Source organism: Sphingobacterium micropteri (genome assembly GCF_014692515.1).
GTDB lineage: Bacteria > Bacteroidota > Bacteroidia > Sphingobacteriales > Sphingobacteriaceae > Sphingobacterium > Sphingobacterium micropteri.
Window position 1 is genome coordinate 115,344 of the sequence record NZ_JACOIK010000007.1, and the last position, 57,671, is coordinate 173,014.

At 41.8% G+C, this 57,671-nt stretch carries 49 protein-coding genes and 1 tRNA gene (2 of these 50 cut by a window edge); 33 read left to right on the plus strand and 17 right to left on the minus strand.

The window, feature by feature from the left end; all coding sequences use genetic code 11:
- The 12 genes from H8B06_RS10910 to H8B06_RS10965 form a co-directional block, all read left to right on the plus strand.
- Window positions 1-1,055: the 3' portion of a hypothetical protein gene (locus tag H8B06_RS10910; RefSeq protein WP_190994318.1), read on the plus strand. The gene continues 550 nt to the left of window position 1, outside the view; the window shows 1,055 of its 1,605 coding nt (coding positions 551-1,605); its start codon lies beyond the left edge, outside the window; the stop codon is at window positions 1,053-1,055.
- Between the two features lie 25 nt (window positions 1,056-1,080).
- On the plus strand, window positions 1,081-4,203 hold the full coding sequence (locus tag H8B06_RS10915) for a SusC/RagA family TonB-linked outer membrane protein (RefSeq protein ID WP_190994319.1): 3,123 nt from the start codon (window positions 1,081-1,083) through the stop codon (window positions 4,201-4,203).
- A gap of 29 nt (window positions 4,204-4,232) precedes the next feature.
- Window positions 4,233-5,963 carry a RagB/SusD family nutrient uptake outer membrane protein gene (locus H8B06_RS10920; protein WP_190994320.1) on the plus strand — a complete coding sequence of 577 codons (1,731 nt, stop codon included), beginning with the start codon at window positions 4,233-4,235 and terminating at the stop codon, window positions 5,961-5,963.
- 53 nt (window positions 5,964-6,016) lie between these two features.
- The gene (locus H8B06_RS10925; protein ID WP_190994321.1) at window positions 6,017-7,561 is read left to right on the plus strand and encodes a family 43 glycosylhydrolase; all 1,545 of its coding nucleotides are present in this window, start codon (window positions 6,017-6,019) and stop codon (window positions 7,559-7,561) included.
- A gap of 72 nt (window positions 7,562-7,633) precedes the next feature.
- On the plus strand, window positions 7,634-9,484 hold the full coding sequence (locus tag H8B06_RS10930; protein WP_223857618.1) for a heparinase II/III domain-containing protein: 1,851 nt from the start codon (window positions 7,634-7,636) through the stop codon (window positions 9,482-9,484).
- Between the two features lie 39 nt (window positions 9,485-9,523).
- The gene (locus H8B06_RS10935; RefSeq protein ID WP_190994323.1) at window positions 9,524-11,785 is read left to right on the plus strand and encodes an alpha-L-rhamnosidase-related protein; all 2,262 of its coding nucleotides are present in this window, start codon (window positions 9,524-9,526) and stop codon (window positions 11,783-11,785) included.
- Window positions 11,786-11,823: 38 nt separating this feature from the next.
- Window positions 11,824-12,705 (plus strand): menaquinone biosynthesis family protein, encoded by an 882-nt coding sequence (locus tag H8B06_RS10940; protein WP_190994324.1) that lies wholly within the window; start codon window positions 11,824-11,826, stop codon window positions 12,703-12,705.
- Window positions 12,706-12,859: 154 nt separating this feature from the next.
- Window positions 12,860-16,165, plus strand: coding sequence for a preprotein translocase subunit SecA (gene secA, locus H8B06_RS10945; RefSeq protein WP_190994325.1), 3,306 nt, complete (start codon window positions 12,860-12,862; stop codon window positions 16,163-16,165).
- A gap of 28 nt (window positions 16,166-16,193) precedes the next feature.
- On the plus strand, window positions 16,194-16,646 hold the full coding sequence (locus H8B06_RS10950; protein ID WP_190994326.1) for an SPOR domain-containing protein: 453 nt from the start codon (window positions 16,194-16,196) through the stop codon (window positions 16,644-16,646).
- A 17-nt stretch (window positions 16,647-16,663) separates the two neighbouring features.
- Window positions 16,664-17,851, plus strand: a complete 1,188-nt coding sequence (locus H8B06_RS10955) for a M20 metallopeptidase family protein (protein WP_190994327.1) — start codon at window positions 16,664-16,666, stop codon at window positions 17,849-17,851.
- Between the two features lie 2 nt (window positions 17,852-17,853).
- On the plus strand, window positions 17,854-18,417 hold the full coding sequence (locus H8B06_RS10960) for a hypothetical protein (RefSeq protein WP_190994328.1): 564 nt from the start codon (window positions 17,854-17,856) through the stop codon (window positions 18,415-18,417).
- A 2-nt stretch (window positions 18,418-18,419) separates the two neighbouring features.
- On the plus strand, window positions 18,420-18,911 hold the full coding sequence (locus H8B06_RS10965) for a GNAT family N-acetyltransferase (RefSeq protein WP_190994329.1): 492 nt from the start codon (window positions 18,420-18,422) through the stop codon (window positions 18,909-18,911).
- Here the strand turns inward: H8B06_RS10965 and H8B06_RS10970 are convergent.
- Window positions 18,900-20,210: a M20/M25/M40 family metallo-hydrolase gene (locus H8B06_RS10970; protein ID WP_190994330.1), complete on the minus strand. Its 1,311-nt coding sequence runs from the start codon at window positions 20,208-20,210 to the stop codon at window positions 18,900-18,902. The genes H8B06_RS10965 and H8B06_RS10970 overlap by 12 nt on opposite strands.
- Window positions 20,211-20,369: 159 nt before the next feature.
- Here H8B06_RS10970 and H8B06_RS10975 point away from each other — a divergent pair, with 159 nt between their 5' ends.
- The 3 genes from H8B06_RS10975 (at window position 20,370) to H8B06_RS20960 (ending at window position 22,512) form a co-directional block, all read left to right on the plus strand.
- Window positions 20,370-20,684 (plus strand): rhodanese-like domain-containing protein, encoded by a 315-nt coding sequence (locus tag H8B06_RS10975; protein WP_130142190.1) that lies wholly within the window; start codon window positions 20,370-20,372, stop codon window positions 20,682-20,684.
- 174 nt (window positions 20,685-20,858) lie between these two features.
- Entirely contained in the window at window positions 20,859-22,283 is a 1,425-nt protein-coding gene (locus tag H8B06_RS10980) for a Glu/Leu/Phe/Val family dehydrogenase (RefSeq protein ID WP_190994331.1), read from the plus strand.
- Window positions 22,284-22,299: 16 nt separating this feature from the next.
- The gene (locus H8B06_RS20960; RefSeq protein WP_223857619.1) at window positions 22,300-22,512 is read left to right on the plus strand and encodes a DUF6358 family protein; all 213 of its coding nucleotides are present in this window, start codon (window positions 22,300-22,302) and stop codon (window positions 22,510-22,512) included.
- Window positions 22,513-22,558: 46 nt separating this feature from the next.
- On the opposite strand, the gene gcvT is transcribed toward H8B06_RS20960, so the two are convergent.
- The 4 genes from gcvT to H8B06_RS11000 form a co-directional block, all read right to left on the minus strand.
- Window positions 22,559-23,641: a glycine cleavage system aminomethyltransferase GcvT gene (gcvT, locus tag H8B06_RS10985; RefSeq protein WP_223857620.1), complete on the minus strand. Its 1,083-nt coding sequence runs from the start codon at window positions 23,639-23,641 to the stop codon at window positions 22,559-22,561.
- Between the two features lie 104 nt (window positions 23,642-23,745).
- Window positions 23,746-24,423, minus strand: a complete 678-nt coding sequence (locus H8B06_RS10990) for a pseudouridine synthase (RefSeq protein ID WP_190994332.1) — start codon at window positions 24,421-24,423, stop codon at window positions 23,746-23,748.
- Window positions 24,424-24,795 carry a DUF4359 domain-containing protein gene (locus H8B06_RS10995; RefSeq protein WP_190994333.1) on the minus strand — a complete coding sequence of 124 codons (372 nt, stop codon included), beginning with the start codon at window positions 24,793-24,795 and terminating at the stop codon, window positions 24,424-24,426.
- Between the two features lie 18 nt (window positions 24,796-24,813).
- Window positions 24,814-25,542, minus strand: coding sequence for an SIMPL domain-containing protein (locus H8B06_RS11000; RefSeq protein WP_190994334.1), 729 nt, complete (start codon window positions 25,540-25,542; stop codon window positions 24,814-24,816).
- Between the two features lie 150 nt (window positions 25,543-25,692).
- On the opposite strand from H8B06_RS11000, the gene H8B06_RS11005 reads away from it, so the two are divergent.
- On the plus strand, window positions 25,693-25,884 hold the full coding sequence (locus tag H8B06_RS11005) for a cold-shock protein (RefSeq protein WP_093364840.1): 192 nt from the start codon (window positions 25,693-25,695) through the stop codon (window positions 25,882-25,884).
- 113 nt (window positions 25,885-25,997) lie between these two features.
- Here the strand turns inward: H8B06_RS11005 and H8B06_RS11010 are convergent, their stop codons facing one another.
- Window positions 25,998-26,444: a DUF805 domain-containing protein gene (locus H8B06_RS11010; RefSeq protein WP_190994335.1), complete on the minus strand. Its 447-nt coding sequence runs from the start codon at window positions 26,442-26,444 to the stop codon at window positions 25,998-26,000.
- Window positions 26,445-26,527: 83 nt separating this feature from the next.
- Complete coding sequence (gene recO, locus H8B06_RS11015; RefSeq protein WP_190994336.1) at window positions 26,528-27,253, minus strand: DNA repair protein RecO; 726 nt, start codon at window positions 27,251-27,253, stop codon at window positions 26,528-26,530.
- Window positions 27,254-27,433: 180 nt separating this feature from the next.
- On the opposite strand from recO, the gene rpmB reads away from it, so the two are divergent.
- The 7 genes from rpmB to H8B06_RS11050 all read left to right on the plus strand — a co-directional run bounded on the left by rpmB (window position 27,434) and on the right by H8B06_RS11050 (window position 32,910).
- Complete coding sequence (gene rpmB / locus H8B06_RS11020; RefSeq protein WP_190994337.1) at window positions 27,434-27,667, plus strand: 50S ribosomal protein L28; 234 nt, start codon at window positions 27,434-27,436, stop codon at window positions 27,665-27,667.
- Window positions 27,668-27,737: 70 nt separating this feature from the next.
- Window positions 27,738-27,920, plus strand: a complete 183-nt coding sequence (rpmG, locus tag H8B06_RS11025) for a 50S ribosomal protein L33 (RefSeq protein WP_002998409.1) — start codon at window positions 27,738-27,740, stop codon at window positions 27,918-27,920.
- Between the two features lie 39 nt (window positions 27,921-27,959).
- Window positions 27,960-28,121: a DUF4295 domain-containing protein gene (locus H8B06_RS11030; RefSeq protein WP_130142179.1), complete on the plus strand. Its 162-nt coding sequence runs from the start codon at window positions 27,960-27,962 to the stop codon at window positions 28,119-28,121.
- 110 nt (window positions 28,122-28,231) lie between these two features.
- Complete coding sequence (gene ftsY, locus H8B06_RS11035; RefSeq protein ID WP_130142178.1) at window positions 28,232-29,194, plus strand: signal recognition particle-docking protein FtsY; 963 nt, start codon at window positions 28,232-28,234, stop codon at window positions 29,192-29,194.
- Window positions 29,195-29,249: 55 nt separating this feature from the next.
- On the plus strand, window positions 29,250-30,584 hold the full coding sequence (gene rimO, locus H8B06_RS11040; protein ID WP_190994338.1) for a 30S ribosomal protein S12 methylthiotransferase RimO: 1,335 nt from the start codon (window positions 29,250-29,252) through the stop codon (window positions 30,582-30,584).
- A gap of 113 nt (window positions 30,585-30,697) precedes the next feature.
- Complete coding sequence (bshC, locus tag H8B06_RS11045; protein ID WP_190994339.1) at window positions 30,698-32,287, plus strand: bacillithiol biosynthesis cysteine-adding enzyme BshC; 1,590 nt, start codon at window positions 30,698-30,700, stop codon at window positions 32,285-32,287.
- A gap of 8 nt (window positions 32,288-32,295) precedes the next feature.
- The gene (locus tag H8B06_RS11050; protein ID WP_190994340.1) at window positions 32,296-32,910 is read left to right on the plus strand and encodes a Crp/Fnr family transcriptional regulator; all 615 of its coding nucleotides are present in this window, start codon (window positions 32,296-32,298) and stop codon (window positions 32,908-32,910) included.
- Here the strand turns inward: H8B06_RS11050 and ctlX are convergent.
- From ctlX to H8B06_RS11065, 3 genes are all read right to left on the minus strand, one after another.
- Window positions 32,907-33,821, minus strand: coding sequence for a citrulline utilization hydrolase CtlX (gene ctlX / locus H8B06_RS11055; protein ID WP_190994341.1), 915 nt, complete (start codon window positions 33,819-33,821; stop codon window positions 32,907-32,909). The two genes, H8B06_RS11050 and ctlX, sit on opposite strands and share 4 nt — an antisense overlap.
- Window positions 33,822-33,832: 11 nt before the next feature.
- The gene (locus H8B06_RS11060) at window positions 33,833-34,747 is read right to left on the minus strand and encodes a dimethylarginine dimethylaminohydrolase family protein (RefSeq protein WP_190994342.1); all 915 of its coding nucleotides are present in this window, start codon (window positions 34,745-34,747) and stop codon (window positions 33,833-33,835) included.
- Window positions 34,748-34,808: 61 nt separating this feature from the next.
- Window positions 34,809-35,186 (minus strand): DUF423 domain-containing protein, encoded by a 378-nt coding sequence (locus H8B06_RS11065; RefSeq protein ID WP_190994343.1) that lies wholly within the window; start codon window positions 35,184-35,186, stop codon window positions 34,809-34,811.
- A gap of 368 nt (window positions 35,187-35,554) precedes the next feature.
- On the opposite strand from H8B06_RS11065, the gene gcvP reads away from it, so the two are divergent.
- Together gcvP and H8B06_RS11075 are read left to right on the plus strand one after the other, a co-directional pair.
- Window positions 35,555-38,428 (plus strand): aminomethyl-transferring glycine dehydrogenase, encoded by a 2,874-nt coding sequence (gene gcvP, locus H8B06_RS11070; RefSeq protein WP_190994344.1) that lies wholly within the window; start codon window positions 35,555-35,557, stop codon window positions 38,426-38,428.
- A gap of 125 nt (window positions 38,429-38,553) precedes the next feature.
- Window positions 38,554-39,387 carry an N-acetylmuramoyl-L-alanine amidase gene (locus H8B06_RS11075; RefSeq protein ID WP_190994345.1) on the plus strand — a complete coding sequence of 278 codons (834 nt, stop codon included), beginning with the start codon at window positions 38,554-38,556 and terminating at the stop codon, window positions 39,385-39,387.
- A gap of 12 nt (window positions 39,388-39,399) precedes the next feature.
- Here H8B06_RS11075 and H8B06_RS11080 read toward each other — a convergent pair whose 3' ends face one another.
- The 5 genes from H8B06_RS11080 to H8B06_RS11100 all read right to left on the minus strand — a co-directional run bounded on the left by H8B06_RS11080 (window position 39,400) and on the right by H8B06_RS11100 (window position 44,555).
- On the minus strand, window positions 39,400-40,713 hold the full coding sequence (locus H8B06_RS11080; protein ID WP_190994346.1) for a nicotinamide mononucleotide adenylyltransferase: 1,314 nt from the start codon (window positions 40,711-40,713) through the stop codon (window positions 39,400-39,402).
- 71 nt (window positions 40,714-40,784) lie between these two features.
- Window positions 40,785-41,327, minus strand: a complete 543-nt coding sequence (locus H8B06_RS11085; protein ID WP_190994482.1) for an NUDIX hydrolase — start codon at window positions 41,325-41,327, stop codon at window positions 40,785-40,787.
- A gap of 2 nt (window positions 41,328-41,329) precedes the next feature.
- Window positions 41,330-43,066 (minus strand): phospho-sugar mutase, encoded by a 1,737-nt coding sequence (locus H8B06_RS11090; RefSeq protein ID WP_190994347.1) that lies wholly within the window; start codon window positions 43,064-43,066, stop codon window positions 41,330-41,332.
- A 45-nt stretch (window positions 43,067-43,111) separates the two neighbouring features.
- A complete protein-coding gene (locus H8B06_RS11095) occupies window positions 43,112-43,741 on the minus strand; it encodes a hypothetical protein (protein ID WP_190994348.1) in 630 nt (209 codons plus the stop codon).
- A gap of 46 nt (window positions 43,742-43,787) precedes the next feature.
- On the minus strand, window positions 43,788-44,555 hold the full coding sequence (locus H8B06_RS11100; RefSeq protein WP_190994349.1) for an enoyl-CoA hydratase/isomerase family protein: 768 nt from the start codon (window positions 44,553-44,555) through the stop codon (window positions 43,788-43,790).
- 89 nt (window positions 44,556-44,644) lie between these two features.
- Here H8B06_RS11100 and H8B06_RS11105 point away from each other — a divergent pair, with 89 nt between their 5' ends.
- Window positions 44,645-45,172: an ExbD/TolR family protein gene (locus tag H8B06_RS11105; RefSeq protein WP_190994350.1), complete on the plus strand. Its 528-nt coding sequence runs from the start codon at window positions 44,645-44,647 to the stop codon at window positions 45,170-45,172.
- 56 nt (window positions 45,173-45,228) lie between these two features.
- Here H8B06_RS11105 and H8B06_RS11110 read toward each other — a convergent pair whose 3' ends face one another.
- Window positions 45,229-47,883, minus strand: a complete 2,655-nt coding sequence (locus H8B06_RS11110) for a TonB-dependent receptor (RefSeq protein ID WP_223857621.1) — start codon at window positions 47,881-47,883, stop codon at window positions 45,229-45,231.
- A 92-nt stretch (window positions 47,884-47,975) separates the two neighbouring features.
- On the opposite strand from H8B06_RS11110, the gene purD reads away from it, so the two are divergent.
- The 7 genes from purD to H8B06_RS11145 all read left to right on the plus strand — a co-directional run bounded on the left by purD (window position 47,976) and on the right by H8B06_RS11145 (window position 56,649).
- Window positions 47,976-49,250, plus strand: a complete 1,275-nt coding sequence (gene purD / locus H8B06_RS11115) for a phosphoribosylamine--glycine ligase (protein ID WP_190994352.1) — start codon at window positions 47,976-47,978, stop codon at window positions 49,248-49,250.
- 175 nt (window positions 49,251-49,425) lie between these two features.
- A tRNA-Glu gene (locus tag H8B06_RS11120) sits at window positions 49,426-49,497 on the plus strand.
- A 188-nt stretch (window positions 49,498-49,685) separates the two neighbouring features.
- The gene (gene abc-f / locus H8B06_RS11125; protein WP_190994353.1) at window positions 49,686-51,272 is read left to right on the plus strand and encodes a ribosomal protection-like ABC-F family protein; all 1,587 of its coding nucleotides are present in this window, start codon (window positions 49,686-49,688) and stop codon (window positions 51,270-51,272) included.
- A 210-nt stretch (window positions 51,273-51,482) separates the two neighbouring features.
- A complete protein-coding gene (locus tag H8B06_RS11130) occupies window positions 51,483-52,997 on the plus strand; it encodes a catalase (protein ID WP_190994354.1) in 1,515 nt (504 codons plus the stop codon).
- A gap of 212 nt (window positions 52,998-53,209) precedes the next feature.
- Window positions 53,210-53,950 (plus strand): DUF72 domain-containing protein, encoded by a 741-nt coding sequence (locus H8B06_RS11135; RefSeq protein WP_190994355.1) that lies wholly within the window; start codon window positions 53,210-53,212, stop codon window positions 53,948-53,950.
- Between the two features lie 254 nt (window positions 53,951-54,204).
- Complete coding sequence (locus tag H8B06_RS11140) at window positions 54,205-55,545, plus strand: GH1 family beta-glucosidase (protein ID WP_190994356.1); 1,341 nt, start codon at window positions 54,205-54,207, stop codon at window positions 55,543-55,545.
- A gap of 78 nt (window positions 55,546-55,623) precedes the next feature.
- Window positions 55,624-56,649 (plus strand): energy transducer TonB, encoded by a 1,026-nt coding sequence (locus tag H8B06_RS11145; protein WP_190994357.1) that lies wholly within the window; start codon window positions 55,624-55,626, stop codon window positions 56,647-56,649.
- On the opposite strand, the gene H8B06_RS11150 is transcribed toward H8B06_RS11145, so the two are convergent.
- Window positions 56,641-57,671 carry the 3' portion of a tetratricopeptide repeat protein gene (locus H8B06_RS11150; RefSeq protein WP_190994358.1) on the minus strand. Its footprint extends 352 nt past the window's final position, so the window shows 1,031 of its 1,383 coding nt (coding positions 353-1,383); its start codon lies off the right edge, out of view — the gene reads right to left on this strand; the stop codon is at window positions 56,641-56,643. The genes H8B06_RS11145 and H8B06_RS11150 overlap by 9 nt on opposite strands.

Sequence of the window (57,671 nt, forward strand, 5' to 3'; positions counted from 1 at the left end):
TGGTGTATGGTCAAACGGATAGTAAAACCTCGGCTCCGCTTCTGCCGAGCGCTAATCCAGATGTGACCTACGAGCTGGCAACAGAAGAAGATAAGTTGGTCATTGATGGTAAAACAGGAGAGGTTTCCCTTTCCCCAAATTATGTCTATTCAGATTACGATACGTTGACGCCTGTCGTGCGTGTTGTCAGCAATATTACTGGCGAAGAGGTTTTGTTCGACGGGAAGCTGACCACCATCATCACCGACCGCCCGGAAGTCATGCCGCGAGAAACGATTTATTTGTTTTATCCTACCCTGCGGACGTCCGGATCGTATCCTACCGGAGGTGACGGTTTCACGGTGCAGGTTATTCAACGCGGCATCGGCGATGATATCTGGGGTGAAATTGATAATAGTTCAGGCCGGGCGTTCGTCGCACCACCCGAACGACCGCGGGAAAACACCACGCAGACAATACTCGAAAACCAGCTACATAATGGATCAAACGCTACCACTCCAACGACAAGCTGGATGGTCACCAACACGCAGGATTTAACACCGTTTGAATACGGTTACGAGCTATCTTTTGACTATTATTATATGCCACACTTCCAGACCTACATGGCAGATGGTAGGACACCTGCGGATATGGAGGTGTACATTTCTACAGACTATACCGGAGGCACTATTCAAGACGCCAATGGCAATTGGTTGAACGGCACCTGGACGCAAGTCAACGATGTGATGCGTTGTCAACGCTCCGAAGGCACGGCGGGCAGCAATTCCGCGGGATCGCCTTGGGGACCAGTGTTTATCGGCACACCTTATCCTGGAGACCAAAAGGGTGTTGATCCAGATGGGCGTAAGCGGCCAGAGCTGGGCACCTTCTACGGTAAGTGGGTAAAATGTACCTATGCTATTCCAGTCGAACAGGTTTCTACAACCTTTACCGTAGCTTTTAAAATTGCTTCTTATTTCGAAGGAGAACTACTAAACAACGCATCCGCACCGGGACGAGGGGGGATTTTCTTCCTTTCAGATTTCCATTACAGAGCGGTAGAACCAGAAAACTAAATTATTGGATATTAAGTAAGAAAATATGAGGAGTAACGTATATATTATACTAATTATCAGTGTCCTTTTCGCTTTTTCCGCACAGGCGCAGCAAAGTGTGAAGGGCACAGTAAAAGAGGCAAATGGAATGCCGATCGGAGGCGTCAGTGTTTCTATAAAAGGGAAAACAGGCGGATCAACCACGACCGAGCAGGGAACGTATATCATTAATAACGTGCCCTCCGATGCGATATTGATTTTTTCTTCCCTCGGATTTCGCCGAGAGGAACAGGCCGTCCTCGGTCGGCAGCAGATCGACATGGTGTTGGAGGTGGAAGATGTGAAGCTGGAGGAAGTGGTGATCGGCTACGATGTGATCCGAAAGGAGGATCTAACGGGTTCGGTAGCTAGTGTCAACACCAAGCAACTTGCGGAAGCACCGGCAGCCAACTTCGACCAAGCGTTGGCGGGTCGGGTGGCAGGAGTACAGGTGACTTCACAGGATGGCACGCCTGGGGCACCTTTGCAGATCGTGATCCGGGGGGGGAATTCCATAACCGGTGACAACTCTCCGCTTTACGTGGTGGACGGTGTGCCATTGGAGGGATTTGATCCGGGTACCATCAATACGCGCGATATTAAGAGTTTTGATATCCTGAAAGATGCTTCTGCCACTGCTATCTACGGTTCGCGGGGTGCAAATGGCGTTGTCGTGATCAATACCTATGGTGGGAATAACGACGGACGTACCGATGTAGACATCCGTTCGTCGGCCTGGTTTGAACATATCCCCACCCGTCTGGATGTGATGAACCCTTACGAGTATGTGATCTATCAGCAAAAAATGGCGTATGCCAATGACAACTATGTGCCAGGGACCAACGTAGAGTTTTTTAACCGACGATATGTGGATCCGGAATTATACCGCGATGTAGAAGGTATCAACTGGCAAGATGAGATATTCAGGTCGACGAACTCGACGAATCAGTCGCTTTCGTTGCGCGGAGGCAACAGCAAAACGACGTTCTTATATAGCGGAAACTTCGTGAACCAACAAGGAACACTGATCGAGACAAATTTCCGGAAAATCAACAACCGGTTGAAATTTACACACAAAATCGCACCTAACTTTGAAGCAAATGTGCAATTGGAGTACAGTCGGAACAACCATGATGGACAGATAGCGTCTGGAAATTCACGGCACAGTATTATCCGTGATGCGATATCTTTCCGCCCCTTGACGCCGATCAACTGGACAGACAGCGATGAGGCTGGCGTAGAAGATACTGACCCTTATCTTCTTAACCCCGTTCGCAGAATGCAGAGTACCGATCGCTTTCGACTCGACGATGTACTGGGCGGTACGCTCGGTTTTAATTATGATATAACGAGGAAACTGACGCTGAGCATGATGGGTAATTATCGAGCAAGTCTCCGCGAAACGACTACGTTCCACAAACGAGACTCTTATGAAGCAACGCGTACTAGTCGAGGAATCAACGGTTCGTTGACGAACAATCGCTGGGATGTGTTGTCAACGTCCAATACATTGCGGTATAAAGACCAGATTGGTAAACACAATTACGGCGTATTGGCTGGACTCGAGGCGCAGTACAATACATCAAAGTTCAATAGCTTACAGAACACTAACTTGCCTACCGATGAGTTTGGTATCTATAACTTAGGTATTGCGACTGGATCGACCATTGCCAGTACGGACTATTCCAGGAATTCGTTGTTTTCGGTCTTTGGAAGGGTAAACTATACGTACGACAACAAATATTTACTGACCGCAACGATGCGTACAGATGGCTCTTCTAAGTTTCGTACAGCCAACCGCTGGGGTTATTTCCCTTCATTTTCGCTCGCATGGCGCCTTTCGGAGGAATCTTTCATCAAACCGATTGAAGCAATCACCGATCTTAAGCTTCGTGGTGGCTGGGGCGCTACGGGAAATAACCGTGTAGGGGATTTCGTGGCATACAACCTTTTTAGTGTCAACTCGAATAGCGGCTATATACTGGGCGCCAACCAGAGCTATGTTCCTGGAGCCTTTCAGAGCAACATGGCCGTGCCTGATCTTCGATGGGAAAAAACGGAACAAACGAATATCGGGTTGGATCTACAGCTTCTCAGGCGGTATAATTTGACGGTAGATATCTACCAGAAAAATACGGTAGATTTGTTGTTGGCAGCCGATATGGCGCCAAGCACCGGCTTTGCCCGTGTTCAACAAAATGTCGGCGAAGTTTCCAATAGAGGGATAGAATTTACATTAGAGTCTCAAAACATTCGGAATGCCAATTTCACTTGGAGCACCAATTTTAATATTTCCTTCAACCGGACCAAAACGATACAATTGAACAGTGGTCAGAAGGAGATTCGTACCGATCCACAATGGGATGTGCAGTTCATGCAGACAGAGTACCAATACATCACCGAAGTCGGTCAGCCGGTGGGTATGATGTATGGCTTCGTATTCGACGGACTTTATCAGATGGACGATTTCAGCTTCCAAAATGGAACATACACCCTTAAGGAGGGAATTCCGACGCATGTGAGTGTTACTAAGCCGGGCATGGTACGGTTTAAGGATGTGAATGGTGACGGGATCATTAATCAGGACGACCGGACGATTATCGGTAATCCACACCCTAAGCATACCGGAGGATTGTTCAATAATTTCCAGTACAAGGCGTTCGATTTGCAGTTTCTACTGCAATGGGCCTATGGATTCGATCTATTGAATGGAAACCAGTCGGAATATGGAAATATATACCAGACTAGCAGAAATGGACTGAAGTCACTAACGAACTTCTGGACACCGACAAATCCGGATACCGAGATCGGCGGTATGCGATTCGACGGTACGAACTTGTTAACACCCTTCGGGTACAAGTTGGATTCAAGGCATATACAGGATGGTTCCTACCTCAAGCTAAAGACGGTTTCCTTCGGTTATAATCTTCCCGAGGATTTGGTATCGCGCGTACGTATGAAGCGATGTAGAGTATCGTTATCCGCGCAGAACTTACTAACCTTGACAAAGTATGAGGGTTATGACCCCGATGTGTCTGTAGGAAGATTTGGGGCATTAACCCCCGGCTTGGATTACTCTGCTTATCCGCAGAGCATGACGATATCGGCCGGACTGGAACTTTCTTTTTAATCGATTATAAAACGGCATAAAATTAGGAAATGATGAATACAAAAAGATTTCGAGTGGTCGTAGCCATAATGGCTTTGCTAACAGCATGTATAAGCGCCGGATGCAAGAAATTCCTTGACTTAGACCCGCTATCGACGTGGCGGGACGAGACATTCTATTCTTCCGCATCGGAAGTGGAAATGGCACTTGCGGGGATTTATAGCGGGATGGCCAACGATGATATGTATGGCTATAAGTTTAATGTGGTGCTGGAAAGCGGTACGGACGAGATGTATACGAACTCTTCTGCTGCCAACTGGGGAGCGGCCCGATACGCGTATACCTCTTCCAGTGATGAGGTGCAGAATATATGGCTACACTTCTACAGCATGATCAACTTGGTGAATCAGCTGGAAAAGAACTTAGATCCGGAGATGTTTTCCGAGGAACAAACCAACCGTTATCTAGCGAAAGCACGTTTTATGCGCGCATTCGCTTATTTTAACTTGGCGAATTGGTTTGGTCCTGTGCCTATCCGCCTAAAGCCCAGCGCTAATCAGGATGATAATCACGTGGCTCCTTCTACCGTGTTGGAGGTTTACCAACAGGTGGAACGCGATTATTTGTTTGCTGCAGAGCATCTGCTTCATGCCAATAGTCCCGACTATATTCCGGGAGAGCCCAATAAAATGGCGGCACACGGCATGCTAGCACGCTTGTATTTACGCATGGGGGGCTTTCAGCCCTACTTGGCAGAAAATGAAGCAGATTGTTATTTTGACAATCCACAACAATATTTTGAGAAAGCCAGGCAACAATGCGAGGTTATTATCCAAGATGGCTGGCACCATATCGTGCCTTACGCCACCGATCCGCAGAGCTATCGTAACCATTTCATGAATTACCTGCAAAATCGGTACGATTTGCGCGAATCACTTTATGAGGTGTCCTTTGGTAACTTGATAGAAATGGGATTGAATGTGCACGGACGGATGGGCAATATCAATGGCGTAGAGTTTGTCGGAACATCCGATATTCCCCGAGGTTTTGCTAATGTGAATGCTTCGGTTGCACTATATAATCGCTATGCAGCGGAGGATACCCGCATGACCTGGAACATCGCAGGATACCGCAACAATTACTCTTCGGCCAATCAACGCTATACGATGAGCTATATTTTTGACCGCCCGTTGCACCAAGAATTTGCGATCGGCAAATACAGGAGATGGGAACCTACGAATATGGAGGCATTGCGTACACAGCGAAGCATTGTAGACGCTCCTTATACTATTCTGAATAATGTGACGGGATCAGCTACTGATCCAAACTATACCAGTATCAATTTTCCATTATTACGTTACTCGGACGTATTGCTGATGCATGCGGAAGCTATTATTGGCGGCCGTTTCGGAACAGCAGATGCATCAGTGGAAGCGGTAAATAGCTTGAATATTGTGCGGGAACGGGCAGGGCTGGATCCATATATCGGAAGTACGCAACATGATGCTTTTTTCAACGAACTGGTCGATGAACGCCTACGTGAATTATGCTTTGAGGGGCTGCGAAAACAGGATTTGGTGCGCTGGAATTTATTGAGAGAAAAGCTCGACCAACTCGACGAAGCGATCCGCTTTAATTCGTTCTATGTGGAAACCGATGCTTTTCAACAGACCTATCGGGAGCCTGGGATAACCTTCGACCGGAGCCGGCATTTTCTGCTGCCGTACCCATTACAGGAAGTAACGATCAATACGGAGCTCGATCAACGTTTTCCATGGTAATAAGAAATCGATTAGTTTCTTACACGTATAGATAATTATACAGATCAAAAAAAATGGACAAAAAGATAAAAAAATCAATATTAAACGGCATGGTATCTTTATTTATCGCGTTGCTGTTTTTAGGCTGTTCTGACAAAAAGATAGATGACTTGGATGTTGGTGACAGCAGTAAACCTGGAATAAGGGCGGTGGTTCCGCAAACGGCACTCCCCGGTAATCATGTGATCATCTCCGGTGTAAACTTCGGGGATGACGGCTCGACGATCAAGGTCATGTTTGGCGACCAAGCTGCAGAGATTGTAAATTATTCGGCAGGCAAAATTGAGGCGGTTGTGCCTGCACAAACCGAGGCTGGTTATGCCAAGATACACTTGGAGATTGGCGAAGAACGATCCAACCAATATTATTTCACGTTTGGTTTTACGAAGCCATCTATTGACTCACTAACCCGTGCCTATATCGGAGAACCAGTCGATATCATGGGCTCGGGATTCGGAAATATGGAAGAAAATATTACCGTGACTTTTGATGGCGATACAGCCGACCTTCTTTTGGTGACGGATACGCTGGTTCGGGTGTTGTCACCGCAGCTCGGCGAACGCATCGCCATGGATGTTCGCGTGGATATCGGTACCAATCAATCGAATCTTCGACGCTTCTCCTACCTCGATAACCTATATAGTAACCCCGTGATAGCACGGAGTCTACCAGACCCGACTCTAATCAAAGCAGAAGATGGATTCTTTTATTTATATGCAACCGAGGATATCCGCAATATCCCGATCATGAAATCTAGCGATTTAGTCAACTGGGAACTGGTGGGTACAGCATTCACGGATGCCACTCGCCCTTCGTTTGAGCCAAATGGTGGCCTTTGGGCTCCCGATGCCCGATATATCAACGGAAAGTACGTACTATATTACTCCATGTCCGTATGGGGTGGCGAGTGGAGCTGCGGCATTGGTGTGGCCACAGCGAGCAATCCGGCAGGTCCGTTTACGGATCATGGACCGTTATTCCGAAGTAATGAGATTGGTGTGCAAAACTCCATCGACCCCTGCTTTATCGAAGATAATGGACGGAACTATATGATGTGGGGAAGTTTCCGCGGCATTTACTTGATTGAGATGAGCGAGGACGGTCTTTCGGTAAAAGAGGGTGCGGAAAAAAGACAGGTGGCGGGCACTTATTTCGAAGGGGTGTATATTCACAAGAAAGATGGATACTACTATATGTTTGCTTCTATCGGATCTTGCTGTGCGGGAATCAACAGTACCTATCAATTGGTTGTAGGACGTTCCACTAGCCTCGCCGGCCCTTATTATAATAGAAGTGGCTTTGATATGATGAATAACGGACGAACCTTAATTATTGATCGAAATGATTCCTTCGTGGGCAATGGACATTGTTCGCAGATCGTTCAAGATGACGCAGGTAACGATTGGATATTGTATCATGGTGTGCGCACCAGCGATCCTTCCGGTCGGGTGCTGATGCTTGATCAAATAAAATGGGGTCAGGATGGTTGGCCTTATGTAGAAGGAGGGACCCCTTCTCACGCGACACATGCACCCGTGTTCAACGCCAGACTTAACTAAAGAACCGTATATTGCAAAAAATACCATAAATCTATGTTTCATACCATAAAATGTCTTTTGATAACTTGTTTTTTGACTTGCTCTCTATGGAGTTGTGCGCAGGATAAAACGAAATTATCATACGATTATGACAAGATAGGCGGTCATCCAAGGCTCCTGCTGAAACAAGGAGATGAAGAAGTTATCCGTGCCTCCTTACAACGAAATCCCGAATTTCAACGAATCGACACGTACATTCGGCAAGTTAGTGAAGAGCTGTTTGATGAACCGACACTCGTCTTCAAAAAAGAAGGTAAACGTCTATTGGCGATATCGCGCCGTGCTCTTACGCGCTTGTACTACCTATCATATAGTTACCGAATGACTGGCGACACCCGCTATCTGCAACGGGCGGAGGACGAGCTCAAAGCGGTATGTGCATTTGAATCTTGGAATCCATCCCATTTTCTCGATGTTGGGGAGATGGCAATGGGGGTGGCTATCGCTTATGACTGGCTTTATGATGGCTTGACAGATGATACGCGTAAGTTGGTTCGGCAGGCCATTATAGAAAAGGCTTTCAAGCCATCCTATGTATCTGGAGATAATTTGTTCTTAACGCGACATAATAACTGGAATCCGGTGTGTAACGGCGGGCTGGTGTATGCTGCATTGGCTATTTTTGAAGATGAAAAAGAACAGGCTACCGCGATTATCGAACGGGCACTGGAATCTACCAAGTTGCCGTTGGAAACGTACGCGCCGGACGGGAACTATCCGGAAGGTCCGGGCTACTGGAATTATGGAACCACTTTTCAGGTGATGTTTTTTGCTGCGTTAGAGAGTGCCTTAGGGTCGGAGCTCGGATTGTCTAATGCACCCGGCTTTAACTCCTCCGCATACTATATGCTCTATGCTGTTGGTCCGTCTGGTTATTATTTTAATTATTACGATGGTGGTCGTGCGGTAGCACCGTCCTCTGCTTTATTCTGGTTTGCGGAAAAAGAACAAGATCCGGCGTTAATTTATCAGGAAATACCACTGATCAGAAAAGGTGGATATACCAAAAAGATCAATTCGGACGAACACCGTTTCTTGCCTAATGCTTTAGTGTTTGGGAAAAATCTAACTTTATCGGAAATTAAACCACCTAGCGGAAATACCTATACGGGGCATGGCATGACGCCAATATCGATTGTTCGCACGAACTGGAAGGATGGCGAAGGGAAATATCTTGGCATCAAAGGAGGGAGAGCAGGTGATCCCCATGGACATATGGATCAAGGCACCTTTGTGTATGATGTCGGGAAGTTCCGTTGGGCAATGGATTTTGGTTTGCAGAGCTATATTACATTGGAGTCCGAGGGCGTAGATCTGTGGAATATGAGTCAAAACTCGCAACGTTGGGATATTTTTAGGTATAATAATTTAAATCACAATACGCTGACTATTAATAATCAACGGCATAATGTGGAGGGTAAATCCGAAATTATCGAAACGTACGATAAGGGTCGCGAGCTCGGTGCTAAGGTGGATTTGACACCAGCATTAAACTTGAACAATGAGCTGAAGAGAGCAACCAGAAAGGCGGTTATCGTAGATGAGTCATTTCTAAAAATAGAAGATTCTATAGAAACGAACACCGACCCTGTCGATTTGAGATGGAATATGGTGACGCCGGCATCCGCGGAAATCATGAGCAAAAATACGATAAGACTTTCCCAGCAGGGGAAAGATATGATCCTAACGGTCGATTCGGAGGTGCCTTTTAAACTCACCATAAGACCTTCTGAAAACCCAAGAGAATATAAAAGTGAATTTGGGAACTATAAATACGGAGATTACAATCAACATAATAAGGGAACGGTTATGGTGGGTTTTGATAGTACTGTACCGACGAATACGACCGTAAAGTATACGGTTACGTTGATAGAATCGCTATAATTTATAATGAGGACAGGCGCTTCGTTTAATTGTTTTAAAATGCGCGGATCAAGTTTAAAGATAGTAGTTGTATTTTTCTTTATAGGCTACATTTTGATTGGTAAGGCCTCTGCGCAACCATGGAAAGCAAAATGGATAGGTATCGATCTGCCGGAAGGAGACACCGTCAATGTCTGGGCAGGTTTTCGAAAAGATTTCGTGATAGACCACCTACCCACTAAGTTGATCGCACGGATTGCTGTCGACAGTAAATATTGGCTGTATATCAACGATAAACTCGTTATTTTTGAGGGCGGACTAAAAAGGGGCCCCACCCCAAACGATACATACTATGATGAATTTGATATTGCGCCATATTTAAAAAAAGGAGGAAATACAATTGGTGTAAAAGTATGGTATTTTGGTAAAAACGGTTTCTCGCATAAGAGCAGTGGTATGTTAGGCTTGTTTTTCGATGCACAAAGCGAGGGGTATGAGCTGTTAAGCGATAGTTCCTGGATGGGAAAAAGACTAGAGGAGTATGGAACGAGTGCCGGTACTGTGCCGAACTTCCGGTTATCGGAATCTAATATTCAGTACGATGCCAGGATAACTAACGAAAACTGGTATAAGCTAGAGGCTGGTTTTGTTAATCCTGATCATGTCAAAACATACGGGGAAATAGGTATACACCCTTGGAATAAGCTGGTGAAGCGGCCAATCCCCTTATGGAAAGACTATGGTGAGCGCGCATTCAACGATACAGATATTACCGAAAAAGGGGATACAGTGATCTGTAAACTGCCTTATAACATGCAATTTACGCCTATTATTGATGTAGAGGGCTCGGCAGGAGATACGATTCAATTCTTGACGGATAATTATCTCCAATACAATGGAGGAGCAGAAAATATCAGCGCAACTTATATCACCAAAGAGGGACGGCAAAAATATGAAAGTTTAGGGTGGCTTAATGGCCATTATCTGTATGTGGTGATTCCGAAGGGGATACGTGTGCACAAACTCCACTTCAGGGAAACCGGATACGATACGGCATTTGAGGGGGAGTTTCATTCATCTGACCTGTTTTTTAACAAATTATGGGATAAGGCTGCGCGGACGTTGTACATTACGATGAGAGATAATTATATGGATTGTCCGGATCGTGAGCGCGCGCAATGGACAGGTGATGCGGTTCTGGAATGTGAGGAAGCGTTCTATGCCCTGACACCTTCGTCTCACGCGCTGGGGAAAAAATGGCTTTATGAACTAATCGGCTGGCAAAAAGAAGATGGAGCGTTATTTTCCCCTATTCCTGCGGGGAACTGGGATAGCGAAATTGCTGATCAATCACTGGCGAGTATTGGTTTCTACGGGATCTGGACATATTATATGCATACGGGCGATAAACAGTTGCTTATAGATCTTTTTCCTGCCATACAGAAATATCTTCAGCTGTGGGAAAAAGATAGTGATGGTCTTGTCAGGGTAAGGGAAGGTGGATGGCTATGGGGAGACTGGGGAGATCATAAAGATATGCTGCTCATACATAACCTATGGTACTATCTGGCTATAAAAGGTAATCAGTTAATAGCAAACGAGCTGCGCTATGATGAGCAGGCGAAAGAATATAGGCTTGAGATGGAGAAGTTTAAAACAAAATTCAACGAAAGATTTTGGAATGGTCAATCGTATAGGGATCCTAAGTATACAGGTGAAACGGATGACCGGGTACATGCGCTGGCCGTTCTGGCAGATATTGCGGACGAACAATATTACGACCAAATTTTAAAAGTGTTTTTGGAGGAAGAGCATGCAAGCCCCTATATGGAAAAGTATGTGTTCGAGGCTATGTATAAAATGCGTGAGCCGGCCAAAGCGAATGCTCGACACCGAAAGCGTTTTTCCGGAATGGTCAATAATGAGTATTTCACCACACTGTTCGAAGGCTGGGGAATTGGTCGTGAGGGTTTTGGAGGAGGAACTGTAAACCATGCGTGGAGCGGTGGCGGATTGACCGTGTTATCCAGTAGGCTTTGTGGAATAAGACCGCTCACGCCTGGATATAAAACGTTTCTAGTGGCGCCTCAACCGGGTGATGTTCGTGAGGCGTCGGCAAAGGTGGCAAGCGTAAGGGGAGATATCTTTGCTGGTTATAAGATGATAGATGATAGACTCTATCTCGATGTTGTTGTGCCTAATGGAACCACGGCACATATCAAACTGCCTATCGAATATCGAAAAATAAAACGTAATGGCCGAAAAAGTACGGCACCAATTGAGCTTCAACCAGGAACATGGGAAATAATAGCTAGGAGATAGAAGCAAATTCTTATTTTTGCTTAAAAAACAGCAAAGACATGAAACTTACGCTAGGCTTTTCGCCCTGTCCCAACGATACGTTTATTTTTGATGCGTTGATCCATCGTAAAATTGACACCGGCGGACTGGAATTTGATGTACAATACCAAGATGTGGAAACCTTGAACCAAAAAGCTTTTCAACGGGAACTAGATATCACCAAGCTGAGTTATCATGCTTTTGCATATGCGGTAAAGGACTACGAATTGCTAGACGCCGGAAGCGCATTAGGTTCTGGGGTAGGGCCTTTGCTCATTGCGAAAGACCCCCAGCTTGCTGTCCGTTTACAGGAGATGTTAGAACGGGGTATAGCGTGGAGCTCGCACGAACGTAATTTGAAAATTGGTATTCCCGGAAAATATACCACGGCTAATTTTTTACTTGGTTTAGCCTTTCCAACCCTACAGCATAAAGTAGAACTGTTGTTCTCGGACATTGAACAGGCGTTATTGGACGGTACGATTGATTTGGGATTGATCATTCACGAAAACAGGTTTACCTATCAAGCTAAAGGGTTGCATAAAGTCGTAGATCTGGGTGATTTTTGGGAACAAACGACGAACAGTCCGATACCGTTGGGAGGAATTGTTGTTAAACGTAGTTTGGATGCGGAACTTAAGTTAAAAATCAACCGATTGGTTCGTGAGAGTGTGCAGTTTGCTTTTGAAAATCCTAAATCAGGGTTAGACTATATCCGTTCGCACGCACAGGAAATGGAAGAAGACGTGATGTATAAGCATATCGATTTATATGTCAATAAGTACTCGGAAGATTTGGGCGATGAAGGGCGTAATGCCATTCAACAAATGTTTGATAAAGCCCGGGCGCTAAAACTTATCCCAACTACAGATAAACGACTTTTCTTGACCCCCGGAACCTAGAAAAGACTCGGTTTTCACTTCGTTACAAAAAAATAAACTGGAATACTGTTAGTTATCACATGTAATAATTAAATTTGCCCGGTTAGTGCCAAAATGTCTGCAAAATAGTATTGGATTCATTATTGCACGCGGTACACGGAGATAAGAAAATATTATGTTAAAATTTTTAAGTAAATTATTTGGCAGCAAGTCAGAACGAGATATCAAATCCATTCAGCCCATTGTAGATAAAATCAAAGAGGAATACGAAAAGTTATCCTCGCTAAGCCACGATGAATTGCGGGCGAAAACTGCTGATTTTAAAAACCGAATCAAAGCCTATTTAGCCGATATAGACGAAGAAATTGCATCCTTGAAAGCAGAAGCGGATCAGGATAATGTCGATATGGGTGAAAAGACAGCCCTTTATGAACAGGTCGATAAACTATCGAAAGATAGGGATAAAAAGCTGGAAGAAGTATTATTGGAAATCTTGCCCGAAGCTTTTGCAGTGGTAAAAGACACCGCTCGCCGATTAACGGAAAATAAAGAACTTGAGGTTACCGCAACCGATTTTGACCGGGAACTGGCAGCACGTAAACCGAATGTGATTGTGGAAGGTGATAAAGCGGTATGGAAAAACTCTTGGATAGCAGCCGGTACGGAAGTTACCTGGAATATGGTACATTATGATGTGCAGCTTATCGGGGGTATCGTTTTGCATCAAGGTAAGATTGCGGAGATGTCTACAGGGGAAGGTAAAACCTTAGTGGGTACACTACCGACTTACCTGAACGCATTATCCGGACAGGGTGTGCATATTGTAACGGTTAACGATTACTTGGCACGTCGTGACTCCGAATGGAATGGCCCTTTGTTTGAGTTCCACGGATTAAGCGTCGATTGTATCGACAAACACCAACCTAATTCACCGCAACGTAGAAAAGCTTATCTATCAGATATTGTGTACGGAACAAATAACGAATTTGGTTTCGATTATTTGCGCGACAATATGACACAGACACCGGATTCCATGGTACAGCGTAAACTACATTATGCCATGATTGATGAGGTGGACTCCGTTTTGATTGATGATGCACGGACGCCGTTGATTATCTCCGGTCCTATCCCACGTGGTGATCAGCATGAATTCTATCAATTGAAGCCACGGATTGAAAGATTGGTAAACGCACAAAAGGCGTATGTAAATACCGTTTTTAACGAAGCAAAAAAAGCTATTGCCAACGGTGATGCTGATGTAGAGGGTGGAGGAATGGCTTTATTGCGCGCTTATCGTGGTTTGCCTAAAAACAAGGCTTTAATTAAGTACCTATCTGAAGGAAACCACAGGCAATTATTGCAAAAGGTGGAAAACCATTATATGGCCGAGCAAAGCCGCAACATGCCTAAAGTGGATGCAGAACTTTTCTTTGTGATCGATGAAAAAAACAATCAAGTAGAGCTGAGTGAAAAAGGTATCGAATTAATTACGGCTTCGGGTGAAGATCCTAACTTCTTCATTATGCCTGATGTGGGATCTGAAATAGCTGACATCGAAAAATCAGATCTTTCCCTTGAAGAGAAAGCACAGAAAAAAGAAGAATTATTACGGGATTACTCTATTAAATCAGAGCGTATCCACTCCATAAATCAATTGCTTAAAGCTTACACCTTATTTGAGATTGACGATCAGTATATCGTTGATGAAGGTAAGGTGAAGATTGTGGACGAACAAACGGGGCGTATCATGGAAGGGCGTCGTTATTCTGATGGTTTGCACCAGGCAATAGAGGCGAAAGAAAATGTAAAGGTAGAAGATGCTACACAAACGTATGCGACGATTACTTTGCAGAATTATTTCCGGATGTATCACAAGCTTGCGGGGATGACCGGTACGGCGTCTACAGAAGCGGGTGAGCTTTGGCAGATTTATAAGCTGGACGTGGTTGAAATTCCGACAAACAGACCTATTCAACGGGATGATCGTCAGGATTTGATTTACCGCACCGCAAGAGAAAAGTACAATGCCGTAGCACAGGAGATTCAGGCTTTGACGGAGGCAGGAAGACCTGTACTTGTTGGTACGACATCTGTCGAGATTTCGGAATTGCTGAGCCGGATGTTGAAATTGCGTGGTATCAAACATAATGTATTGAACGCGAAGCTTCACCAAAAAGAAGCAGATATCGTGGCGGAAGCAGGACGTCCTGGTCAGGTAACGATCGCAACCAACATGGCTGGTCGTGGTACGGATATTAAGCTTACAGAAGAAGTTATTAAGGCAGGAGGTTTGGCGATTATCGGTACCGAACGACATGAATCGCGTCGTGTAGACCGTCAGTTGCGTGGACGGGCCGGCCGTCAGGGAGATCCAGGGTCGTCACAATTCTTTGTTTCGCTGGAAGATAATCTGATGCGTTTGTTTGCTTCAGAACGGATTTCCAACATCATGGTGAAAATGGGTGTCGAAGAAGGTGAAGTCATGCAGCACAGTATGCTGACGAAATCAATCGAAAGGGCACAGCGTAAAGTGGAAGAAAACAACTTTGGTATTCGTAAGCGCTTGTTGGAATACGACGACGTGATGAACTCCCAGCGTACTGTAATCTACTCGAAACGTAAGAACGCTTTGTTTGGTGAGCGTTTGGATGTCGATTTGAACAACACCATTTACGATGTGGTGGAAGATATTGTGACCGAAGCAAAAGAAGGTGGAACCTATGAGGAATTCCAAATTGAAGTTATTCGCTTGTTTGCCCTAAATCCCGAAATCTCGGAGGAGGAGTTTGCACAAAGTGGCTTAGCAGTATTGACAGATAAGCTGTTCCAACAGGTTCTTACACATTATCAAAATAAGGGACAACAGGTAGCGGAACAAACGCTTCCAGTACTGACAAATGTTTTGGCAGAACGTGGAGGAATGATAGAAAATGTCGTTATACCGTTTAGCGATGGTATTCGTGGCATACAAGTTGCGACAAATTTGCAAAAAGCAGTAGAGTCTAGTGGGAAAGAAGTTTTCAGATCGTTTGAGAAAGGTATTGTTTTAGCTCTGATTGACGAGGCTTGGAAGGAACACCTACGTGAAATGGATGACCTGAAGCAATCTGTACAAAACGCGGTATATGAGCAAAAGGACCCTATTATTATCTATAAGATGGAAGCATACAATCTGTTCAAAAGCATGTTGGCTTCCATGAATAAAGAGATTGTAAGCTTTTTGTTTAAAGGGGAAATCCCAGGTCAGCAACAAGAGCCACAAAATGTTCGGGAAGCACGTCCGGTACAGCCGCAACCTGCACAGGTTAAAGCAACTAAAGCAGAGCTGGCATCGCCGACAGGGGTTTCTGAAGAAGATAAAGATACGCGTGAGCAACAGGTAACACAACCTATACGCAAAACGCAAACGGTAGGTAGAAATGACGAATGTCCTTGTGGTTCCGGGAAAAAATATAAAAACTGTCACGGAAAGAATAGTTAGAAAGGGTTAGATACAATAAAAATAAGAGATGTTATATAGAGGATTGATATTTGGTTTTGTACTCCTTGGATTTGCACAGCTCAGTAAAGCACAATCGGGAATCGTCGAAGTAGAGAAGGATTCGTTGATTAATCTGTTGCAGGAGTTCAGAGCGGAGAACGGTATCAATCCTACTACTGCCCGAATGGTTAGCTTAGGGTCGAAAGTCGTTGATAAGAAAAGCGGTAAACGGGTAAAAGTGCGCGGTTTTCGTGTACAAGTATTTTCTGGAGCGAACCGAAGTGATGCCTATGCCGTACAGGCTAGATTTCAACGATCTTATAAAGATATAGGCGCCTATGTGACTTACGATGAACCAAATTATAGGGTAAAGGTTGGCGACTTTAGAAGCCGATCAGAAGCAACTAGCTTTATGCAGGAGCTACGCTCCCAATATAGTAATGTATTTGTCTTCACCGAAGAGGTTTGGGCTTACGAATAACGAGGAAAACCATATCCATGTTGAAAGAAAAGATAAAACAACTTGCGGAAAACTTCTTTGAAGAGACAGTAGGGTTTAGACGCCATTTGCATCAACATCCCGAACTCTCCTTTGAAGAACACCAAACATCTGCTTTTATCAAACAGCAGCTAGAGCGTTTGGGTATTCCATACTCGTCTATGGCAAATACCGGTGTGGTAGGACTGATTCATGGCGAGAAACCCTCGACTAAGGTATTAGCTCTTCGTGCGGATATGGATGCTCTCCCCATACAGGAGGTGGAGGGGCGCAGTTATGGTTCACAGAATTTTGGCGTTATGCACGCTTGTGGGCACGATGTGCATACCTCCTCGTTATTAGGAGTTGCATCGATATTACAATCCCTGAAAAGTGAATTTGGGGGTACAATAAAACTTATATTTCAACCTGGAGAAGAGCGTCTACCCGGCGGTGCTTCGATTATGATTAAAGAAGGCGTGTTGGAAAACCCAACTCCTGCCGGTATTATCGGGCAACATGTTATGCCGCTTATCGAGACGGGGAAAGTAGGTTTCCGTACGGGGAAATACATGGCTTCTAGCGATGAACTATATATGACCGTTCGGGGTAAAGGTGGTCACGGCGCGCATCCACACCAAAATATTGACCCGATTGCGATTACAGCACAAATTATTACGGCTCTTCAGCAAGTCGTAAGCCGGAATGCGGATCCAAGGATACCAACGGTTCTATCTTGGGGGAAAATAACCGGAAATGGTGCGACCAATGTGGTTCCCGATGCCGTATATCTGGAAGGTACGTTCCGTACGTTTGATGAAAAATGGCGGGCAGATGCCCATAAAAAGATGATTAAGATGGCAACTGGTATCGCGGAAAGTATGGGGGCTGTTTGTGATTTTGAAGTGCGAAAAGGTTATCCTTTTCTAATTAACGAGGAGAAAATAACAACGTCATCTCGCGCTTTTGCCGTGGAATATCTTGGTGAAGAAAATGTTGTTGAATTAGATATATGGCCGGCTGCCGAAGATTTCTCTTATTATTCGCAAGAAACCAATGCTTGTTTTTATCGATTGGGAACAGGAAATAAAGCCGCCGGTATTACGTCTGCAGTCCATACCCCGACCTTTGATGTCGATGAAAATGCACTGAAATTAAGTATAGGCTTGATGTCGTATATTACATTGCGGCAACTTGGCGAAAATTAAAAATGTCCTCACATCATATTATTAGAGAAGATCAAGAACCAGCTTTGATTGTTGCCTCTTATGAAGCGCTCGATGAAGAATATATTGGACAACTTCTAGAGTGGAGCCCTACGGTAATAGCCAATGATGACACCGTAGATTTTTTCTTAGCCGCTGACATTAAAGTGGATATAGTCTTCAGCAGGAAAGAAATAACATATCCGCAAGAACAAATTAAAAATATTCCGATTAAAAAAGGGATCATACCTGACGCTTTAGATTATCTTATCCACCACAATCACAAAGCCGTTAATATTGTTTGCGATGCGCCAGATGAAGCATTAAAAGCCTATTGTGCGGCAATTAACATTGTTGTGTTATCTCACGGGATGCGATATGTATACATTCGTCATCGCTATGAAAAATGGAAAGAAGCAGGTGCGCGTATTTCCGTTCCGGAAAACCATCTCAAATCGTTGGTCGGGCTTAAACATACAAGCCCTAATGGATTTATAACCGAACAGGATGGTTTTATGTATCTGGAATTTAATTCGGATGAATATGTTTGTATAGGCGAGGAGATTTAAAAATGTATACTATTCGAAAAGTAAGTAGGGAAGGAGCTGCGGTCATCCATCATTTAGGAACAGCCGTATACCATACGACATATACGGCTATTTTGAGTCGTGCACAAATCGACTTCATGTTACATAAAAATTATACCCCCGAAGCCATTCAACAAGCGATGGCAGAAGGACAGGATTTTTATATTATTTGTCAGCAAAAGATGCAACCGTTGGGATTTATCGCTCTTCAAAAAAAGAACAATGACATTTTGCGCATAGAAAAGCTTTACCTTTTGGCGGACAGTCAGGGATTGGGATTAGGAAAAAAGCTGATTGATTTTGCGGTGGACCAAGCAAAAGAACATGACTTTTCCATTGTTGAGTTGAATGTAAATAGAGGGAATAAGGCGTATCATTTCTACCTTAAACAGGGGTTTAAGGTTATATCGGAGGTGGATATACCTTACTATGGCTACATCCTCGATGACTATGTAATGCAACGATCAGTCCATTAACTTCTCCACGCGTGAAGGTGTTTGCTCTCCCGTAACGATTCCAACAACACCTTTGGCAATAGCTTCAATGCTGGATTTTATATTTTGAATAGCTAATGTTGAAAGCTCATCCTTCACGGTATGGTAATATTCGTCTTTATCAATCTGTGAAGTGGAGAAGGTATGTGCCGGAACACCTAATGCAGCTAAAACAGCGTTATCACTTCTATAAAAGAGATTCTGTGTGGGGTATGGATCTGGATGGAACGTAAACGCAGTTCCTTTTAGGTTTTCTTGCATCAATTCCGCTAGATTGGAATGATGATAGCCGGTTACGTACAACGTATTCGGTCCAAATTTTGAATCTTTACCAATCATCTCTATATTAACCATGGCGGTCACTTTATCGGCATCGATATTATTAGAAAAATATTTAGAACCAAACATGCCAATTTCTTCTGCTGTAAACGCAACAAAAATTAACGTACGCTCATTGATATTTTCTTTTTTGAAATGTTTCGCCAAGGCAATCATGGCCGTTGTGCCCGACGCATCATCATCTGCTCCATTGGCTATAGAATCTTGTCCTACGGCATCAATGATGCCAATGTGGTCATAATGCGCGGAGAAAACAACAAATTCGTCTGCCTTCGATTTTCCGGGTATGACGGCAGCCACATTGAACAGGGAAAAATCGTCGTGTAGTGTGTTTGCTTCTATTTCAAACCGTTTTGTATTCTTTTTCTTAACGGCAAATACTTTACTTGGGGTATGGGTTGTATTTGCTTGTTTGGGGATGACATTTTCACGCGAAAATATTTTTTTGAAACGGGCGAGCATAGGCGCAAATGATGGATCTACCCATACTAGAACAGGTTTGGGATTGTCGCGTACGATATCTCGAAAGCGGTCGGAAAAATCTTCTCCCGCACGGATTTCGAGAACCTCCATTTCGGACTCCTGGTTCCAGGATAGGGAGGGATTACTGTTTAAGATAATGAATTCGTCTGCAGTTAATGCATTTCCGTTGATCGTAATGGACTCACTTTTGGTAGAAACCTTCGTGACCTCAAATGTTTGACGGTAGGTATCTTCAGTATAGGGTTGTAAACCTGCCTGCCGGAATTCTTCCGCAATAAAATCGGCCGCACGCGCAATATCAGGACTTAATGCTGCTCTTCCCCGCATATCGTCGCTGGCAAGCGTAGAAATAATCCGTTCGACGTCTGCTGTTTCTACTACTTGTGCTTTTACTGCAAATAAGCAGACGGTAAATTGTAGAAAGAGCAGTAAAGACCACTGTAAAAATTTTTCTTTCATGATAGAACTCCACTATGTGTTCCTAAAAATAGTATATTTTCGCTATAAAATAGCCCTTGATAGCAGAGGAGAGCGAAAAAGTTTCATTTTATATTATGCATAATTAAATTGCATATAAAAATGAAATTATTTAGGTTTGATACAAGAAAATATAAAAACATGAAAGAAGTTACAGTTGAAGAACTCCAAGGAATGATAGATCGCAATGAGGATTTCCAGCTTATTGATGTACGGGAGCCTTTTGAATATGAAGTTTCTAATTTGAATGGACTCAATATCCCGTTGGCAGGAATTGTAATCGAGTCGGATAAGGTTTCAAAAGATAAACCAGTTATTATTCACTGTCGTAGTGGTAAACGTAGTGCGCAGGCCGTGATGTTGTTGGAACAACAAGGATTTGATAATTTATCTAATTTGGCAGGGGGTATATTAGCTTGGAAAGAAGATATTGATCCAGAAATGGATGTTTATTAATAAACAAAACTCTTAGCAGATATCGTTGTTTTTTATGTAATGGAAAACAAAAAGGGGCATGCCAACAAAAAATGTAAGTATTTGTTGCTATGCGCATTTTGTGCTTAACTCGACTAAAGTTTGTTAATTTTAATGTATAAAGCAGAACCAACATAGTATATAAATAACAACGTTATGGGGATAAAAAATGCAGCAAACAACACTTTTTTTGAAAGTGTTCAACGGAATTTTGATAAGGCCGCTCAATTTACGCGATTTGACCAAGGTATTCTCGCCCAGATTAAAGCCTGTAATTCTATACTTCGGGTAAAGTTTCCGGTTAAGATTGGAGACAGTATTGAAGTCATCGAAGCTTATCGGGTACAGCATTCACATCATAAACTACCCTGTAAAGGCGGCATTCGATTCAGTATGGAGGTAGACCAAGAAGAGGTAATGGCGTTAGCGGCATTGATGACGTATAAATGCGCGATTGTAAATGTTCCTTTTGGAGGAGGAAAGGGCGGAATAAAAATAGATTCGCGAAAATATTCCACTTTTGAGCTAGAGAAGATAACGCGCAGGTATACGTCTGAGCTATGCAAGAAGAACTTTATTGGTCCCGGTATCGATGTTCCGGCACCAGACTATGGTACGGGTGCTCGTGAAATGAGTTGGATTGTAGACACCTATTCTTCGCTTAATCCTAATAATATAGACGCTCAGGCCTGTGTTACCGGAAAACCGGTCTCACAGGGAGGGGTGCGCGGACGTACCGAAGCAACTGGTTTGGGCGTGTTTTTTGGTGTTCGTGAAGCTTGTTCTTTTCAGGATGATATGGATAAGTTGGGGCTTACGACGGGGATCGCCGGTAAACGGATCATTGTGCAGGGATTGGGCAATGTGGGATATCATGCTGCAAAATATTTTCAAGAAGCAGGCGCAAAACTCGTCGGCTTAATTGAATATAACGGAGCAATTTATGACGAAAATGGGCTGGATGTAGACCAAGTACAAACACATAGACAAAAAACAGGAGGTATTCTTAATTACCCTGGTGCTATTAATTTCTCTAATCCCGCAGAAGGGTTGGAGCAACCTTGTGATGTTTTGATTCCAGCAGCTTTAGAAAGCGTTATTCATAAAGATAATGCCGACCGGATCCAAGCAAAAATTATAGGAGAGGCGGCCAATGGGCCGTTGACCGCTGATGCAGATGAGATTCTCAACAAAAAAGACATTTTGGTAATCCCGGATATTTATCTGAATGCGGGAGGAGTAACGGTATCGTATTTCGAATGGTTGAAAAATCTGAGTCATGTACGCTACGGCCGTTTGGAAAAGCGCTTCGAAGAAAATATGTATAAGGAGTTGATTGATATTATTGAATCTACAACGGGAAAACGCGTTTCGGATCTAGAGCGTAAAACGATTTTGCGCGGGCCGGATGAAATTGATTTGGTGCATTCGGGACTCGAAGATACCATGATGGGATCCTATAGAGAGATTCGGGACATTTATAAAAATCGGGAAGGTGTAGAGGATTTGCGGACAGCTGCTTTTATCTGTGCTATCGACAAGATCGGAGTAGCTTATGAAGAATTGGGAATTTTCCCTTAACTAACATAAAAGTTTGATGACAAAATATTTTATTTTAAATATAGTTTTGAATCTTGCCATTGCATTTTTGGTTTACAGTGGCATCATGTCCTTCCAATCGGGGAACCATCTTTTTTTATTCATTTCTATAGCTTTGTTGGTGGTATTAATTTACCTGAAACTAGTCTTATTGAAAATCGTGAAAAGAAGTGTACGTGCGGGAACGCAGCAACCGAGGAAAAAAAAATAGAGACGCAGCACCCTGCGTCTCTATAGATATTATAATATGCATCTACCTATTTTATAAAAGGAGGGTTTTTCACAATAGCTTTTACGGATTGGTTTCGGATGGATATATATATATCCGTTCCTTCTTTAGCAAAAGCTTTTTCCACATAACCCAAGCCAATTGATTTCTTTAGTGTTGGCGATTGTGTACCCGATGTTACATGTCCGATTTTATTGCCTTCCACATCGACAATTTCATAATTATGACGAGGAATACCACGTTCCAACATTTCAAAACCTACTAACTTCTGAGCGGATCCACGTTCTTTTTCAGCTTTTAAATTTTCACTGTTTACAAAATCGCTGGTGAATTTTGTCACCCAACCCAGACCAGCGGCGAATGGAGATGTATTTTCGTCAATATCGTTTCCATACAAGCAGAAACCCATTTCCAAACGTAATGTATCGCGTGCGCCTAGACCAATAGGTTTAATACCGTATGCTTCACCTACTTTGAAGATAGCATCCCATATTTTTTTTGCGTCTGCATTGGCAACGTAGATTTCAAAACCGCCGGCACCTGTATAACCAGTCGCAGATATCAATACGTTGTCTACACCCGCGAATGTGCCTTTTTTAAAAGTGTAATACGCCATGTCTGCTAATTCAATATCGGTCAGCGATTGCAACGCTTCGGATGCTTTAGGACCCTGCACAGCAAATAAGGAGGTTTTATTGGAAATGTTTTTCATTTCCACATCATAGGTGTTGTATTTGCTAATCCAGTTCCAGTCTTTTTCTATATTGGATGCATTTACAACCAATAAATAAGTGTGTTCGTCGATGCGATAGGTTAAGAAATCGTCTACAATACCTCCTGTTTCATTGGGCATATAAGCGTATTGTATCTTCCCGTCGTACAATTTCGAAACGTCGTTGGATGATATTTTTTGAATTAACTCCATTGCTTTGTCACCTTTCAAGATAAACTCACCCATATGGCTGACGTCGAAGACACCAACCGCCGTGCGGACAGTTTCATGCTCATCGTTGATTCCTGAATATTGAACGGGCATGTTAAACCCTGCAAATGGCACCATTTTAGCACCAAGAGCGACATGGTACTCGGCTAACGCAACGTTTTTAATCATGATAATCTAAATTTTTCCAAAAATAGGCAAAAAAAGACCATTTATAACCTCCTTTGTTGTGCTATTTTAAACTTACGCAAACGATATACTCCATCGCTTGGAACCTAAAGCTTCAAAATTTGTTGCACACGAGCAAACTCCGGTAGTATGGGGGCTTCGATGTTAATTTCTTGCTGTGTCCGGGGATGCTTAAAGGTCAATTTTTGTGCATGGAGCATCATGGTATCCATAGCAAAACGTTCTTTCCAAAGCTTATTTTGCTTATTGCAACCGTGAGGTCTATCACCCAAAATAGGGTGGAAAATATGGGCAAGGTGTTTACGGATTTGGTGCATCCGACCCGTCTCTGGCCTAACTTCCAATAATGAGTAGCGAGAAGTGGCGTGTTTACCAAAAGGAAGATCAATCTCCGCTCGGGATAATGTCCGGTAGTGTGTAATCGCATCTTGTAAGGAATTGTTTTCCTTACGAAGGGGGTAATCAATTGTTCCTTGGTCATCAGTGTAACCTCGTACAATTGCCCAATATATTTTTGCTATATTTTTGTTAGCAAAGAGTTGTTGTGTCAGCGAGTCCATTTCCTTGTTTCGTGCGAAGAGCAGGATACCACCGGTCTTGCGATCTAAACGATGGGCAGGGTATACAGCTTGCTGTATCTGATCTCGGAGAAGTTGTAAGGCAAATTTGGAGGTATCCGCAGCAATAGACGATCGATGTACTAATAATCCATGTGGTTTATTAATAGCGATTAAATCTTCGTCTTCATGTAGAATGTCCAGCATTTATAGTCCCTCTTTTATCATCTTGACTATCTCGGCTGCTTTTTCGTCTATTTTAGGACTAAGCCAGATTGTGCCGAATGCTCCTCCACCAATTGTGTTTTCTTGGTGACCTACACGTATTTTTGTAACGGAAAAAAGATAGTAGTTTTCGACCTTTACATGGTTTTGCATGAATTGATCGATTAACGTATTTCCAAAAAGCTGGATACCAAAATCTACCACCTGTTCATTTTGCTTTCCTGCTTGCTGTTTAAGAAGCGTTATAGCTTTTTCTCTTACGATCTTTTCGTGCTGTTCCTGTTTGGGGTTGCTGAAGAAAGCGATAAGCATGAGTACAATCATGCTTATCGCAAATATTCTCGTTTTGCTCATATAGCGTACAAAGGTACATTATAAAAGTTCAAATACACCGTCGATGTTACAAGTGAGCTTGATTGGACGCACATTGATGTCGAGACTTCCGCCATCTGCCGAAGCGGCATCACTTGTTTCTGCTTTTGCTGACATCGCATACATACGTGGAGTTGGTAAAATATCGTTCCATCCAAATGAGCTGTTGTCATTGATGGCGAGTACTTTTCCAATCTTGTCGCCAGTTGCAGTAGCAATGATCTCGGCATTGGTACGAGCATCTTGTACGGCTTCTACTTTTAATTCTTTCTCAATTTGACGTTTCTGAGAGTGGTCATAACCGTTTATAGAAGTACTTTGTATACCTTTAGGATCCACTTGGTCAAGCATATTGTTTAAACCGTTTAGATTGGACACTTTTATCCTATATTGTTTCGCTTGTAGTAATTGCTTGTTTTCTTTTTTCTTTGAACTTTCATAGTTATAGCTATAGATGTTTTGGATGTTGAAATCTTCTTTTTTAACCCCGATAGCCGCCGCAGCATCATAGAGTTGTTTTTCCAGTGTTTCAATATTGACCTTATTTTTGGTATTGCCATCGACAAAGTATTCCCTTAATGAAACGGAAATATAAACAATATCAGGTGTGACTTCTTTTTCAGCATACCCCCTCGTGGAGACTCTCCGGCTGGATTCAAAATTATTCGTTTGTGCATTGGACATAGATACCATACAGATTGCTAAAATTAGACCGAGTATATTTTTCATCTTCTTTGTTTTTATTGTTACTAATACAAAATTGCATGCGTATTGTTTGACGATACAAGCTGCTTTTCGTTTAAAATTGAAAATAAATAAAGAGACATTAAAAATTAATGTCTACCTTTAGAACCAATACATTAATAATATAATACAATAATGCAAGAAGGTGTAGTAAAATTCTTTAATGAAACCAAAGGTTTCGGTTTCATTATCCCTAACTCTGGTGAGAGTGAAATTTTTGTTCACGTGTCAGGTTTGGTAGACAAAGTTCGTGAGAACGATCATGTATCTTACGAAGTAGAACAAGGCCGTAAAGGTCTTAATGCGGTAAATGTAAAGCTTATCTAATTTAGATTCAGATATATTTATTGTGAAGGGCTGTTTTCCGAAGAGGAAAGCAGCTTCTTTTTTTGGGATATAAAGCTAAAAAAGCCAGACGTATTTTTTAGTCTGGCTTTTCTTTATACGTTAGGATTGTTTGTAAATGGGTTATTTCCAGGTGTTGGTGGGAAATTACCAAATGGATTCGGATCATTGCCGCTTTCTTTCGGATCCGGACCAAATTCATTAGGCCCCTTATCGCCTTCTTTTATCATCAGATAAAGGTAATACAGGTTAACAATTGGAATAAAGGAAAAAATAATATACCAGGTGGGGCAGCCCGTATCATGTAACCTACGTACACCCACTGCTAGAGTAGGAATAAGTAATCCAAGAGAAACCAATCCCATAATACCGTATACCAATCCGCCCAAAATAGAGCTGATATAAGCAAGTATACCTCCTACGATGCTAAAGGCGACATAAATGAGCCAAACAAATAAAACGAACATCCAGAATTCTTTTCTGCGTGCCCGCCCATCGAAATTAGCATAGTTTTCTTTTAATGTTTTCAGAAACCAGTCCATAACCGTAAATTTTAAGTAAATAAGTAAACAAATCTTGTTTTTGCTGTTTTAAAAATAGCAATAAAAATGTTACATAGAAACATTTAGTTAAATATTTCTTCCAAGATGTATAAAGAATTTACTTGGCCGAAGTTTTCCGTGTGCAATCGATAAAACTCCAACAGTTTTTCGACAAGATATTTTCTGTCGCTCTTGTTCATTTTGATATGGTGCGATTCTTCGAAGTCCGTTTTTAGCAGGCGAAGGAAAATAGAGGTGTGTGGTTCCTGTAATACATGGCGATGTGCAGGAAGGCTATTGCTAAATACGCCCTCAATAAGATTAAAATAGGGATATTGCTGCTTATGGTGGTGCAGGGGTAAAAAACCGAGGAATCTACTTAGTTTAATGAGAAAGATCAGGTGGAAATTTGCTAAAGATTTTTTCGTTTCATCCAGCCATATAATCGATTGCTGTATGAAGTTAAAAAGAAAGGGGTCTGGCGATTGGTGACGGAGTACCTTATATAATATCTCATTCAGGAATAAAGCTATGGAGCCTTTGGTGATCTCTAGGGGTATTTCCTTTAATACAGGGCGTGGGTGAGCTTCTTTGATGCGTTGCAGCCCGCTACTCTCTTTATAATATACAACGAGATCCAGAAGATGTAAAGGTTGAAAGAGATTTACAGGGAGACGCGCTTTAAGTTTCCTTGCCCCGTTGATGAGGTAAGACTGCATACCAAATGTCTCTGTGAAAATATGGACAACAATGCTATTGTCGGCATAGTTGGTTGTTTTGAGCGCGATTCCCGGCGTTTTGTAAAGCATGTTGGGTTTAAAAGAACAAATATACAAAAGGTAAACTGTCTGTAACCAGAACATCATGTGAATTGTGGAAAACTTTAAAAAATATTATTTCATTGCTTGCAATTAACAAAAGAAATATGGATATTTGCAAACTCTTTGTGAAAAGAGCGATTGGAGAAACAACATTAAAAATCAAATATCATGTCAAGAATTTGTGATTTAACAGGCAAGGCGGCATTAACAGGGAATAACGTTTCACACTCAAACGTTAAAACGAAACGTAAGTTTTATCCTAATTTACAAACAAAGCGTTTTTATATCCCGGAAGAAGATCGTTGGATTATGCTAAAAGTATCTACTTCAGCAATCAAAACGATTAACAAAAAAGGAATTACAGCAGTAATCGATAAATTTATCAAAAAAGGATCTATTTAGTCGTTACCGCCTGTTATCAAAATATTCATGAAATCTGTCCGTCAGCTGGCGGATAAAATAAAGTAAAACAATGGCAAAAAAGGGAAATAGAGTACAAGTAATCTTAGAGTGTACTGAGCACAAAGAAAGTGGTCTTCCGGGAATGTCTCGCTATATCACCACAAAGAACAAGAAAAACACTACAGAGCGTTTAGAATTGAAAAAATTCAATCCTGTACTTAGAAAAGTAACTGTTCACAAAGAAATTAAGTAATTAACTGTAGAGCATTTGCTCTCTTAAAAATATAAGACAATGGCAAAGAAATCGGTTGCATCGTTACAAAAAGGAGGCGGTAAGGAATTTACTAAGGTTGTCGTAACTACTAAGTCTGCCAAAACGGGAGCTTATACCTTTAAAGAAGGTATGGTTCACAATGACAAGGTGAAAGAATTTGTAGCGGAAGCTGCAAAATAAGTTGCGTAATAGCTATACCTTTTTAAAGTTTTCTTTAAAAGATAAGATAAGCCGTTTTGGTATGTACCGAAAGGGCTTTTTTAGTATATTTACCTTTTACTTTTTTATCCATGGGATTATTTGATTTTTTTAAAAAGAAACAGGAAACAGTAGAAGCACAAGAAGCTTTAGATAAAGGTCTGGAAAAAACCAAAGAAGGTTTTTTTTCCAAAATAACCAAAGCCGTTGTCGGTAAATCCACCATCGATGATGAAGTTTTGGATAATCTCGAAGAGGTATTGGTCATGTCTGATGTTGGGGTAACGACTACGCTGAAGATCGTTGACCGTATCCAACAACGTGTTGCGCGCGATAAATACGTGGGCACAGAAGACTTAAATCGCTTACTCAAAGAAGAGATACAGGCACTGTTAGCGGAAAATAATAGCAACGATTTCGAAACATTTGAATATGGTGCACACAAACCTTATGTGATTATGGTCGTTGGTGTAAACGGTGTGGGAAAGACCACTACTATCGGTAAGTTAGCACATCAATTGAAAGAAGCTGGAAATAAGGTCGTATTGGGTGCGGCAGATACCTTCCGTGCAGCTGCTGTAGATCAGATTAAATTATGGGGTGAACGTGTTGATGTTCGTGTCGTAGCCCAACCAATGGGTTCAGATCCCGCGTCAGTTGCATTCGATACGGTTAAATCGGCAGTGGCAAACGGAGATGATGTAGCCATTATAGATACAGCTGGACGCCTGCACAATAAAGTTGGTCTGATGAATGAGTTGACCAAAATCAAAAATGTGATGCAGAAGGTCGTACCGGGTGCTCCACATGAAATACTACTTGTCTTGGATGCTTCAACAGGGCAAAATGCCATTGAGCAAGCTACTCAATTTACACAAGCGACCGACGTCAATGCCTTAGCACTAACAAAATTGGACGGTACGGCTAAAGGGGGCGTGGTTATCGGTATTTCCGATCAGTTTAAAATTCCAGTCAAATATATTGGTGTGGGCGAAAAGATTGGCGACTTGCAGTTGTTTAATAAGCGAGATTTCGTCGATTCATTGTTTAAATGATCGAACTCGGACTACACAGGTCATCGTTATATCTGTGTAATGCTAATGAATAGAAATGAGAACAAAAAATAGAAAGGTTGCTCCTCCAGTGAGTACGCCGAGAGTGAATGTCGTGACGTTAGGATGCTCTAAGAATATCCACGACTCTGAAGTATTGATGGGGCAGCTGAAGGGAAACCAAATGGAGGTTGTGCACGAAGCATCCAATATACAGGCAAATGATATTGTTGTTATTAATACCTGTGGGTTTATTGACAATGCAAAACAAGAATCTATTGATACCATTTTACAATATTCCGCATTAAAGGAGGAGGGAAAGATAAATAAGGTTATCGTAACGGGCTGTCTATCCGAACGATACAAGCCAGAACTTCAATCTGAAATTTCAAACGTTGACGCTTATTTTGGAACAAATGATCTGCCCGAATTGTTGACGACCATAGGAGCAGACTATCGACATGAACTATTAGGTGAGCGTCTGTTGTCCACTCCTTCCCATTTCTCTTATTTTAAAATTGCTGAAGGTTGTAATCGCCCTTGTTCTTTTTGTGCTATACCTTTGATGCGCGGTAAGCATGTGTCTAAATCTATTGATGATTTAGTGAAAGAGGCTAAATTTTTAGCGTCTAATGGAACGAAAGAATTAATACTCATTGCCCAGGACCTCACCTATTATGGGTTGGATATCTATGGAAAACGTAATTTGGCAGATTTGTTACGTTACTTATCTGATGTGGAAGGCATAGAATGGATTCGTTTGCAATATGCTTATCCATCCGGTTTTCCAATGGATATTTTGGATGCAATGAATGAGCGTTCGAATATCTGCAACTATTTGGATATGCCTTTACAGCATATTTCCGATTCTATGCTAAAATCGATGCGCCGTGGAACAACCAAGCAAAAGCAAATTGACCTGGTCAATCAAATTCGTGATAAAGTGCCCGATATCGCTTTGCGGACCACTTTAATCTGTGGTTATCCCGGGGAAACAGAACAGGATTATAACGAAATGTTGGAATGGGTGGAAGAGACTCGGTTTGACCGATTAGGTTGCTTTACGTATTCACATGAAGAAAAAACCCATGCCCATACCTTAACAGATGATGTGCCGCAACAGGAAAAGGAGTCACGCGTAGAGCAAATCATGGAGGTACAACAAGGCATTTCTTACGAGATTAATCAAGAAAAAATCGGACAAACATTTAAGGTGCTCGTGGATCGTGTGGATGGTAGTTACTTCATTGGCCGTACAGAGTACGATTCGCCAGAAGTGGATAACGAGGTGGTACTGGATGCAAAAACAGACTATGTCCGTATCGGTGATTTTGTGGAGGTAAAAGTAGAGCGGGCAGAGGATTTCGATCTGTATGGAAAAGTGATTAAATAGCCTTTCGTCAAACGTTTGCTATAATTTCGGTATCCCTATGGTGGCTTCGTGTAAAAATATGTAAATTGTCCGCTCAATCTGTAGACATTACGAGACGACACGAAAAAAGCTAGATGAAAGCAACATACATTGATTACAGTGATACGGGTAGTTTTTCGCAAACACTATTAGCGTATCTTGCCAACGATGAACAGTTAACATCCTTTTATGGGCAACAGCCAACCTTAGCCGGATTCAAACAACAGATAACCGAAAAGCAGAACTTCTCCCACAGGGAGTTATTAGCAACGACACTCCGCGAGCAATACGGCTCACTTCTAGTACATTCTCCTGCAGTTGAAGATAACATTAGGTTGTTAGAAGATAAAAAGACATTTACGGTTACGACCGGGCATCAACTGAATATATTCACGGGCCCGCTTTATTTTATCTTTAAAATTGTCACGGCTATCCGGTTGGCGAAAGATTTAAAAGAAGCCTATCCCGAATATTCGTTTGTGCCCGTCTATTGGATGGCAACAGAGGACCATGATTTTGCAGAAATCAATAATACGAAAGTATTCGGTAAGCGGATCATGTGGGATACGCCAGCCGTCTCTGCTACGGGACGTATGTCCACACATGATATTGCCGACACCGTAAAACAATATTGCGGGACGTTCGGGCTATCGGCCAACGCGGAGAAATTAAAATCGATAGTGGAGGATGCCTACTTGCAAAATCAATCACTAGCGGCAGCTACGCGGCACATGGTAAATGAGCTGTTTAAGCCATACGGACTGGTGATTGTTGATGCGGATAATACAGGCTTTAAGAAGGTTTTTGCGCCGATCATCGCGCAGGATATTTTTGAACAGCATAGCTTTAAAGCGATTGAAAATACTTCCGAAAGCCTCACGAAATTAGGTTATCATACCCAGGTGCATGCACGGGAAATCAACTTTTTTTACTTAACGGATGAATTTCGCGAGCGTATTGTGCGGACGGAAGATGGCCGGTTTGAAGTATTGCACCGTGATCTTTATTTTTCGGAAGAGGAGTTAAGGGCAGAGATAGCACAACATCCTGAACGATTTAGTCCGAATGTCGTGATGCGGCCCTTGTATCAGGAGCTTATCTTGCCAAATTTGGCATATATTGGTGGGGGGGCCGAGATCGTGTATTGGTTGCAATTGAAAGCTAACTTTGATCACTATCAAATTCCCTTTCCGATTCTTGTTCCACGTAATTCCGCAATGATTACAGATGATCAAATTGCGGGAAAGATTTTTCGGTTAGATTTGACATTCAAAAGTATATTTAAACCAACCGATGTATTAAAGAATGACTATGTTCGTCGGCAGACGAAACATCGGTTGAACTTGCGTGACGAGTGGATGGAATTTAATGCCATCTTCGGAAAGATTAAATTGCGGGCACATAAAATTGATCCGAGCTTGGGTCCAAGTACGGAGGCGGTAAAGGCACGTTTGAAAAAAGCGATTAATAATTTGGAAAAGAAGTTGCTGAAAGCCGATAAGCATAATCATGAAGATGCGCTTATACAGATAGAACGGGTGAAAGATAAACTGTTCCCCGGCGGGGGATTACAGGAACGGACGGAAAACTTTGCTTCCTTATATTTGAAACACGGGGATGATCTTATTGGAGATTTGGAAAAGTACTTCAATCCGCTGGATTTTAAATTTACAATTTTATATTGATAGCTTCTATGGAATTCAATTGGCGAGAAAGTAATTTTTATAAATATTATACGGAGAAAGCCGAACTTTCCGAAGAGGTTTTTGAAGAATTAGTTCCCTATTTCTCGTTTCGGGAAATTGCTCATCATCACTATCTGCTCCGGGAAGGAGAGGTGAGTCGTTATACCTTTTTTGTAGAATCGGGCCTACTGCAGTCCTTCTCTTTAGATGAAAAAGGAGGGGAGCATATCCTGCAATTCGCGCCGGAAAACTGGATTGTATCCGATAGGGCCAGTCAATATTTTAATAAGCCGGCTGATTTCTATATCAAGGCAATAGAACCTTCTGTCATCGTGTTTATTCAACAGGAATTTATGGAGAAAGCCTCTTTGCAAAGTACCGCATTTGCCTGCTTTATGGAAAGTTCGCTACAGCGGAACATTTACATGCAGCAGCAACGTATAAATTCCCTATTGGCGATGACGGCGAAAGAACGTTATCTGCTGTTTATGGACACGTATCCGAGTTTGTTGCAGCGGGTTCCACAATGGATGATTGCGTCGTACCTAGGTATTACGCCCGAGAGTCTTAGCCGCGTACGTCGTGAATTGTTAATGGAGTCGGGGAATAAGAAAAGAGATTAGTAAAATACCTCGGCAAGCATACAACGCGCACTGCCCCCGCCCGCCTTTTCTATGGTAGTTAACGGGCTGTGTATAATCGATCCCCATACATGCAATTGGTTTAACTGGTCTGCGTTAAAGGCACTAAACGCCCGTGAGCTCATGATAATATGAGGCTTTCCTGTGGTAGATTTTACCTCCAATATATTTCCGACGAAGTTATGCATTTGTTCTTCCGATATGGCTATAACTACCTTCCCTGTTTCCTGCAGGCGCCTGATTAAACGTTCTTTTTCTGCTCTATTATCTATACTTTCTGTACACAAAACAGCAAAATGTGTGCCCACAGATAGCATCACGTTCGTATGATAGATAGGTAGACGTAAACCGTCTACTGTTTGGTTGGCGACAAAAATAAAAGGCTCGTAATCCAAGTCTAGGCAAAACTGGTGTACCATATCGGCACTTGCCCTTGGAGATAGCGAACAGTATGCTATACGGGCTACGCGATCTAAAATTAAACTTCCGGTTCCCTCTAGAAAACGGTTTTCTTTCTCAAAACGGGTATAGTTTATAACACGGTTGTATGTCAAACCCCGTTGTTTTAAAGCTTGAAGATAACCTAGATTGCGTTCCCGTCTTCTGTTTTTGGCAAACATGGGATAGAGAACAACGGTCTGTTGATGAAATGAAATGCAATTGTTGGGGAAAATGCTGTCGGGGGTATCGTACTCACCGCTGTCTTGTATGACCAGCGTGTTTATATTATGTGTATGGAGCTGATCTACAAAACTGTCGAATTCCTGTTGTGCTCTTAGCGTTCGATTGGGATCTGATACGTCTTCTTGAAAATAGTTGTTTACGGCTGTCTCTTCATTTTTTCGAAATCGAGACGGGCGAACTAAAAGTAATGTGTCTGTCGTCTGTGCCATAACGCATAGAATTAATCCCGGAATAAGGGAAGCGTAGAGCACCGCAGTAAACCTTCCTGTTTGCCAATTTCGTGATAAGGTACTTCTTCTACATGAATAGCCTGGTCTCTAAGCCAATAATTAAGTCGGTCAAATCGTCGCTCCGTAACGACGATATCTTCTGAAATAGAAAATATATTACTATACATTTCATACATCTCGTCTGTCGTTATGGTAAAGATATTTTCTCTCCCAAAGAGTTTGTGTAAATAAAGATAATCCATAGGGTTGCGGAAGCCGCCCGGATATATAATGGCTTTATTCCTACCTACGGGCTGAAAACAACAATCCAGATGTAGAGCGTTTTCACGTGGGTTAGTCATTGATTTGATAAGGTCAAATTCTTTTACAATTTTGTGAGGAAACATCTCCTTTAGGAATTGTACACCTTTTATATTCGTTCTAGCGGTATTTAAAGCGGAATAATCGTCGCCTTGGTAAGTACCCACGAAAAGATATTCATTCCACAGGATAACATCTCCCCCTTCGATATGTACTTCCGCCGGGGCTTCGACAAAATCATTCGGTGCAACTTGTTTTACAATATGCTCGATAGCTCGCCATTCTTCCGCGCGATCTGGAAGGATATTTGCCTTTATAAAAAAATGATCCACGACAAAACCAATATCGCGTGAAAATATCTGATTTAAGTCGGGGATCAGCTCGGGTCTATATACTTTTACGCCATATCGTTCCAGTACGTCGTGAAAGGCTGAGATCTCAAAAACCATGTCTGATTCGGCTGGATACGTTCCCGCTAATATATGTTCCAAAGACTTTGGATCGTAAGCCTCGTCTGCCTTCGGGGCGGGTCCGTTTTGGTTGGCAATACCTAATACGACAGCCCTCAATCTTCCCGTTTCGTTTGTCACCTGGAGTTTCATCATAAAGGGTGCTTTTGTTTCCTACTGTCTTAAAGTTAAGCAATTTACGGCGTGATGACTAATTTTACAAAAAACTTATCAGCAGTGCGAGCCAACCAACAATCATAAATAGGCCGCCCAAAGGGGTGATCGGACCGAAGAACCGCAGACCTTCTGCTTTCCAGTGTTCTTTGAAAGAAAGTAGATAGATGCTGCCGGAAAATAGAACAACTCCGTAAAAGACCCCGTAGTATGCCCATTTTTCACTCGTTGAGTCAAAATCCAATAACGATCCGATAATCAACAGATATAAAGCGGCATACATTTGATATCGCACGCCAACCTCAAATGAGGCCATTTTATCTTCCGGTAGGATTTTTTTGAAAGCGTGGGCTCCAAAAGCACCGAGTACGATAGCTATAATACCCAAGGAAGCACCGCTTATAAGAACAATTTTTTCCATAGTATATTGCTTTGTAATTGGCCGATATCGGAGGTAAGTTCTTCTACCTTCTTATTTAGTGCTTCCAAATTTTGACTATAGGATGCCAAGGAAGATACTACCATAACGGAAAATAATAAAAAACGATTCATGATATAATCGGGTTTTGTTAAAACATCGTTAAAAATAGCAAGAATAAACGGATTTTTGCCAGCTCCGTGTTTTTCAACTATTGTTGTGCATATACGACGATGTCCGACTTTAACTTCCTATTAATTTCGTTGATAAAATGTGTATCTTTGCGGTCTCAAAAAGTATATGAAAGTATCGTTCTAAGAAGGTCTAAATAAGATGGTTTAGGACGGTGCTACGGAAAAGTTAAGCGCAAAATGAGCAACGTATTTTATCAAGAAAAATTTCAGGATCGCCATAACGGCCCGAGGGCAGAAGAGGCACAGGAAATGCTAAGCTATTTAGGAGTACAATCCTTGGATCAGCTTATTGAGCAGGCAGTTCCCAGCCAGATTAGGTTGAAAAAATCACTGGCCTTGCCAGCAGCCTTGAGCGAACAAGCTTATCTAGCCAAAATCCAGCGTATTGCTGACAAAAATAAAGTCTTTAAGTCCTATATCGGGCAAGGCTATTATGATGTGACGGTCCCTGCTGTTATTCAGCGCAACGTATTGGAAAATCCGGGATGGTATACCCAGTATACGCCTTATCAAGCAGAAATAGCCCAAGGGCGTTTACAAGCCTTATTAAATTTCCAGACAGCGGTATCAGATTTGACCGGACTGGAAATTGCGAATGCTTCCCTATTGGATGAAGCTACCGCTGCTGCTGAAGCCATGTTTATGCTATACAGTGCGCGTAAAAATAAAACGGCAAATGTATTTTTGGTAACGCCCAATATCTATCCGCAAACATTGGATGTACTTCAGACAAGAGCGGTTCCCTTTGGTGTGGAGATCCTTGTGGCTGATTTGGAAGAAAAAAACTTGACCGAAGATATATTCGCCGCGCTTATTCAGTATCCGGCCGCTGATGGTACGATTACGGATTATACCAATTTTGCAGCAGCAGCTCACGATAAAAATATCATGGTATGTGCCGTAGCCGATTTGATGTCCTTGGCGTTGCTAACTCCTCCAGGAGAATGGGGTGCTGATGTCGTTGTGGGAAATTCCCAGCGTTTTGGTGTGCCGATGGGGTTCGGAGGCCCACATGCTGCTTTTTTCGCAACAAAAGAAGCGTATAAGCGGAATATCCCTGGGCGGATTATTGGTGTTACTTCTGATGCTAGTGGTAATTATGCATTACGTATGGCATTGCAGACACGTGAACAGCATATCCGACGGGATAAAGCTTCATCTAATATTTGTACCGCACAAGCTTTGTTGGCGATTATGGCATCTTTCTATGCCGTATATCACGGTCCGCAAGGGGTGAAAAATATAGCCACACGTATTAATGACCTAACTAAATTATTGGATAGGGCGTTGCAGAAACTTGGTTACGAGCAGATCAACAAAACATATTTTGATACGTTGCGCATCGTGGTGGGTGATCAAGTTGGTGCATTGAAAGCAGAAGCACTTAACAATGAATTGAATTTCTTCTACCAAGAAGGTATCGTTGGTATTTCCCTTGATGAAACCACAACTTTTGAAAACGTAGAAACGATGGTAAAGGTTTTTGCCAAAATCAAGGGAAAATCTTGGAACGATGTTGAGTTGCGTAGCTTGGTCAATCAACTAGCGCCTTCTATTCCATCTGAAGCCGTACGTACCTCTCCTTATCTTACCCATCCGGTTTTTAACAGCTACCACTCCGAGAGTGAAATGCTTCGGTATATCAAATCTTTGGAAGCGAAAGATCTATCGTTATGTCATTCCATGATCCCACTAGGCTCTTGTACGATGAAGCTCAATGCAACGACCGAGATGTTGCCGCTGACATGGGCACATTTTGGAGGCTTGCATCCGTTTGCTCCTGCTGACCAGACATCCGGTTACATGCAGCTCATCAATGAATTAAACGACTGGTTATGCGAAATCACCGGATTTGCGAAGATGTCATTTCAACCGAACTCGGGTGCACAGGGAGAATACGCTGGTTTGATGGTGATTCGAGCATATCATGAAAGCCGTGGTGAAGCACATCGCAATGTATGTTTGATTCCGGCTTCGGCACATGGAACAAATCCGGCCTCCGCATCTATGGCGGGGTTGAAAGTTGTTGTTGTCAAATGTGATGCATATGGTAATATCGATGTAGCCGATCTTCGGACAAAAGCACAAGAGCATGCGGCATCCTTAAATTCCTTGATGGTTACTTACCCTTCAACCCACGGTGTTTTTGAAGAATCAATTATCGAAATATGTGAAATTGTTCACCAAAACGGTGGGCAAGTATATATGGACGGCGCAAATATGAATGCGCAAGTAGGTTTGACCAGTCCAGGTTTTATTGGAGCAGATGTGTGCCACTTAAACTTGCATAAGACTTTTTGTATTCCGCACGGTGGTGGTGGACCCGGTATGGGGCCAATTGGTGTAGCAACACACTTAGTGCCGTTCTTGCCAAACCATGAGGTTGTGGAAATCTCCGGCGAACAAGGTATTTCTGCGGTATCCGCAGCGCCTTTTGGATCAGCATCTATTTTAACCATATCATATGCATACATTGCAATGATGGGCGGTGATGGACTAACCGATGCGACGAAGACCGCTATCTTAAATGCGAATTATATCAAGGCACGTTTGGAAAGTCATTATCCGGTATTGTATGCAGGAGCAAACGGGCGCTGTGCACACGAGATGATATTGGATTGTCGGACGTTCAAAAGTGTCGGAATTGAAGTGGGGGATATTGCGAAACGTTTAATGGATTATGGTTTCCACGCACCAACAGTGTCTTTCCCAGTAGCAGGTACACTGATGGTAGAACCTACGGAATCGGAATCTAAAGCAGAGCTAGATCGGTTTTGTGAGGCCTTGATTGCCATCCGTACGGAAATCGCTGCGATAGAAGCCGGCAACGTGGATCAAAAAGAGAATGTATTGAAACATGCGCCTCATACTGCGGAGGTTGTTTCTGCTGATGAATGGGATAGGCCATACAGCCGCCAAACAGCAGCTTATCCGCTTCCTTACGTAAAATTGAACAAATTTTGGCCTTCGGTAGGACGTGTGAATGACTCGCAGGGGGATAGAACATTGATTTGTTCATGCCCTCCTATAGAGGAATATGCTAAAGCTTAGGACGCGCTGTGCGAGAAAACTTAAACTATACTCCTGTGATTTTATAATTGCAGGAGTTTTTTTATTTTAGAGAAGACTTTATTCTTTTATCGAAGGCTAGAGGCAAATAACAAGATCTAAAGAATATGCAACAACGTACAAAAAATATTGCTATCTTTCTATTAGGCTGCACCATTTTACTGTCGTCTTGCGGAGGGGGGAAATATGCGGCAACGGAAAAAATCTATAAGCAAAAAGCCAAGGAGTTTGCAGAATTATATAGCGAATCTCCGGTAACGGAACAATTAGAAAGGGTTATCGTAGGGGAAAAGGAGTGGATTGCCTCGGTTAATTTTGGGGTTCGAAAACCGAATTATGTTATTCTTCATCATACAGCACAAAATTCTACGGAACAAACGGTCAGAACTTTTCACAACCAGAAAGTAGGCGTCAGTTCACACTATGTGATCGGGCGTGATGGAAAAGTTATACAGATGGTGAACGATTTGTATAGGGGGCACCATGCTGGTATAAGCAGATGGGGAAATGATACTGATCTTAATTCATCATCTATTGGTATAGAGTTAGATAATAATGGGACGACAGACCCTTGGCCGGATATGCAAATTAATGCGTTGATTAGTTTATTACACTCTCTAAAAGAGACCTACAAAATTCCGCAGGCAAATTTTATCGGACACATGGATGTTTCGCCTGGTAGGAAGATCGACCCATCCCGCTTTCCTTGGAAAAAGTTAGCAGATCAGGGTTTTGGATTTTGGTACGATGATAATCTAGAAACTCCCCCGGAAGATTTTGATCCGAAATTGGCATTGCGGATTATTGGATATAATATAACAAATTTGGACGCTGCCATTAAGGCATTTAAAATTCATTATATTCAGGAAGAGACAACTACTGCTGTTTTGAATGCAGAAGAATTGAAAATTCTGTATGCTATCTTTAAAAAATATCTTTAATCTCTTTCGCGACTATACCGTTTTCACAAATTTCTCGTCGTAGTTCTCAATATCGACGATATAATTGTTCTGTACCAAGAAATCGAACAGAGGTTTGGCTTCTTCGGCTACGGGCATATTCCGGGAAGTAATAATTTCATTGGTCTTCTTATCTAGGTAAGGATAAGCGTATAACTTTACATCCTTGCTAAACATCCCCGAGATGTAAGAAAGTAATTCGTTGGTGTAGACCTCTTTGTTATAATTATCGGTATTGAAAATATTCTTTAAGTTGGATGTGTTGGTTGCTATACCTACATGTTTGGGCTTGAATGTTTGGATAAATTCCGCCAGGTGATTATTGCGCCGGAAGTTTGAAACCATAATATTATTGCCGGTTGAACAAAGGTATTCAGCACGTTCCGCAAAATAAGTGAGATCCTCAGTCGTTATTCTATTTTCTTCATCCAGTACATTACCCATCAGCACCTCGATTAAAACGATGGTGTCTGTTGCTGTACCTCCCGTGTTCTTTTTGAATTGTTCTACAGCGAGGTTGAAGAGGTCGAAGTTCGGGTTGGATTTCTGGCGATATTTGGTGCGTAGAATGATGATATTTTTTTTGTACAGGTAATCTTTAATTTGTGCCGCATGGGCATCGGGTTTGAAAATGGCAGCTTGTGCAAACCCTTTGGCAATGAGATAAAGATTGAGCAATCTTTCGTTAGCATGTTCAAAAACGGGACCTGAAACTTTGACCAAGTCGATTTCTACGGATCCGATAGACAGATTGTCTACCAAGGACTCAATCATCGTTTGTGGATTCTCCGCATAGTAATACGCTGCAAAAATGAGATTGACCCCTAAAATACCTAGTACTTTGCTCTGTAGACGTGAATCACTGTCCAATAAGCGGACGTGGATAACGATGTCATTGACCGGTCCATCTACTTCATGTTGAAAGCGTATACCAATCCATCCGTGCGGGTCATTAGTTTTGGTGAAATTAAGCGTGGTGACGGTATTGGCAAAAGCAAAGAATGTTTTTGATTTGTATTTTTCACCTTGTAAGCGTTCGGTCAATAAATTAAACTCGTGGGTGAGCATTTTTTTAACACGTGTACGGCTTACATAACGTCCCGACTCCTCGACGCCATAGATAGCATCGCTAAAGGCCATGTCGTAAGCTGACATCGTTTTTGCAATAGTTCCCGAAGCAGCCCCGGCACCAAAAAAGTTGCGTGCCACTTCCTGTCCCGCACCGATTTCAGCAAAGGTGCCATAAATATCGGGGTTGAGGTTAATTTTTAATGCTTTTCGCTTTGTTTCAAAAATCTCTCTTGCCATATAGCAAAGATATAAAAATCTTGAATATTATTCGGCTCTGAGGCTTGTTTTAAAAATAAAATTGGGTTTTGCTAAAGCAAACCCAATTTTTGAAAAGAATAAAAAAGAGCAGAAGTGTGTAAAGCCTGGCCTATTTTATTGTCAAAAAGGAACTGTTTGGCCTCTTCTATCCCCATAATAACAACCTCAATATCTTCGGAGCTATCCAACTGTTGTTCTTGAATTTTCTTTCCTCCCTTAAGTACATAAGTATAGGTCAAATTTCCACTCGTTGCTGGATTAGCATATAGCTTACAGATATATTCCATAGAAGTAAAGACGTAGCCCGTTTCTTCCAAAAGCTCCCGACGGGCAGCTTCCTCGAGATCTTCTCCATCCTCGACGACACCGGCAGGAAGCTCCACCATAATTTCGTCCGCCCCGTGTCGGTATTGACGGACAAACAACAGTTGGTCGTCTTCCGTAAAAGCAACCATATTGACCCAGGTGGGATACTCTAAGACATAATACTCGTCTTTGATATTCCCATTAGGAAGTTGTAGTTTATCAACACGCAATGTTGCCCAAGGACGCTGTATAATATACCTAGAATCTAGTAAGGTCCATTTCTTCATCATCAATCTTTTACAATATCAGCCATGATATTTTTTACTTTATCCTCCAGCTTTATAAGTACTTGCTCGTATGCATCGCTGGAGGCTAACTCTTCTTTCACGGAACAATAAAACTTAATTTTAGGTTCGGTGCCTGATGGTCTTGCGGAAATAACATCGCCGTCAACCGTAATGAACTGAAGTACATCTGATTTCGGTAAATCTATAGGTGTTTTTGTTCCATCGGCTAATACATGCGCAATACTAGTGGAATAATCACGAATCTCTTTAACCTTTATACCACCTAATGACTGTGGAGGATTGGCGCGTAGATCTGCCATCATCTGCTTGATTTCGTCGGCACCTGCTTTTCCTTTCTTGGTAAGTGAGATCAGTTTTTCTTGATAGAAACCATAGTTTTCGTAAAGTTCCAACAATACTTCGAATACCGTTTTCCCTTGTGTTTTGAAGTAAGCGGCCATTTCAGCGATAAAAGCACAGGCATTTACGGCGTCTTTGTCTCGAACTAAATCGCCAACCAGGAATCCATAACTTTCTTCGCCGCCAACCAGATAGTTCTCTTTTCCCTCCAGTTTCGTCATCACTTCGCCAATGAATTTAAACCCGGTCAGGGTTTCATAATTTTTCACACCGAAGCTATCGCCAATGTCGGTCATAAGGTTGGATGTTACGATGGTTTTCACGATAAAATCGTTATCCTGCAGATCGCCTTTTTCTTTTTTAGACGATAGTACGTAATAAATGAGTAAGCTGCCAATCTGATTCCCGTTTAATAACTGCATTTCACCGTTGTGGTTCTTTACAGCTAAACCAACGCGATCTGCATCGGGATCGGTTGCCATGACTACGTCTGCGTCTAGTGCCTGTCCCTTTTGTTTCGCCATCGTCATCGCCTCTTCCTCTTCAGGGTTCGGATAGATGACTGTTGGAAAGTTTCCGTCCGATTTGATTTGTTCCTCTACGACCTGTACATTCGTGAAACCCCAGGCAGAAAGCATTTTGGGGACGATTATACCTGTTCCATGAATAGGGGAGAAGACTATTTTCAGGTCTTTTTGGGCAGACACTGCTTCCGGATGTATGCTTAATTTTTTATTCTCTTCAATATAGATTCTATCAAAATCCTCCTCCACGAGCGTAATATTATGGCTGTCGCGCTCAAATTTAATGTCGTTCACGGATTGTATGGCATTGACCTCATGGATTACATTTTTATCATGAGGTGCCACCAACTGTCCGCCATCGTTCCAATAGGCCTTGTATCCATTGTACTCCTTTGGATTGTGCGATGCGGTCAACATAACCCCTCCTTGACACTTAAAATGCCGAACAGCAAAGGAAAGCATCGGGGTAGGACGCAGCTCTTTAAATAAATAAACATGGATTCCGTTTGCCGAGAAAACATCTGCAACCAAATGACCCAATTCTTGCGAATTATTCCGACAATCATAACTTACCGCTACGTTAATCGTTTGATTTGGAAACTGTTTCTTTAAATAATTTGCGAGGCCCTGTGTTGCTTTTCCGATGGTATATTTGTTGATTCGGTTTGATCCCACCCCCATGATGCCACGTAAACCGCCTGTTCCAAACTCTAATTCTCTGTAAAAAGCATCTATAAGTTCTGTTTCTTCATTGTTGTCAACAAGTTTCTGTACTTGTGCAACCGTATCATCATCGTATTCTGTGCCGAGCCATTGCTGAATACGGTTTCCTGTTTCGTTGTCTATATTATTCATATTGTAAAATTATTCAAATTTTAAGGTTATTCTGTAAAAAATCTTTTAGGCATCACAACCCGCATAAGCGCGGTCAAGCACAAATATATACCATTTATTGTCATATTTTTTAACGTGAAAAATCAGATGTTCGTTTTTGGCTACTATGACACGAAATGTATCGTTTTCTAATTGTTTGATTTTCGCCAATTCATCATCACCTATACCCTTAAATTCACGATCAAAAGTTGCAATGGTGGTTAGTTGATTTGCCTGAGAAGTGGTATCACAAAAAAAACCGAGTTTATCCCATTTTTCTTCGCCGCAATCAAAAGTAGGAAGGTTCTCAAATGTGAGTGTATAGTCATTTTCAAAGGTGTTATAGGGAAAATATTCGGGGGTTGGTCTGCCGAAATTGATGCTGTCTATTTTTTCGTAGGTATCGGCTACCCCCGGACGGTAAATAACATATAAGCCCAGATCGGGATGGATAAGGGCATTTGCTTTTTCTTGATCCTGACGAAGATAGGCTGCCGCAAAACGGGTGATGACCGCACTAATTTCCTGGGTATCTTCTGGAAAGACCGCTGTTGGTGTATCTGTCGAGTCTTTAGTATCTTCGGTCTTCTTGTTGGAAGAGGTACAGGACGTTATCAAGAGGACATAGCAACCTATAAAAATTAAAATATTTCTCATCGTTATATTTTTTCATGATGTATAAGAATACCTACAAAAGGTGTATCTACTTTGTTTTTGTGAGATTTTCTATAATCGTTTTCAAGATCTGCCTCGTCGATGGTTTCCACCATTGTGTTAACATCTGCTGTACCACATCTGCTTTGTTTTCGTTGATGTGTTGCAGCAGGTGTCTGCGCATATTCAATTTTGTCGTCCCCCACGCCTGACGTTCAAATTGTGTCCATAATTTTGCTTTTCGAGCAGCTGCAGTATGGATGCGGTCTGCCGGAACAACCTCATCAATAAGACCACTTTGTAATCCTTCGGCAGGAGAGAGAAGTTTTCCTTCTAAAAGGTATCGATAAGCTTGGGCCTGTCCTAACCATAGACTGTAGAGGTCAAAGATGCTGGGCGGGACAATCAGGCCAACGGGAACTTCATTTAGTCCGATAATAAATTCTCCTTCTGCCATAATACGATAATCACAACAGATCGCCAAGACACATCCTCCCGCAGGTGCATGACCCGTAACAGAGGCAATGGTTGGCTTAGGAAAAGAAGCAAGCGTATATATTAAATCGATAAATGTTTCCCATAGGTTTTTTATCTGCTCTTCATTGTATTTGTATAGCGTGATAAGATCAAGTCCGGCAGAAAAAAAACCTTCTTTACCATGCAAAATAATGGCTTCCACTGCGGGATCTTCTTTCGCACGTTCCAATTCACCGATTAGTTCTTGCATCATTTCTAAATGCATCGCATTGGATTTCCCCCTGTCGAGCCCTACATAAGCGATGTGTTCGTTGGTCTGTGCTTTGATAAATTCGCCCATAACATTCTTTTGTGCTATTTTATGGAAAATTACGTAAAAAACCATCAATATTATAAATAACCAGGTCGAACTTTTTAAAATAGCACATTATGGCAGAATTAACAAACGATCAAAAAGGAGGCGGTAAAGAACGCAGGAGTATTCGAAACAGACCCATGCCTAAAGTAGACTTGACAGCAATGGTTGATTTAGCGTTCCTCTTGATTACTTTTTTTATGCTCACTACCTCGCTGAATACGCCCCATCAACTGGATATCGCCATGCCGGATAAAAATAAAGGCTCTATAACGGCGCCGATTTTGCTGAGTGAAGATCGGGTGTTGAACCTTCTGTTAGGCGAGAACAATGAATTAACATACTACCGGGGTACAGCCGACTCGCCGAAGTCTAGTCCACAAAAAGTAGCATATGGAAAGCTGGGTTTAGGAGAGCTGCTAGCGAAGACGGCTTTTGATGTGAAACAAGCGACGAACGGACAGGATATTATTGTGCTGATTAAACCAGGTGAAGGGTCGATAGCGCGAAATCTTGTGGACGCAGTAGATGCTGTACAACGCGCAGCAATTGGTCGCTATATGATTACGAAGATTAGCGATGTGGAAAAAGCGATGATGTGACAATAGCGATCTGCAATAAATATATTTTCTTATTGCAGATTGCTATAATACTATTTTTATTGGACATCAACGGTTAACGTTTGTCGCCCTAATCGTCCATTAAAATCTAGTCCTTCGATTGTTATAAGATATTTACCAGCTTCATCGGAAGTATAAAAATCAAAAGCCGCTTTACCATGCTCATCTGTTACAATATTGGGTTCCCAATGGATAGTAGTCCGTAAATCTTGATTAAGTGTTGTTTCAGAATTAGGCTCATATAGGGGTTTGTAAAATGTTTTCTGGATATGGAAACCTTTTGGTTGTACTGTTGCGATACCTTTGGGGGTATAGTTGCTTCGCATAGCATCAGCCCCCGATTTTGAGGTAATGATGATAAGGCCGTTCCCTCCGTAAGAACCATAGATGGCGGTATAATTTACATTGCGTAATACTTCTACACTTTGCACATCCATGGGGTTGATCATCGATAACATATCGTTTTCAACATACATTCCATCTAGTATAACTTGCATTTCGCCGCCCCCGCGTGTGGTGTATGGAATGCCATTTCGAAACATTACGCCCATTAAACGTCCATTTAGACACATTTCTAACGTCGTGCACGTTTCCAAATCCTCTGCTGAAATTACTTGATCGGCATTACCCGGACCATTCAGGTTTGCGGAACGTTCAGAGGCTTTATGTCGTGGTCGCTGAGCTGTTACAATAACTTCTTGGATAGCGATAGATTTTTCCATAAGACCTTGTGCTTCCAATCCCGAGAAATATTTCTTGCTGTGAATAAGTTCGTCTACGAAAGTGGCATTTACGTTATTCTGTTCGCCGGGAGCATTTTTGTTAGGGCCTATGCTAGGTGACGTTTCTTCGGGAACAATAATGTCGATGTTATTCCTTCCTTTTTCGTCTTTCGCGGTTACCAGGAATTTAATGCTATCTGGGAAAAATAAGTTATTGAATTCGAAATAACCTTCTTCATTAGCTACTGTATCGATAAATTCCATAAAATTGTGGGTAGGTACCAAGACCATGTTCGCTTTTGGGGCAGGTGCCTTTCGCCCGAGTTTTCGGGCTTGCCCCTTAATAGATATGCTCTTCTCGGGAGGAAAAATAGGGTCACTTATGCCAAATGAAGGTGTTATATCTATTTTCCGCCAACCTTGTGTCAGCAGTAGATTGTCTATATCATTGATTTTTATTTCTCCATCGAAATAATAGCCAGGGGTCTCTATATATCCCTTTATATCTGCACTCATTAGCAGCGACGATAGGATATTGGAGGCTACGTTCGAACTATCTTTTAATTTGGAACTGTTGACTACGGAAGCGGATAAGATGCTGTTTCGTATGCTATCTGATGGATTTCCTGTTTCAAGTGATACGGTTATTTTTTTTCTTTTAGTACTCGTTGGTGTGTCGATATTTGCTGTTAGGGGTAACGCTTTCTTTTCATTATAGATGAAGACAGGCCTTTCTATCACGGGTTCTAGGGTGCTATTTAGGATACTGATGGTTATTATACCGTTGGGTAAATCGGTTTTCGGCACAGAAAAGATAAGTTCCGGTTTGGATGCGGGCTGTTTCGATGCGTAGTAAACATTGCCCATATACTGTGCTACAAAATAGATTTCGCTTCCATCTTGTTTGTCAGGGCTTACGCCTACTTGTGCGAATAATTTATCGCTATTCCCATTGTTCATTTGAATATTATAGCCGGAGATAACCGGTTTAGGAAGTTCAGTTTTTACCGTGGTTCCATCATCAAATGTAGTATATGCGACCATCGGTTCGGTACTAGGGATAAATAATGGAACTGAGCCCATACCCAAAGTGTTCGTCTTAATGGTTGCTGCCGTGTCGCCGGTCGCTGTTAGCATGATGGTTTGGCTTGCAATACCGAGACCATCGGGTTTTAGTGTTTTGATGGCAATTTTATTAACACTGCCTACTAGTAGGTTCCCTCCCTCTGGGAAAAACTGAATGTTGTTTTTTAAAACGGTAGCTTTTGGTAGCTTAAAGATTTTTTTAACTTGTGCTTTGGCTTTATTCGAAAAGCTGATAAGAAGCTTAGATTCAGTATATTCATCTTTAAAGGGAATCTCAAGCTGTCCCTGGTCGTCTGTTTTAACACGTCCCCGTTTGAGATTTTTACCTGTTGGAGAAATAATCTCGTATCGTATAGTTTCCGCTGTCAACGGATCGCCCTGAATATCTTGTAATTGGATGGTATAGTTGTTATTGTCGAGGTAGGAACGGGAAAGGACATTGTCTAATCTACCGTTGCTAACCTGTATATTCTCGTTAAAGAAATAAATAGCGCTATCGTTACGCATCCAGTTTGTATAAGCCCGAATACGGTATGTCCCTTCAATCAATGTGTCGGCTAATGTAATATCGCCTATACCGAAGCCTGTTATTATGGGAATTCGTATACTGGAGACCACATCCTCCTTTGGGCTGATAAGCTCTACGTATGCAATATTGCTAATATTAGATAACAGATTATCTACCCCTACGGTAGTATAGGTTTTGAACCAAATAGATTCTCCTGCAGTATAAGTACGTTTATCGATATGGAGATAGAGCTTTTCAATAGGGTGTACGTCTTGATATGCGTTGATTTTAGCTAGAAGACCTTGTAAATCTTGTGCTTTTATACTAGCTGTTGCTAATGTAAGAAAGCACAATAAAAGAAGTCTTTTCATGTTCATAAGAGGTGAAATTTGGATTTAAATTACGAAAAAATCAGGATACCACATTAATTTTTTGTTGATTATTAATCAACATCGGTATCTTTGTCGATATGAATATCTTAATTATCGGTTCCGGCGGCAGGGAATCTGCCTTTGCGTACAAATTATCGAAAAGTCCAAAATTGAATCAACTGTTTATTGCTCCGGGGAATGCCGGAACGAGCCAGTATGGGCAAAATGTAAACTTGAAAGTCACCGATTTTAGTGGCATAGCATCTTTTGCAATTGAAAATGCGGTCGACATGATTCTCGTAGGACCGGAGGAACCACTAGTGAAAGGTATTCACGATTATTTTTTAAACCGCGAAGACGTTAAGCATATACCGGTCATTGGCCCTCAACAAAAAGGGGCACAATTAGAAGGCTCCAAAGATTTTTCAAAGGAATTTATGGCGCGCCATGAAATCCCGACGGCCGCTTATAAGTCTTTTGATAAATCGAATCTGGAAGCTGGATTAGCTTATCTAGAGACGCAGAAATTGCCGATTGTTCTGAAAGCTGATGGTCTAGCTGCTGGAAAAGGCGTTTTGATTTGTGAGACGCTGGAAGACGCTAAAGCGGAACTAAAGGCGATGATTGCTGATGCAAAATTTGGTGATGCTAGCTCGGTAGTGGTTATCGAGGAGTTTTTAAAAGGAATAGAGCTTTCCGTTTTCGTACTAACAGATGGTGAATCTTATAAAGTACTACCTTCTGCTAAGGATTATAAGCGTATCGGAGAGGGGGATACGGGACTGAATACGGGGGGGATGGGATCGATATCTCCTGTCCCTTTTGCGGACGAGACTTTTCTGTCTAAAGTAGAAGAGCACATTATTAAGCCGACAATTGAGGGGTTAAAGAAAGACGATATTCCATATAAAGGATTCATTTTTATTGGTTTGATGAATGTAGATGGGGAGCCTTATGTTATCGAATACAATGTCCGGATGGGTGATCCCGAAACGGAATCTGTATTGCCGAGGATTGAATCTGATTTAGTTGATTTATTGGAAGGTGTAGCAAAAGGTGATTTAGGTTCTCGGAATTATACTGTTAGTTCCAAAACAGCTGTAACCGTGGTATTGGTTTCCGGAGGTTATCCGGGCGACTACGAATCGGGAATAGAAATTAATAATATCGAAAATGTAGAAGATTCTATTGTGTTTCACGCAGGAACGAAAGAGGTTGATGGGAAGGTAGTCACCGCCGGCGGTCGTGTGCTTGCTGTAACAACCCTTCAAGATAATCTGTTTGATGCACTTCAACAAGCTACGGCTGATGCCGGAAGGATCTTTTTTGAACGCATGTATTTCCGAAAAGATATCGGGTTTGACTTGATTTAAAGGATCAATAATTTTGGGCTATTATAACAATGATAAAAATATTATAGATATTCTATTTTAGATTTATTTTTTGGGAAAAATAACCTTTTCAGATTCAAGGTATTATAAAATAGGATGTGAAAATGTTTTGGTGATTTGAATATTGATCTTATATTTGCGTCACCAAAAAAATAATGGCCCGTTCGTCTAGGGGTTAGGACGCAAGATTTTCATTCTTGAAACAGGGGTTCGATTCCCCTACGGGCTACACAAAACAAAGAAAGTTGGTTTAAAAGGATACTACTTTAAACCAACTTTTTTTATACCTAAAACATTCATATCTTTGCAGATACAAACATCTAAATAAGACGAAATGTAAAATATTCTTTCAGATAAATCAAGAACGACTACAGCTAAACGCTTTGTTGTATTGTTTAATTTTTAATGAAAGAATTTATGTTGAGCTTACAAAGCATTTCGTATACACATCCCAATAAAGACATACTGTTTAGCAACATTAGCTTTACAGTAAAAAATCACGATAAAATTTCCTTAGTCGGTAACAACGGGATAGGAAAATCCACTTTACTGAAAATTATTGCAAACGAATTGATCCCATCAAATGGACAGGTAAACGTCGAATCCGAGCCGTATTATATTCCGCAAATTTTCGGACAATACAATCATTTAACGATAGCGCAAGCATTGCGAATTGAGGACAAATTGAACGCGTTAAAGGAAATTTTAGCCGGTAGTATGAAGGAAGAAAATTTCAATTTACTGAATGACGATTGGACAATAGAAGATCGCTGCAGCGAAAGCCTGAACTATTGGCAACTAGCGGAATTGGACTTATCGCAAAAAATGGAAACGCTTAGTGGAGGGCAAAAAACAAAAGTTTTTCTTGCCGGTATCTTCATTCATCAGCCTGAATTGATCCTATTGGATGAACCGAGCAATCATCTGGATATCTCAAGTCGGCAACTTTTATACGATTTTATTCAATCCACCAAAAGCACGCTAATTGTGGTGAGTCACGACAGGAAATTATTAAATCTATTGGATACAGTTGGCGAATTAAGCAAGCATGGAATTAAGATTTATGGAGGTAATTATGACTTTTATGAAGAACAGAAACAAATCGAAAACAATGCATTAAACCAACACATTCAAAACAAAGAAAAAGCATTGCGAAAAGCCGAAGGAAAAGAACGGGAGACATTGGAACGGCAGCAAAAATTGGATAGTCGAGGGAAGGGCAAACAAGAAAAATCAGGTGTCGCCCGAATCATGATGAATACATTACGAAACAATGCAGAAAATAGCACATCAAGACTCAAGAGCATACATGCGGAAAAGACTGGTAATATTACACAAGAATTGCAAGGCTTACGTGCTGCGTTGCCCGACATGGATAAGATGAAATTTGGTATTGATAATTCGCGACTGCATAACGGTAAAATTCTGTTTACAGCGACAAGTATCAATTTTGCCTATAACACTAATTTGCTTTGGAAAGAAAGCTTGAGTTTTCAAATTACAAGTGGTGAACGGATTGCATTAAGAGGGCAAAACGGTTCGGGAAAAACAACTTTAATCAGGTTGATTTCGGGGAACTTAGAACCACAAACAGGCTCGGTTTATAGGGCAGAAAATAAATCAGTTTACATTGATCAGGATTATTCTTTGTTAGATAATACACTGAAAGTTTATGAGCAAGCTCAGCAATTCAATAATTCCGCATGGCAAGAACATGAAATTAAAATACGGCTTAATCGTTTTCTGTTTACCAAAGAAGATTGGAGCAAATCTTGTAATGCATTGAGTGGTGGCGAAAGAATGCGCTTAATGCTTTGTTGTCTAACCATTGACAGGACGTCGCCAGACATTATTATATTTGATGAGCCGACAAACAATCTAGATATGCAGAATGTTAAAATTTTGACGACAGCAATAAATGAATATCGAGGAACAATCATCGTGGTGTCGCACGATGAAATTTTTTTGGAGCAGATAAACGTTGAACGGACGATTGAACTCTGACAAAAGCTAAAGCGATAATGGAAACTTTCATGCAGCTTGCTAAGTAATTAAGATGACTGACACTAATTTTTTCGTATATTAGTACTATCGATATGTAGATCTAAAAGGTTTTGGAGACTTATATATCGGAAGGATTGACAATTATAAATAACCGTTTAGTGTAATTATTGTGACTAATACCTATTTCGATAAAAGTAAAATGACAACACTATGCAAGAGAAAAAATCAAAACTGACAAGACAGACCGGTGCACCCGTTCCTGACAATCAGAATGCACAAACAGCTGGTCCTAGGGGACCATTATTAATGCAGGATTTTTGGTTTCTGGAGAAAATGGCAAATTTCGATCGGGAGGTCATTCCTGAGAGGCGGATGCATGCCAAAGGTTCTGGTGCTTTTGGAACTTTTACCGTCACACATGATATAACCCAATATAGCAAGGCGGATATATTCAGTGACATTGGCAAGCAGACGGAGATGTTTGCTCGATTTTCAACAGTTGCCGGTGAAAGAGGAGCAGCCGATGCGGAGAGAGACATTCGGGGATTTGCCCTTAAATTTTACACGGAAGAAGGTATTTGGGACTTGGTAGGAAATAATACACCTGTTTTTTTCTTCCGTGATCCGATGAAATTTCCAGATCTGAACCATGCCGTCAAACGCGATCCAAAAACTAATCTACGCAGCCCAAATAATAATTGGGATTTTTGGACATTGCTTCCCGAATCACTCCACCAAGTGACCATTGTGATGAGCGATCGCGGTATTCCTAAAGGTTACAGGCATATGCACGGATTTGGTAGCCATACCTATAGCTTTATCAACAAAGATAATGTGCGGCATTGGGTGAAATTCCATTTTAGAACACAACAAGGAATAGATAATCTCTCAGATGAGGAAGCGGCAAGCATCGTCGGCTATGATAGGGAATCGTCTCAACGAGATCTTTTTGATGCGATAGAACGAAAAGATTTTCCAAAGTGGAAAATGTTTATACAGATCATGACCGAAGAACAGGCTAAAACATACCGTTTTCATCCGTTCGACCTCACAAAGGTCTGGTCAAAGAAAGATTTTCCATTAATTCCTGTCGGTGAGTTCGAATTGAACCGTAATCCAGATAACTACTTTCAGGATGTAGAACAGGCCGCATTTAATCCGACAAATATTGTTCCGGGCATTGGTTTCTCGCCGGACAAGATGCTTCAGGGAAGATTATTCTCCTATGGTGATGCACAGCGGTATAGGCTAGGTGTGAACCACTACCAGATTCCGGTCAACAAACCGCGTTGCCCCTATCATGCGTATCACCGTGATGGCGCTATGCGTGTAGATGGCAATTATGGGGACGCGATACATTACAATCCCAATAGCTATGGGGAATGGCAGGAACAGCCTGAAAGTAAGGAACCACCTCTTGAATTAGAGGGGACAGCTTATGCGCACAATTTTAGGGATGATGACGAAGACTACTACACGCAACCGGGAGATCTCTTCCGTATCATCAAAGCGGATGGAAAAGCTGATATGTTATTTAGAAATACTGCAGCACAGGTAGGGGCTGCAGAAAAGTTCATACAGATACGTCATATTCGCAACTGTTATAAGGCAGACCCTGAATATGGTGAAGGTGTAGCGTCAGCGTTGGGCTTGACCATGGAAGACGTTAACAGTTTTGATATGTCTCCTTATGACAGATGGGCTCCACGACCAACCAGCAGATAAGTATAAGCATAAGAAAAATTCTAAAATTGAAATCCCGATATGGTCACATGTCGGGATTTATTTTTTATTATCTTTTGTGGATCTATCCGTTTAACAAAACATTTTATAGAGCTTATAGGTTCATGGAGAAAATGACATGGATCAATGGGTAATAGATTGACTAAACAGAAGTTCCTGTCACGTCTGCTGCGTCAATTATGAATAATTTATATATGGAAAAAGATGAATTATATATCGGATGTTCAAGTTATGCTACGGCATCTTGGAAAACAGTATTTTATCCAGAAGATCTACCTAAAAAAAAGTGGTTTGATTACTATTCCAAACACTTTAATACCTATGAATTTAATGGGACATTTTACAGATTCCCGACTGTAGAAAATCTGTTATTATGGCATGATAAAGTTGCTGACGACTTTAAATTCAGCGTTAAAGTTCCTAAAACAATCACACATATTAAAAGACTAGAACAGTGTGATGAAGAAATAGAAGAATTTTATTTAGTATGCAAAGAAGGGTTTAAAAATAAATTATCCTGTATTCTCTGGCAGCTGCCACCGAGCTTTAGCTTTACCAAAGATAGATTGAGGTCAATTGTACGCGTGATGAACCCAAACTTTAAAAATGTCGTTGAATTCAGGCATGAAAGCTGGTGGCGACGTGATGTGATAACGAAGTTGAGTGAAAATCATATCACTTTTTGTAATGTGAATTATCCTCAATTACCTACTTCCATCGAACAAAGTACTTCAATTGGCTATATACGTATGCATGGCAATCCGAGATTATTTTATTCAGAATATACCAAAGAAGAGATCGAAACACTCTATCAAAAGTTAAATAATATGAGATTCAAAGAAGTTTATATTTATTTCAACAATACCGCATCTACAGCTGCCATAATAAACGCATTACAACTAAGCAGATTTGCCAGACAACATCAAAAAGAATAATTTCTTTATAGGTTGGTTGGATTCAATTAGAAAAGCGGTGGTTGAAATAAAGACAAAAAATTAACATAATAGTAATTGTTTATTCACATGTAATTCCTTAATTTACATTAGTATATAAGTTTATTTCTGTTATGAAAGCGATTGTTTATTTTTTCCAGAAAATGTTCACGCGGTTATTTCTAGCCCAGTTCTCTTCTTTTTATTCACCCATGCGGTCTCCTAAATCGTGATGCGTATAGAAAGAGAAAGGTTGGATGTTGTTGAATAAAGATACGTTTGGCGAAGATTTTAGTTGGGGTGTTTCGACTGCGGCATATCAGATTGAAGGTGCACATAATCAAGATGGCAAAGGACCATCGATCTGGGATGTTTTTGTCACCAAAAAGAACAAAATATTTCAATGTCATCATGGAGATATCGCCTGTGATTTTTATAATCGTTATATAGACGACCTCTATTTGATGCATAAGCTTAATATTCGGCATTACCGATTTTCGATTTCATGGAGCCGTATTCTTCCAAACGGCATTGGGGAGATAAACCAAAAAGGAATTGATTTCTATAACCGGCTTATTGACCTTTCCCTGGAGCTTGGGATAACACCTTGGGTGACCCTCTACCATTGGGATCTTCCCTATGCGCTAGAGTTAAAAGGGGGGTGGGTAAACCGTGATATCAGGGATTGGTTTGGTAACTATGTGTCCATTTGTGTTAAGAATTTTGGCGATCGTGTGAAAAACTGGATGGTATTAAATGAGCCACTTGTATTTACCGGTGCGGGTTACTTCTTTGGGGTGCATGCTCCGGGTAGGAAGGGCTTGAATAATTTCCTGGCAGCTACACACCATGCAGCACTGGCGCAGGCATACGGAGGAAAAGTTATTAAGTCCATACAACGCGACAGCTATGTAGGCACGACGTTTTCTTGTTCGCATGTCGAGCCCTTTCGTATGCGGGAGAAGGATATACTTGCGACAAAAAGAGTAGATGCCTTGCTCAATCGCCTGTTTATTGAGCCGTTACTGGGCAAAGGATATCCAACGCGTGACCTTAAGATACTCCATAGAATAGAGAAGTACATGCAGCCGGGTGACGAACGGGATTTGAAGTTCGATATGGATTTTATTGGCGTGCAGAATTATACCCGTGAGGTGATTCAGTATACGCCATTTGTTCCCTTGTTGAAGGCAAAGATCGTGCATGCAAAAAAACGTAAGGTAGAAATGACGGCAATGAATTGGGAGGTTTATCCCGAGTCGATCTATCATATTTTGAAGAAATTCAATGCCTACGAAAATATCCCTCCCATCATTATTACCGAAAATGGAGCAGCCTTTCCGGACGAGGTGCAAGATGGTCGTGTAGATGATCCCAAAAGAACCGCTTATTTACAGAAAACTATAGCACAGGTATGGCGTGCAAAGCAGGAAGGCGTAAAAATAAAAGGGTATTTCGTATGGACCTTTCTCGATAACTTTGAATGGGCAGAAGGATATCACCCGAGGTTTGGATTGGTGTATGTCGATTTTCCAACGCAGCAGCGTATTATAAAAACTTCCGGACATTGGTATGCAGATTTCCTTTCCACGCGCTAAGCTCTTTAACGAACATCACTTGTACATCACTTCAACTTTATTTAAGTTTGCCAATAGCAATATCCTAAGATCAATAATATGATGACGTATTTATGTGTCAATTTAAGTAGGTGTGTAATCGGCTTGTGGTTGGTGTTTTTTAGCTCGTTATTAAAAGGTCAGGAAACAATTGTAACCTATGTTAAAAAAAACGGAGGATATACAGCGTACAAAGATTCTGCGGTTTATACGAGTATACTGCGTATTGTGCCGAATGAAGCGGGAATGCATGAGCTGAATGACTACTATGTCAATGGAAATCTAAAACGTCATGGGTGGAGCAAAAGTGCCGATCCGAAGCGGTTGCGCTTTGAGGGGCTGGTAGAGACCTACTATGATGATGGGGCTTTGGAAACGGTTGTCCGTTATGCGGATAACCGACGGATTGATACGGCGGAACGATACTATAGAAATGGCGTGTTGAAGGAGCGTGAGGCTTATTTGAAACAGGCGGAAAGAAAGGAGGATTCTCTGCAGGCGGATTTGAACAAGCGGTTGGTTTATTATGCTGACTCTACTGGACGGATTCAAATACAGGATGGAAATGGCTATGCCGAAATCATGACTAATGATGTCGATATAGAACAGGGCCGTTACGTTGATGGACTTCGGGACGGGCGTTGGGAAGGATCTTTTCAAAAAGCAAAATACCGATTCGAAGAATGGTATGAAAATGGAGAAGTGATCCGTGGTATTACCACGGATAGTCTCGGGAAACAATATCCTTATGAACAGCGGGACGTTAATCCGGAATACCCCCAAGGCAGACGGAACCTTATGCAATTTATAGGGCAAAATTACAAATATCCGAAAGAGGCAGTACAGGCAAAAGTAGACGGACAGCTGTTAATTAGTTTTGTAGTCGATAAAACCGGTATGGCGACCGACTTTGAAGTAGTGCATGACCTCGGATATGGAACCGCATCAGCAGCGATTGATGCACTCAGGAAATCCGAACGCTGGTCACCAGGTTACCAGCGCGGTATACCCGTCCGTGTTAAATATACATTTCCTGTCCGGTTGAATCTATCTTTCCGACCAAACCCAAAACCTGCTTCACCATGAGCGATCCTGCATCTGTTTTAACACATCCCGCATTTGTTTATAATAGTGCTTTTGGGGCTTATACAGCTCGACAGCTCGTTGTTGCTCGGCTTCTGCTTCGGCGTAAAAGCCAACACGGTATAACGCTTTGGCGAGAATATGATGGGATTGTCCGCGATTGGGTCTGAGCTCAATCGATTTCTGTAGCCAACGGATAGCATCGAAAAGAACATCTGGATTGTCATCCTTTTTAAAATCTATAAAATTCAACAGCTGGTTTGCCCCATAATTTAGGCTTTGAGCCTGCCTTTCTTTATACCGTTTGCGGTTCCCCTCCATCCATTGCAGGAAAAGGCTATTTTCGGCACTGTCCAGATGCAATGGCTGTCCCCGTCTAGGAATAGCAATCTGTTGATTGTTTGCGAAATCCAATTTGGCAAGCGAATCTGGGGCTATACGATAATAAAAGGTGTTATAATAATTCCTTGCCATTTGGATATAAGCAGAAGTATCCCGAAAGAGTCGTCTATGTTCCATTGGATAGTAACTTTGTCCCATTTGCGCACGCAGGTAATGTGATTGCCACGTTCGCCCCACAAAGTAGCCAAGATTTTGGGAAAGTGTATAATCTTTCTTGTCTAATGCGTCCCGGAAAGTTCGTTGAATAATCCGATTGTTGATCTCCTGCCGTTTTGGTAAGGGCAATGTTGCGTATAGACTATCCACCATTTTGCGATTTGTATAGGCCAATTGATAGGTCTTGCTATTGTATACCGGAGCACAGCTCAATAGAAAGACTACTGTTTCGAAGTTATTCAGTTCTTGTACGGTCAGTTGAGAAACGTAGTCATTTAATACGTGTTGGTCCGTATATTTATCGAACGCTTGGTATTGTTGGAGTAGATTCCTTAACAAAAGTCTGTTGCGGATACCCTTTTGGTATTGCTGTATCAATTTCCCCATGGTTTCTCCCTCGGCTATGGTATTCGCGGAATCAATCAATTTTACCAATGTTTCTTCCTCGTTGATCTGCTTATTGTGCC

Excerpts from the sequence above, each read along its gene's own strand:
- H8B06_RS10915 (WP_190994319.1), top strand. The coding sequence starts at position 1,081 with ATGAGGAGTAACGTATATATTATACTAATTATCAGTGTCCTTTTCGCT.
- H8B06_RS11080 (WP_190994346.1), bottom strand. The coding sequence starts at position 40,713 with ATGGCAAGAGAGATTTTTGAAACAAAGCGAAAAGCATTAAAAATTAAC.
- H8B06_RS10955 (WP_190994327.1), top strand. The coding sequence starts at position 16,664 with ATGTTGAAAGAAAAGATAAAACAACTTGCGGAAAACTTCTTTGAAGAG.
- H8B06_RS11135 (WP_190994355.1), top strand. The coding sequence starts at position 53,210 with ATGGAAAAAGATGAATTATATATCGGATGTTCAAGTTATGCTACGGCA.
- H8B06_RS10940 (WP_190994324.1), top strand. The coding sequence starts at position 11,824 with ATGAAACTTACGCTAGGCTTTTCGCCCTGTCCCAACGATACGTTTATT.
- rpmG (WP_002998409.1), top strand. The coding sequence starts at position 27,738 with ATGGCAAAAAAGGGAAATAGAGTACAAGTAATCTTAGAGTGTACTGAG.
- H8B06_RS11010 (WP_190994335.1), bottom strand. The coding sequence starts at position 26,444 with ATGGACTGGTTTCTGAAAACATTAAAAGAAAACTATGCTAATTTCGAT.
- rpmB (WP_190994337.1), top strand. The coding sequence starts at position 27,434 with ATGTCAAGAATTTGTGATTTAACAGGCAAGGCGGCATTAACAGGGAAT.
- H8B06_RS11005 (WP_093364840.1), top strand. The coding sequence starts at position 25,693 with ATGCAAGAAGGTGTAGTAAAATTCTTTAATGAAACCAAAGGTTTCGGT.
- H8B06_RS11050 (WP_190994340.1), top strand. The coding sequence starts at position 32,296 with ATGGAATTCAATTGGCGAGAAAGTAATTTTTATAAATATTATACGGAG.
- H8B06_RS11060 (WP_190994342.1), bottom strand. The coding sequence starts at position 34,747 with ATGATGAAACTCCAGGTGACAAACGAAACGGGAAGATTGAGGGCTGTC.
- H8B06_RS11075 (WP_190994345.1), top strand. The coding sequence starts at position 38,554 with ATGCAACAACGTACAAAAAATATTGCTATCTTTCTATTAGGCTGCACC.
- purD (WP_190994352.1), top strand. The coding sequence starts at position 47,976 with ATGAATATCTTAATTATCGGTTCCGGCGGCAGGGAATCTGCCTTTGCG.
- ctlX (WP_190994341.1), bottom strand. The coding sequence starts at position 33,821 with ATGGCACAGACGACAGACACATTACTTTTAGTTCGCCCGTCTCGATTT.
- H8B06_RS11030 (WP_130142179.1), top strand. The coding sequence starts at position 27,960 with ATGGCAAAGAAATCGGTTGCATCGTTACAAAAAGGAGGCGGTAAGGAA.
- H8B06_RS11000 (WP_190994334.1), bottom strand. The coding sequence starts at position 25,542 with ATGAAAAATATACTCGGTCTAATTTTAGCAATCTGTATGGTATCTATG.
- H8B06_RS11090 (WP_190994347.1), bottom strand. The coding sequence starts at position 43,066 with ATGAATAATATAGACAACGAAACAGGAAACCGTATTCAGCAATGGCTC.
- ftsY (WP_130142178.1), top strand. The coding sequence starts at position 28,232 with ATGGGATTATTTGATTTTTTTAAAAAGAAACAGGAAACAGTAGAAGCA.
- H8B06_RS11100 (WP_190994349.1), bottom strand. The coding sequence starts at position 44,555 with ATGGGCGAATTTATCAAAGCACAGACCAACGAACACATCGCTTATGTA.
- H8B06_RS11065 (WP_190994343.1), bottom strand. The coding sequence starts at position 35,186 with ATGGAAAAAATTGTTCTTATAAGCGGTGCTTCCTTGGGTATTATAGCT.
- H8B06_RS10995 (WP_190994333.1), bottom strand. The coding sequence starts at position 24,795 with ATGAGCAAAACGAGAATATTTGCGATAAGCATGATTGTACTCATGCTT.
- H8B06_RS10990 (WP_190994332.1), bottom strand. The coding sequence starts at position 24,423 with ATGCTGGACATTCTACATGAAGACGAAGATTTAATCGCTATTAATAAA.
- H8B06_RS11095 (WP_190994348.1), bottom strand. The coding sequence starts at position 43,741 with ATGAGAAATATTTTAATTTTTATAGGTTGCTATGTCCTCTTGATAACG.
- recO (WP_190994336.1), bottom strand. The coding sequence starts at position 27,253 with ATGCTTTACAAAACGCCGGGAATCGCGCTCAAAACAACCAACTATGCC.
- H8B06_RS10925 (WP_190994321.1), top strand. The coding sequence starts at position 6,017 with ATGGACAAAAAGATAAAAAAATCAATATTAAACGGCATGGTATCTTTA.
- H8B06_RS11130 (WP_190994354.1), top strand. The coding sequence starts at position 51,483 with ATGCAAGAGAAAAAATCAAAACTGACAAGACAGACCGGTGCACCCGTT.
- rimO (WP_190994338.1), top strand. The coding sequence starts at position 29,250 with ATGAGAACAAAAAATAGAAAGGTTGCTCCTCCAGTGAGTACGCCGAGA.
- H8B06_RS10960 (WP_190994328.1), top strand. The coding sequence starts at position 17,854 with ATGTCCTCACATCATATTATTAGAGAAGATCAAGAACCAGCTTTGATT.
- H8B06_RS10975 (WP_130142190.1), top strand. The coding sequence starts at position 20,370 with ATGAAAGAAGTTACAGTTGAAGAACTCCAAGGAATGATAGATCGCAAT.
- H8B06_RS10935 (WP_190994323.1), top strand. The coding sequence starts at position 9,524 with ATGCGCGGATCAAGTTTAAAGATAGTAGTTGTATTTTTCTTTATAGGC.
- abc-f (WP_190994353.1), top strand. The coding sequence starts at position 49,686 with ATGTTGAGCTTACAAAGCATTTCGTATACACATCCCAATAAAGACATA.
- H8B06_RS10920 (WP_190994320.1), top strand. The coding sequence starts at position 4,233 with ATGATGAATACAAAAAGATTTCGAGTGGTCGTAGCCATAATGGCTTTG.
- H8B06_RS11110 (WP_223857621.1), bottom strand. The coding sequence starts at position 47,883 with ATGAACATGAAAAGACTTCTTTTATTGTGCTTTCTTACATTAGCAACA.
- H8B06_RS11085 (WP_190994482.1), bottom strand. The coding sequence starts at position 41,327 with ATGAAGAAATGGACCTTACTAGATTCTAGGTATATTATACAGCGTCCT.
- H8B06_RS11105 (WP_190994350.1), top strand. The coding sequence starts at position 44,645 with ATGGCAGAATTAACAAACGATCAAAAAGGAGGCGGTAAAGAACGCAGG.
- bshC (WP_190994339.1), top strand. The coding sequence starts at position 30,698 with ATGAAAGCAACATACATTGATTACAGTGATACGGGTAGTTTTTCGCAA.
- gcvP (WP_190994344.1), top strand. The coding sequence starts at position 35,555 with ATGAGCAACGTATTTTATCAAGAAAAATTTCAGGATCGCCATAACGGC.
- gcvT (WP_223857620.1), bottom strand. The coding sequence starts at position 23,641 with ATGATTAAAAACGTTGCGTTAGCCGAGTACCATGTCGCTCTTGGTGCT.
- H8B06_RS11145 (WP_190994357.1), top strand. The coding sequence starts at position 55,624 with ATGATGACGTATTTATGTGTCAATTTAAGTAGGTGTGTAATCGGCTTG.
- secA (WP_190994325.1), top strand. The coding sequence starts at position 12,860 with ATGTTAAAATTTTTAAGTAAATTATTTGGCAGCAAGTCAGAACGAGAT.
- H8B06_RS10970 (WP_190994330.1), bottom strand. The coding sequence starts at position 20,210 with ATGAAAGAAAAATTTTTACAGTGGTCTTTACTGCTCTTTCTACAATTT.
- H8B06_RS10950 (WP_190994326.1), top strand. The coding sequence starts at position 16,194 with ATGTTATATAGAGGATTGATATTTGGTTTTGTACTCCTTGGATTTGCA.
- H8B06_RS10980 (WP_190994331.1), top strand. The coding sequence starts at position 20,859 with ATGGGGATAAAAAATGCAGCAAACAACACTTTTTTTGAAAGTGTTCAA.
- H8B06_RS11140 (WP_190994356.1), top strand. The coding sequence starts at position 54,205 with ATGTTGTTGAATAAAGATACGTTTGGCGAAGATTTTAGTTGGGGTGTT.
- H8B06_RS20960 (WP_223857619.1), top strand. The coding sequence starts at position 22,300 with ATGACAAAATATTTTATTTTAAATATAGTTTTGAATCTTGCCATTGCA.
- H8B06_RS10965 (WP_190994329.1), top strand. The coding sequence starts at position 18,420 with ATGTATACTATTCGAAAAGTAAGTAGGGAAGGAGCTGCGGTCATCCAT.